Source organism: Massilia sp. LXY-6 (assembly GCF_051233485.1).
In the GTDB taxonomy this organism is placed as follows: Bacteria; Pseudomonadota; Gammaproteobacteria; order Burkholderiales; family Burkholderiaceae_D; genus Telluria.
This window is the reverse complement of the sequence record NZ_JBKFGF010000026.1, coordinates 112,802-166,404: the sequence shown is the minus strand read 5'-3', so window position 1 is coordinate 166,404 and position 53,603 is coordinate 112,802. Positions and strand designations below refer to the sequence as shown.

The 53,603-nt window shown below is 65.7% G+C and carries 56 protein-coding genes (2 of these 56 running past the window's edge); 26 read left to right on the top strand and 30 right to left on the bottom strand.

All coding sequences use genetic code 11. The features are described from left to right. Both ACI48D_RS13625 and ACI48D_RS13620 read right to left on the bottom strand, forming a co-directional pair. Positions 1 to 146, bottom strand: partial view of a YceI family protein gene (locus ACI48D_RS13625; protein ID WP_435571764.1) — the 5' end (the start) only. It extends 406 nt beyond the left edge of the window; 146 of the gene's 552 nt are visible here — the first part of the coding sequence; the start codon lies at positions 144 to 146; its stop codon lies beyond the left edge, outside the window. Between the two features lie 11 nt (positions 147 to 157). Continuing rightward, positions 158 to 718, bottom strand: a complete 561-nt coding sequence (locus tag ACI48D_RS13620; RefSeq protein WP_435571763.1) for a cytochrome b — start codon at positions 716 to 718, stop codon at positions 158 to 160. 258 nt (positions 719 to 976) lie between these two features. Between ACI48D_RS13620 and ACI48D_RS13615 the strand changes: the two genes are divergently transcribed. Further along, positions 977 to 2,947 (top strand): TonB-dependent receptor plug domain-containing protein, encoded by a 1,971-nt coding sequence (locus ACI48D_RS13615; protein ID WP_435571762.1) that lies wholly within the window; start codon positions 977 to 979, stop codon positions 2,945 to 2,947. Between the two features lie 59 nt (positions 2,948 to 3,006). Here the strand turns inward: ACI48D_RS13615 and purB are convergent, their stop codons facing one another. Beyond that, complete coding sequence (gene purB / locus ACI48D_RS13610; RefSeq protein WP_435571761.1) at positions 3,007 to 4,386, bottom strand: adenylosuccinate lyase; 1,380 nt, start codon at positions 4,384 to 4,386, stop codon at positions 3,007 to 3,009. A 162-nt stretch (positions 4,387 to 4,548) separates the two neighbouring features. Here purB and ACI48D_RS13605 point away from each other — a divergent pair, with 162 nt between their 5' ends. Both ACI48D_RS13605 and ACI48D_RS13600 read left to right on the top strand, forming a co-directional pair. Next, positions 4,549 to 5,166, top strand: a complete 618-nt coding sequence (locus tag ACI48D_RS13605) for a glutathione S-transferase N-terminal domain-containing protein (protein WP_435571760.1) — start codon at positions 4,549 to 4,551, stop codon at positions 5,164 to 5,166. 8 nt (positions 5,167 to 5,174) lie between these two features. Then, positions 5,175 to 6,149 (top strand): PfkB family carbohydrate kinase, encoded by a 975-nt coding sequence (locus ACI48D_RS13600; RefSeq protein ID WP_435571759.1) that lies wholly within the window; start codon positions 5,175 to 5,177, stop codon positions 6,147 to 6,149. On the opposite strand, the gene bfr is transcribed toward ACI48D_RS13600, so the two are convergent. The 3 genes from bfr to ACI48D_RS13585 all read right to left on the bottom strand — a co-directional run bounded on the left by bfr (position 6,136) and on the right by ACI48D_RS13585 (position 7,774). Continuing rightward, on the bottom strand, positions 6,136 to 6,618 hold the full coding sequence (gene bfr / locus ACI48D_RS13595; protein WP_435571758.1) for a bacterioferritin: 483 nt from the start codon (positions 6,616 to 6,618) through the stop codon (positions 6,136 to 6,138). The genes ACI48D_RS13600 and bfr overlap by 14 nt on opposite strands. A 39-nt stretch (positions 6,619 to 6,657) precedes the next feature. Further along, the gene (locus tag ACI48D_RS13590) at positions 6,658 to 7,347 is read right to left on the bottom strand and encodes a PepSY-associated TM helix domain-containing protein (RefSeq protein WP_435571757.1); all 690 of its coding nucleotides are present in this window, start codon (positions 7,345 to 7,347) and stop codon (positions 6,658 to 6,660) included. A gap of 211 nt (positions 7,348 to 7,558) precedes the next feature. Continuing rightward, entirely contained in the window at positions 7,559 to 7,774 is a 216-nt protein-coding gene (locus tag ACI48D_RS13585) for a (2Fe-2S)-binding protein (RefSeq protein WP_435571756.1), read from the bottom strand. A gap of 254 nt (positions 7,775 to 8,028) precedes the next feature. Here ACI48D_RS13585 and ACI48D_RS13580 point away from each other — a divergent pair, with 254 nt between their 5' ends. Genes ACI48D_RS13580 through ACI48D_RS13570 form a run of 3 tightly spaced genes read left to right on the top strand, consistent with a single transcriptional unit; the run spans position 8,029 to position 10,472 of the window. After that, positions 8,029 to 8,295 carry a FeoA family protein gene (locus tag ACI48D_RS13580; RefSeq protein ID WP_435571755.1) on the top strand — a complete coding sequence of 89 codons (267 nt, stop codon included), beginning with the start codon at positions 8,029 to 8,031 and terminating at the stop codon, positions 8,293 to 8,295. A gap of 13 nt (positions 8,296 to 8,308) precedes the next feature. Beyond that, complete coding sequence (gene feoB / locus ACI48D_RS13575; protein WP_435571754.1) at positions 8,309 to 10,207, top strand: ferrous iron transporter B; 1,899 nt, start codon at positions 8,309 to 8,311, stop codon at positions 10,205 to 10,207. A gap of 1 nt (position 10,208) precedes the next feature. Next, the gene (locus ACI48D_RS13570; protein WP_435571753.1) at positions 10,209 to 10,472 is read left to right on the top strand and encodes a DUF6587 family protein; all 264 of its coding nucleotides are present in this window, start codon (positions 10,209 to 10,211) and stop codon (positions 10,470 to 10,472) included. Positions 10,473 to 10,561: 89 nt separating this feature from the next. Here ACI48D_RS13570 and ACI48D_RS13565 read toward each other — a convergent pair whose 3' ends face one another. The 3 genes from ACI48D_RS13565 to ACI48D_RS13555 form a co-directional block, all read right to left on the bottom strand. After that, positions 10,562 to 11,428 carry a DUF72 domain-containing protein gene (locus tag ACI48D_RS13565; RefSeq protein ID WP_435571752.1) on the bottom strand — a complete coding sequence of 289 codons (867 nt, stop codon included), beginning with the start codon at positions 11,426 to 11,428 and terminating at the stop codon, positions 10,562 to 10,564. Positions 11,429 to 11,491: 63 nt separating this feature from the next. Further along, on the bottom strand, positions 11,492 to 12,091 hold the full coding sequence (locus ACI48D_RS13560; protein ID WP_435571751.1) for a hypothetical protein: 600 nt from the start codon (positions 12,089 to 12,091) through the stop codon (positions 11,492 to 11,494). A 140-nt stretch (positions 12,092 to 12,231) separates the two neighbouring features. After that, positions 12,232 to 14,148 carry a CocE/NonD family hydrolase gene (locus ACI48D_RS13555; RefSeq protein WP_435571750.1) on the bottom strand — a complete coding sequence of 639 codons (1,917 nt, stop codon included), beginning with the start codon at positions 14,146 to 14,148 and terminating at the stop codon, positions 12,232 to 12,234. Between the two features lie 103 nt (positions 14,149 to 14,251). Here ACI48D_RS13555 and ACI48D_RS13550 point away from each other — a divergent pair, with 103 nt between their 5' ends. The 4 genes from ACI48D_RS13550 (at position 14,252) to ACI48D_RS13535 (ending at position 18,136) form a co-directional block, all read left to right on the top strand. Beyond that, complete coding sequence (locus ACI48D_RS13550) at positions 14,252 to 14,923, top strand: glutathione S-transferase (protein WP_435571749.1); 672 nt, start codon at positions 14,252 to 14,254, stop codon at positions 14,921 to 14,923. 20 nt (positions 14,924 to 14,943) lie between these two features. Then, entirely contained in the window at positions 14,944 to 15,720 is a 777-nt protein-coding gene (locus tag ACI48D_RS13545) for a 5'-3' exonuclease (protein ID WP_435571748.1), read from the top strand. A 13-nt stretch (positions 15,721 to 15,733) separates the two neighbouring features. Next, a complete protein-coding gene (locus ACI48D_RS13540; protein ID WP_435571747.1) occupies positions 15,734 to 16,117 on the top strand; it encodes a response regulator in 384 nt (127 codons plus the stop codon). A 186-nt stretch (positions 16,118 to 16,303) separates the two neighbouring features. After that, positions 16,304 to 18,136, top strand: a complete 1,833-nt coding sequence (locus ACI48D_RS13535; protein WP_435571746.1) for a sensor domain-containing phosphodiesterase — start codon at positions 16,304 to 16,306, stop codon at positions 18,134 to 18,136. 4 nt (positions 18,137 to 18,140) lie between these two features. Here the strand turns inward: ACI48D_RS13535 and ACI48D_RS13530 are convergent, their stop codons facing one another. The 3 genes from ACI48D_RS13530 to ACI48D_RS13520 form a co-directional block, all read right to left on the bottom strand. Continuing rightward, positions 18,141 to 18,617 (bottom strand): chemotaxis protein CheW, encoded by a 477-nt coding sequence (locus ACI48D_RS13530; RefSeq protein WP_435571745.1) that lies wholly within the window; start codon positions 18,615 to 18,617, stop codon positions 18,141 to 18,143. Positions 18,618 to 18,850: 233 nt separating this feature from the next. After that, positions 18,851 to 19,960, bottom strand: a complete 1,110-nt coding sequence (gene mnmA / locus ACI48D_RS13525) for a tRNA 2-thiouridine(34) synthase MnmA (RefSeq protein ID WP_435571744.1) — start codon at positions 19,958 to 19,960, stop codon at positions 18,851 to 18,853. Between the two features lie 7 nt (positions 19,961 to 19,967). Beyond that, complete coding sequence (locus ACI48D_RS13520; protein ID WP_435571743.1) at positions 19,968 to 20,471, bottom strand: NUDIX hydrolase; 504 nt, start codon at positions 20,469 to 20,471, stop codon at positions 19,968 to 19,970. Between the two features lie 258 nt (positions 20,472 to 20,729). Between ACI48D_RS13520 and ACI48D_RS13515 the strand changes: the two genes are divergently transcribed. The 3 genes from ACI48D_RS13515 to ACI48D_RS13505 are packed head-to-tail and all read left to right on the top strand — an operon-like array spanning position 20,730 to position 23,653. Then, positions 20,730 to 21,842: a Re/Si-specific NAD(P)(+) transhydrogenase subunit alpha gene (locus ACI48D_RS13515; RefSeq protein ID WP_435571825.1), complete on the top strand. Its 1,113-nt coding sequence runs from the start codon at positions 20,730 to 20,732 to the stop codon at positions 21,840 to 21,842. A gap of 12 nt (positions 21,843 to 21,854) precedes the next feature. Then, positions 21,855 to 22,199: an NAD(P) transhydrogenase subunit alpha gene (locus tag ACI48D_RS13510; RefSeq protein ID WP_435571742.1), complete on the top strand. Its 345-nt coding sequence runs from the start codon at positions 21,855 to 21,857 to the stop codon at positions 22,197 to 22,199. Beyond that, positions 22,196 to 23,653, top strand: coding sequence for an NAD(P)(+) transhydrogenase (Re/Si-specific) subunit beta (locus tag ACI48D_RS13505; protein WP_435571741.1), 1,458 nt, complete (start codon positions 22,196 to 22,198; stop codon positions 23,651 to 23,653). The genes ACI48D_RS13510 and ACI48D_RS13505 overlap by 4 nt, the downstream gene beginning before the upstream one ends. A gap of 8 nt (positions 23,654 to 23,661) precedes the next feature. On the opposite strand, the gene ACI48D_RS13500 is transcribed toward ACI48D_RS13505, so the two are convergent. The 7 genes from ACI48D_RS13500 to ACI48D_RS13470 form a co-directional block, all read right to left on the bottom strand. After that, the gene (locus ACI48D_RS13500) at positions 23,662 to 24,393 is read right to left on the bottom strand and encodes a class I SAM-dependent methyltransferase (RefSeq protein WP_435571740.1); all 732 of its coding nucleotides are present in this window, start codon (positions 24,391 to 24,393) and stop codon (positions 23,662 to 23,664) included. Further along, positions 24,393 to 25,385: a TRAP transporter substrate-binding protein gene (locus tag ACI48D_RS13495; protein ID WP_435571739.1), complete on the bottom strand. Its 993-nt coding sequence runs from the start codon at positions 25,383 to 25,385 to the stop codon at positions 24,393 to 24,395. Before ACI48D_RS13495 ends, ACI48D_RS13500 begins: the two co-directional genes overlap by 1 nt. A 39-nt stretch (positions 25,386 to 25,424) precedes the next feature. After that, complete coding sequence (locus ACI48D_RS13490) at positions 25,425 to 26,225, bottom strand: HpcH/HpaI aldolase/citrate lyase family protein (protein WP_435571738.1); 801 nt, start codon at positions 26,223 to 26,225, stop codon at positions 25,425 to 25,427. Between the two features lie 3 nt (positions 26,226 to 26,228). Then, positions 26,229 to 27,599, bottom strand: a complete 1,371-nt coding sequence (locus tag ACI48D_RS13485; protein WP_435571737.1) for an MmgE/PrpD family protein — start codon at positions 27,597 to 27,599, stop codon at positions 26,229 to 26,231. A gap of 121 nt (positions 27,600 to 27,720) precedes the next feature. Further along, positions 27,721 to 28,899, bottom strand: coding sequence for a CaiB/BaiF CoA transferase family protein (locus ACI48D_RS13480; RefSeq protein WP_435571824.1), 1,179 nt, complete (start codon positions 28,897 to 28,899; stop codon positions 27,721 to 27,723). A 23-nt stretch (positions 28,900 to 28,922) separates the two neighbouring features. After that, positions 28,923 to 30,086 carry an acyl-CoA dehydrogenase family protein gene (locus ACI48D_RS13475; protein WP_435571736.1) on the bottom strand — a complete coding sequence of 388 codons (1,164 nt, stop codon included), beginning with the start codon at positions 30,084 to 30,086 and terminating at the stop codon, positions 28,923 to 28,925. 25 nt (positions 30,087 to 30,111) lie between these two features. Then, complete coding sequence (locus ACI48D_RS13470; protein WP_435571735.1) at positions 30,112 to 30,972, bottom strand: FAS1-like dehydratase domain-containing protein; 861 nt, start codon at positions 30,970 to 30,972, stop codon at positions 30,112 to 30,114. A gap of 217 nt (positions 30,973 to 31,189) precedes the next feature. Here ACI48D_RS13470 and ACI48D_RS13465 point away from each other — a divergent pair, with 217 nt between their 5' ends. Further along, the gene (locus tag ACI48D_RS13465; RefSeq protein WP_435571734.1) at positions 31,190 to 31,585 is read left to right on the top strand and encodes a hypothetical protein; all 396 of its coding nucleotides are present in this window, start codon (positions 31,190 to 31,192) and stop codon (positions 31,583 to 31,585) included. Between the two features lie 46 nt (positions 31,586 to 31,631). On the opposite strand, the gene ACI48D_RS13460 is transcribed toward ACI48D_RS13465, so the two are convergent. Next, positions 31,632 to 32,378 carry a hypothetical protein gene (locus tag ACI48D_RS13460; protein ID WP_435571733.1) on the bottom strand — a complete coding sequence of 249 codons (747 nt, stop codon included), beginning with the start codon at positions 32,376 to 32,378 and terminating at the stop codon, positions 31,632 to 31,634. Between the two features lie 215 nt (positions 32,379 to 32,593). On the opposite strand from ACI48D_RS13460, the gene ACI48D_RS13455 reads away from it, so the two are divergent. Beyond that, positions 32,594 to 32,836, top strand: a complete 243-nt coding sequence (locus tag ACI48D_RS13455; RefSeq protein ID WP_435571732.1) for a hypothetical protein — start codon at positions 32,594 to 32,596, stop codon at positions 32,834 to 32,836. 207 nt (positions 32,837 to 33,043) lie between these two features. On the opposite strand, the gene ACI48D_RS13450 is transcribed toward ACI48D_RS13455, so the two are convergent. Together ACI48D_RS13450 and ACI48D_RS13445 are read right to left on the bottom strand one after the other, a co-directional pair. Beyond that, entirely contained in the window at positions 33,044 to 33,913 is an 870-nt protein-coding gene (locus ACI48D_RS13450; protein WP_435571731.1) for a phytanoyl-CoA dioxygenase family protein, read from the bottom strand. Further along, a complete protein-coding gene (locus ACI48D_RS13445; RefSeq protein WP_435571823.1) occupies positions 33,870 to 35,093 on the bottom strand; it encodes a glycosyltransferase family 4 protein in 1,224 nt (407 codons plus the stop codon). Before ACI48D_RS13445 ends, ACI48D_RS13450 begins: the two co-directional genes overlap by 44 nt. A 434-nt stretch (positions 35,094 to 35,527) precedes the next feature. Here ACI48D_RS13445 and ACI48D_RS13440 point away from each other — a divergent pair, with 434 nt between their 5' ends. After that, complete coding sequence (locus ACI48D_RS13440) at positions 35,528 to 36,439, top strand: LysR family transcriptional regulator (RefSeq protein WP_435571730.1); 912 nt, start codon at positions 35,528 to 35,530, stop codon at positions 36,437 to 36,439. Here the strand turns inward: ACI48D_RS13440 and ACI48D_RS13435 are convergent. Genes ACI48D_RS13435 through ACI48D_RS13420 form a run of 4 tightly spaced genes read right to left on the bottom strand, consistent with a single transcriptional unit; the run spans position 36,436 to position 40,734 of the window. Then, positions 36,436 to 37,608 carry a UbiH/UbiF/VisC/COQ6 family ubiquinone biosynthesis hydroxylase gene (locus ACI48D_RS13435; RefSeq protein ID WP_435571729.1) on the bottom strand — a complete coding sequence of 391 codons (1,173 nt, stop codon included), beginning with the start codon at positions 37,606 to 37,608 and terminating at the stop codon, positions 36,436 to 36,438. The genes ACI48D_RS13440 and ACI48D_RS13435 overlap by 4 nt on opposite strands. Beyond that, positions 37,605 to 38,939, bottom strand: coding sequence for a Xaa-Pro aminopeptidase (gene pepP / locus ACI48D_RS13430; protein WP_435571728.1), 1,335 nt, complete (start codon positions 38,937 to 38,939; stop codon positions 37,605 to 37,607). Before pepP ends, ACI48D_RS13435 begins: the two co-directional genes overlap by 4 nt. After that, positions 38,936 to 39,661, bottom strand: coding sequence for an N-acetylmuramate alpha-1-phosphate uridylyltransferase MurU (murU, locus tag ACI48D_RS13425; RefSeq protein WP_435571727.1), 726 nt, complete (start codon positions 39,659 to 39,661; stop codon positions 38,936 to 38,938). The genes pepP and murU overlap by 4 nt, the downstream gene beginning before the upstream one ends. A 14-nt stretch (positions 39,662 to 39,675) precedes the next feature. Next, complete coding sequence (locus ACI48D_RS13420; protein WP_435571726.1) at positions 39,676 to 40,734, bottom strand: aminoglycoside phosphotransferase family protein; 1,059 nt, start codon at positions 40,732 to 40,734, stop codon at positions 39,676 to 39,678. A gap of 95 nt (positions 40,735 to 40,829) precedes the next feature. Between ACI48D_RS13420 and ACI48D_RS13415 the strand changes: the two genes are divergently transcribed. The 4 genes from ACI48D_RS13415 to rsmA are packed head-to-tail and all read left to right on the top strand — an operon-like array spanning position 40,830 to position 46,434. After that, a complete protein-coding gene (locus ACI48D_RS13415) occupies positions 40,830 to 43,124 on the top strand; it encodes an LPS-assembly protein LptD (protein WP_435571725.1) in 2,295 nt (764 codons plus the stop codon). 51 nt (positions 43,125 to 43,175) lie between these two features. Further along, a complete protein-coding gene (locus ACI48D_RS13410) occupies positions 43,176 to 44,603 on the top strand; it encodes a peptidylprolyl isomerase (RefSeq protein ID WP_435571724.1) in 1,428 nt (475 codons plus the stop codon). A 2-nt stretch (positions 44,604 to 44,605) separates the two neighbouring features. Beyond that, entirely contained in the window at positions 44,606 to 45,649 is a 1,044-nt protein-coding gene (gene pdxA / locus ACI48D_RS13405; protein WP_435571723.1) for a 4-hydroxythreonine-4-phosphate dehydrogenase PdxA, read from the top strand. Between the two features lie 8 nt (positions 45,650 to 45,657). Then, positions 45,658 to 46,434, top strand: a complete 777-nt coding sequence (rsmA, locus tag ACI48D_RS13400; protein WP_435571722.1) for a 16S rRNA (adenine(1518)-N(6)/adenine(1519)-N(6))-dimethyltransferase RsmA — start codon at positions 45,658 to 45,660, stop codon at positions 46,432 to 46,434. On the opposite strand, the gene ACI48D_RS13395 is transcribed toward rsmA, so the two are convergent. Next, the gene (locus ACI48D_RS13395) at positions 46,435 to 47,241 is read right to left on the bottom strand and encodes a DUF6851 domain-containing protein (RefSeq protein WP_435571721.1); all 807 of its coding nucleotides are present in this window, start codon (positions 47,239 to 47,241) and stop codon (positions 46,435 to 46,437) included. Between the two features lie 230 nt (positions 47,242 to 47,471). Here ACI48D_RS13395 and ACI48D_RS13390 point away from each other — a divergent pair, with 230 nt between their 5' ends. After that, complete coding sequence (locus ACI48D_RS13390; protein WP_435571720.1) at positions 47,472 to 47,681, top strand: hypothetical protein; 210 nt, start codon at positions 47,472 to 47,474, stop codon at positions 47,679 to 47,681. A 173-nt stretch (positions 47,682 to 47,854) separates the two neighbouring features. On the opposite strand, the gene ACI48D_RS13385 is transcribed toward ACI48D_RS13390, so the two are convergent. Together ACI48D_RS13385 and ACI48D_RS13380 are read right to left on the bottom strand one after the other, a co-directional pair. Then, positions 47,855 to 48,547 (bottom strand): hypothetical protein, encoded by a 693-nt coding sequence (locus ACI48D_RS13385; RefSeq protein ID WP_435571719.1) that lies wholly within the window; start codon positions 48,545 to 48,547, stop codon positions 47,855 to 47,857. A 15-nt stretch (positions 48,548 to 48,562) separates the two neighbouring features. After that, on the bottom strand, positions 48,563 to 49,180 hold the full coding sequence (locus tag ACI48D_RS13380; RefSeq protein ID WP_435571718.1) for a hypothetical protein: 618 nt from the start codon (positions 49,178 to 49,180) through the stop codon (positions 48,563 to 48,565). Positions 49,181 to 49,371: 191 nt separating this feature from the next. Between ACI48D_RS13380 and ACI48D_RS13375 the strand changes: the two genes are divergently transcribed. Further along, positions 49,372 to 50,085: an HAD family hydrolase gene (locus tag ACI48D_RS13375; protein WP_435571717.1), complete on the top strand. Its 714-nt coding sequence runs from the start codon at positions 49,372 to 49,374 to the stop codon at positions 50,083 to 50,085. 49 nt (positions 50,086 to 50,134) lie between these two features. After that, a complete protein-coding gene (gene hrcA, locus ACI48D_RS13370; protein ID WP_435571716.1) occupies positions 50,135 to 51,148 on the top strand; it encodes a heat-inducible transcriptional repressor HrcA in 1,014 nt (337 codons plus the stop codon). A gap of 50 nt (positions 51,149 to 51,198) precedes the next feature. On the opposite strand, the gene fur is transcribed toward hrcA, so the two are convergent. Further along, positions 51,199 to 51,627: a ferric iron uptake transcriptional regulator gene (gene fur / locus ACI48D_RS13365; protein WP_435571715.1), complete on the bottom strand. Its 429-nt coding sequence runs from the start codon at positions 51,625 to 51,627 to the stop codon at positions 51,199 to 51,201. Positions 51,628 to 51,705: 78 nt separating this feature from the next. On the opposite strand from fur, the gene ACI48D_RS13360 reads away from it, so the two are divergent. The 3 genes from ACI48D_RS13360 to ACI48D_RS13350 form a co-directional block, all read left to right on the top strand. Then, positions 51,706 to 52,323 (top strand): outer membrane protein assembly factor BamE, encoded by a 618-nt coding sequence (locus ACI48D_RS13360; protein WP_435571714.1) that lies wholly within the window; start codon positions 51,706 to 51,708, stop codon positions 52,321 to 52,323. Between the two features lie 5 nt (positions 52,324 to 52,328). Then, on the top strand, positions 52,329 to 53,141 hold the full coding sequence (gene dapB, locus ACI48D_RS13355) for a 4-hydroxy-tetrahydrodipicolinate reductase (protein ID WP_435571713.1): 813 nt from the start codon (positions 52,329 to 52,331) through the stop codon (positions 53,139 to 53,141). Between the two features lie 201 nt (positions 53,142 to 53,342). After that, positions 53,343 to 53,603, top strand: partial view of a barstar family protein gene (locus ACI48D_RS13350; protein WP_435571712.1) — the 5' portion only. 66 nt of this gene lie beyond the right edge of the window; 261 of the gene's 327 nt are visible here — the first part of the coding sequence; the start codon lies at positions 53,343 to 53,345; its stop codon lies off the right edge, out of view.

Below are 53,603 nucleotides of genomic sequence, written 5' to 3'. Positions count from 1 at the left end.
CGCTTGAAGTTCGATTCGACCGGCACGTTCATCTGCTTGAACACGGCCGAGACGCTGCTGTGGGCGACGTCGGTCTTGAGCGGTGCGGCGTTCGCGATCAGGGCGACACCGAGCAGGGCGCCAAGCAGGGAGCGGGATAGTTTCATGATGTTTTCCTTCAGTGGGAGCGTCCGGGCAGCATGCGGCGCATGGTGCCGTCGCGGTCGATGAGCTGGTGCTTGAGGGCGGCCAGCACGTGCAGGGCCACCAGCGCGGCGAGCAGCATGTTCAGCCAGTAGTGCACGCCCTTCAGGGTCTCGGCCAGCGCCGGATTCTTGGCGATCAGCACCGGCAGCTGGAACAGGCCGAAGTACACCACCGGGAAGCCCGTCGCCAGCGTGTAGAAATAGCCCGACAGCGGCACCGCGAAGATCAGCAGGTACAGCAGGTGGTGCAGGCCGTGCGCGGCGCGGCGCTGCCAGGCCGGCATCGATGCAGGCAGCGCCGGCGGGCGCTGCTTCAGGCGCCACAGCAGGCGCAGGGCCGCCAGCAACAGGACCGTCACGCCGGCCCACTTGTGCCAGGAAAAGTAGCGCAGCTTGGCCGGCGAAAAGCCCGGGATGTCCGTCATGACCAGGCCGAGCGTGAACGTGCCCACGATCAGCAGGGCGATCAGCCAATGAAGCACGATCGCGGTCGTGGTATAGCGTTCCTGCTCCTGTAAATGCTGGTCGCGCATGCTCTCTCCGGGATGCATTCTTGTCAGAACGAGATCTTAACAAAAAGCTGGTGTATTGATTCCCATACTTTAACGGTTCCACTCTGCGGGAGGAAGACGGGTAAACGGATAACATTGTTCAGCTGGCGGGACAATCCCTGTGGCGTGCGCTGCGAAGTCTCACTTCGGCAACCCGCAAGACCCGGTCGAAGGTAAAATGTTGACGAGCTCGATTTATAAATGATAATGGGCGGATATTAATATTTCCGTGAAAAATACATGAGGTTGCTTGTCCCCCGACGCGCCCCGTTGGCGCCCCGCCTGCCCCTTCTTTTGCTGGGCATGGCCTTGGCCACCTGCGCGCGCGCGGACGAGCAGCGCACGGGCGCCGAACGCCAGGCTGATTTCGCCGACCTGTCGATCGAAGAACTGGCGAACATCGAAGTCACGTCGGTGTCCAAGCGGCCCGAGCGCCTGCAGGACGCGCCGGCCTCGGTGTTCGTGATCACGGGCGACGACATCCGCCGTTCCGGCAGCCGCAGCCTGCCGGAAGCGCTGCGCCTGGCGCCCAACCTGGACGTGGCGCGCGCCAGCAATACCGGTTACTACATCTCCGCGCGCGGCATGAACGGCACCAGCAACAGCCCCGCCAACAAGCTGCTGGTGATGATCGACGGCCGCTCCGTGTATTCACCGCTGTTCTCGGGCGTGTTCTGGGACGAACCCGACGTGATGCTGGAAGACGTCGAACGCATCGAGGTGATCAGCGGCCCCGGTGGCACGCTGTGGGGCGTGAACGCGGTCAACGGCGTCATCAACATCATCACCCGGCATAGCGCCGACACCCGCGGCGACCTGCTGGTGCTGCGCGGCGACAGCGACGGTGCCCAGGCCGCCTTCCGCCATGGCGCGGGCGACCCGGACCACAGCTGGCGCGTCTACGGCAAGGTCTTCGGCCTCGGCCGCAGCAAGCTGGTCACGGGTGCGCGCATCGACGATGCCTGGGACCAGGGCCAGATCGGCTTCCGCTCCGACTGGGAGCGCGATGGCGACCGCTTCAGCGTCAACGGCAATGCCTGGCGCGGCAAGCAGGGCCAGCCGTCGCCGGGACTCATCTCCGCGCCCGGTGCCAGCACCGGCATCGACGACATCGACACGCGCGGTGTCAACCTGACCGGGCGTTGGGAGCATGCTTTGGCCGGCGGCGGCAGCGTCAGCGCCCAGGCCTATTACGACTACCGCTACCGCCAGGTGCCGCCGACCTTCACGGATGCGGTCGATACCATCGACATCCAGCTCCAGCACTCGCTCCCAAGCCTCGGTGCGCACAGCATCGTGTGGGGCGGCGAGTACCGCACCAACTGGGACCGCGTCACCAACAGTCCTTTCGTGGCCTTCCTGCCGGCCAGCGACCGCCAGGCCTGGGCCAGCCTGTTCGCCCAGGACGAAGTCACGCTGCGCGACGACCTGCGCCTGACCGCGGGCGCGCGCTACGAGCGCAATCCCTATACCGGCGCCGAGTTCCTGCCGACCCTGCGCCTGTCCTGGCGCGCCACGCCGTCGCACTCGCTGTGGGCCGGCCTCTCGCGCACCGTGCGGGCGCCGTCGCGCCTCGACGTCGACGCCTTCATCCCCGGCGCGCCGCCCTACCTGCTGGCCGGCGGCCCGCGTGTGCGCTCCGAAGTGGCGCGCGTGCTCGAGCTGGGCTACCGCGGCCAGGTCGGTTCGGGCCTGTCGTATTCGGTCACGGCCTTCCGCAACCTGTACGACCACCTGCGCACCCAGGACGTCAGCAGCGACGGCCGCAGCATCACCTTCGGCAACCTGATGGAAGGGCAGGCCAGGGGCATCGAAGCCTGGGGCAGCTACCAGATGAGCGACGCCTGGCGCCTGAGCGCCGGCGTGACGGCGCTGCGCGAACGCTTCGCACTGAAGCCGGGCAGCCGCGACGTCGGCAGCGTGGCGACCACCGGCGCCGATCCGGCCTACACGGCCCAGCTGCGCTCCAGCTATGCCTTCGACAGTGCGCGCGAACTGGAACTGGCGGTGCGCCGCGTCGGTGCCACCGGACGCCCGGCGGTACCGGCCTACACGGCGCTCGACCTGCGCTTCGGCTGGCGCTTTGCGCCGGGCATGGAGTTGTCGGTGATCGGCGCCAACCTGAACGGCAGCCACCGGGAGTATGGCGTGCCGCAGTTCAGCAGCGAGGTAGGGAGGAGTGTCGGTGTGAAGCTGGTGTGGCAGCGGTAAAGCGCTGCGCATGAAAAAACCGGGGCGCGCCCCGGTTCTTTTTTTCATCGCTTGAAGGTTCAGATCGCCTTTGCCAGCTGGGCCGCCAGGCCGGTGTAGTTCGCCGGCGTCATCGCCAGCAGCAGGTCTTTCGCTTCCTGCGGCATCGCCAGTTTGCCGATGAATTCCCGCAGCGCGTCGCGGGTGATGCCCTTGCCGCGCGTGAGTTCCTTCAGCTGCTCGTACGGGTTCTCGATGCCGTAGCGGCGCATCACGGTCTGCACCGGCTCGGCCAGCACTTCCCAGTTGGCGTCCAGGTCCTGCTCCAGGCGCTGCGGGTTCACTTCCAGCTTGTTCAGGCCGCGCAGGCAGCTGTCGTAGGCCAGCAGGGCATAGCCGAAGCCGACGCCGATGTTGCGCAGGACCGTGGAGTCGGTCAGGTCGCGCTGCATGCGCGAGACCGGCAGCTTGTCGGCCATGTGGCGCAGCATCGCATTGGCCAGGCCCAGGTTGCCTTCCGAGTTCTCGAAGTCGATCGGGTTGACCTTGTGCGGCATGGTCGACGAACCGATCTCGCCGGCCTTCAGCTTCTGCTTGAAGTAGCCGAGCGAGACATAGGTCCAGATGTCGCGGTTCAGGTCGAGCAGGATGGTATTGGTGCGCGAAATGGCATCGAACAGTTCGGCCATGTAATCGTGCGGCTCGATCTGGATGGTGTACGGATTGAAGACCAGGCCGAGACGCTCCTCGATCACGTTCTTCGAGAACGCCGGCCAGTCGAAGCCCGGATACGCCGACAGGTGGGCGTTGTAGTTGCCGACCGCGCCGTTCATCTTGCCGAGGATCTCCACGCCTTCGATGCGCTTGACGGCGCGCTGCAGGCGCGCGACCACGTTGGCGAATTCCTTGCCCAGGGTGGTCGGGCTGGCGGTCTGGCCGTGGGTGCGCGACAGCATCGGCAGCTCGGCGTTGACGTGCGCGATCTCGGTCAGCCGGGCAATGATGGCCTGGAGGGCGGGCAGCATCACGCGGTCGCGCGCGGCTTTCAGCATCATGCCGTGCGAGGTGTTGTTGATGTCTTCCGAGGTGCAGGCGAAGTGGATGAACTCGCTGGCCGCGACCAGTTCCGGCACGTCCTTGACCTTCTCCTTGAGCCAGTATTCGACGGCCTTGACGTCGTGGTTGGTGACGGCCTCGATCTCCTTGATGCGGGCAGCATCGGCATCGGAGAAGTCGGCGGCCAGCTTGTCGAGCAGGGCGCTGGCGCCGGCGGAGAAGGGCTTGAGTTCGGCAAAGCCCGCCTGCGACAGGGCTTGCAGCCAGGCGATCTCCACCTTCACGCGGTGGTGCATGAAACCGGCTTCCGACAGGATCGGGCGCAGCTTGTCGGTCTTGGCGGCGTAGCGGCCATCCAGCGGGGAAAGGGCCGACAGGGTCGAGGAGGAGGCGGTAGAGGTCATGGCAGAGGGATGAAGGGTGCAAAAGCGCGATTTTATCACCTGGAGCCTGCGCCAAGCTGGTTTGTCAAGCCGAGCGTCAGCGGGCGTTGCACGGCTCTCCCAGGCGCTGTCCGGCCATGGCCCGATGCTATACTGTCAGCCACTCCCCTAATCTGAGCATTTATGAAACTCATCGGTTCTGTCACCAGTCCCTATGTGCGCAAGGTGCGCGTCGTGTTGGCAGAGAAGAAGCTCGACTATGTGTTCGAGCTGGAAAACGTCTGGTCGCCGGACACCAGAATTTCGGCCTCGAACCCGCTCGGCAAGGTGCCCTGCCTGATCATGGAGGACGGCAGCGCGATGTACGATTCGCGCGTGATTGCCGAATACATCGACACGCTGACGCCGGTCTGCAAGCTGCTCCCGGCGAACAGCCGCGACCGCGCCAACGTTAAGGTCTGGGAGGCGTTGGCCGATGGCGTCGGCGATGCCGCCGTGCTGGCCTACCTGGAGCGCACCCAGCGTCCCGCCGAGCTGCAGAGCCAGGCATGGATCGAACGCCAGCTGGGCAAGGTGCGCAACGGCCTGCAGGTCATGTCCGACAACCTCGGCGAGCAGCCGTTCTGCATGGGGATCCACTACACCCTGGCCGACGTCGCGGTCGGCTGCGTGCTGGGCTGGCTGCTGCTGCGCTTCCCCACCATCGACTGGCGCGGCGAGCACCCGAACCTGGCGCGCCTGTTCGACAAGCTGTCCGAGCGCCCCTCGTTCAAGGATACCGTGCCGGTCATCGCTTCGTGAGCGCAACAGTGAGCGTACCCGCCTCGACCACGGTCGTGTTCGGGGAAGCCCTGGTCGACGAATTCCCGACCGAGCAGGTGGTCGGCGGCGCGCCCTTCAACGTCGCGCGCCACCTGGCCGCCTTCATGGCGCCGGCCCTGATGATCACCCGCGTCGGCAAGGACCGCAACGGCCAGGCCGTGCGCGGCGAGTTCGAGCGTTTCGCGATGAGCGACGCCGGCCTGCAGCTCGATCCGATGGAAGAGACGGGCCGCGTGGTGGTCGAGCGCAGTGGCCAGGGCCACCGCTTCCAGATCCTGCCGCGCCAGGCCTACGACTTCATCAATGCCGGCGCCGCCACCGCCGGCCTGGCGAATGTCGACGCCGGCCTGGTCTACTTCGGCACCCTGGCCCAGAGGGAGCAAGGCTCGAGTCAGGCGCTGGGCGCCGTGCTCGATGCCTTGCCGAACGCCAAGCGCTACCTCGACCTCAACCTGCGTCCCGGCCAGTACACCGAGGCCACGGTGACGCGCTCGCTGACGGCGGCCGACATCGTCAAGGTCAACGAAGAGGAATTGCAGGCGCTGTTCCAGTGGTATTTCCAGGTCGGTCCGAATGATGCGCCGCTGTCCACCGAGCAAGTGCACGCGGCCTGCCGCGCGCTGATGGACCGCTTTGCGCTGGAAACGCTGATCGTGACCCTGGGCCACCGCGGCTCGGTGGTGTTCCTGCCCGATGGCAGCCTGGTCGCGCACCGCGACAATCCGGCACCGCCCTTCGTGATCGACACGGTGGGGGCGGGCGACGCCTTCTCGGCGATCTTTTTGCTGGGACGCGCGCGCGGCTGGCCGCTCGCGCTGACCCTGGCGCGCGCCAACGAATTCGCCGGCGCGGTCTGCGCGGTCGCCGGCGCGGTGCCGCGCGACCTGAACTTCTACGACAAGTGGGTCGCGCGCTGGCGCGAAGGCGCGCCCGCGATCCCGTCAGCGTTTACATCTCGCTGACGTCGCCCATTTGACTCTGTAGATAATTCTGGATGCCCACCTTGACGATCAGGTCGAGCTGGGTCTCCAGCCACTCGATGTGCTCCTCGGTGTCTTCGAGAATCTCCAGCAGCAGGTCGCGCGACACGTAATCGCGCGTCGTCTCGCAGGCGGCGATGCCATCCTTGACGCACTGCTGGGCGCCGCGCTCCAGCTTGAGGTCGCATTCCAGCATTTCCTGCACCGACTCGCCGATCAGCAACTTGTGCAGGGCTTGCAGGTTGGGCAGGCCGTCCAGCATCAGGATGCGGTCGATCAGCCGGTCTGCATGCTTCATCTCGCCGATCGACTCGTCGTACTCCTTCTTGCCGAGGCGGGTAAAGCCCCAGTGCCTGTACATGCGCGCATGCAGGAAGTACTGGTTGACCGCGGTGAGCTCGTTGGTCAGCTGCGCGTTGAGCGCGCGGATGATGTTCGGATCGCCCTTCATGGAGTGCCCTTGTTTATATTAACTTGACGGCATCATAGCTCATATCGAGGCGAGCGCGACGCCCCCGGCCAGCAGCAGCGAGACCGCGGCGATCGCGATGCCCACCGTGCGCCTGCGGTTGGTCAGCGTCCACAGCACGACCCCGGACAGCGACAACAGGATGATCGAGCCGGCCAGCGTATCCACCAGCAGGATCCAGCCCACGCTCATGCCCACGCCCTTGTGCAGGTTGGTCAGTGTGGCGAAGACATTGTTCTCGTTGCGCTTGAGGGTCACATAGCTGTTGCCGACCCAGTACTCGGCCACTACGCCGCCGCTGGGCGAGGTGAAGCTGGCGGTCCAGCGTGCCGGCTGGACCAGGTCACGGTCGCCCCAGGCCACGGGGCGGGCGGGCTCGAGCTTCACCCGCGTGGGATCGGGCTCGAGCTTCAGCGAACTTTTCAGCCAGGCGGCAAGCGCCTGCGGATCGGCCGGGGCCGGATCGGGCAGGGGGACCTGGACCGTGCTTTCCCGGGCCTGTACGGCGGGAATCTTGAGGATGGCGCGGTGGTTCAGCAGGATGCCGGTGCTGCCGAACAGGAGGCCGAGCACGGCGCCCCACAGGCCGATCCAGCCATGCATCTTGCGCAGCCACTTGACGGCGACGGCGCGGCGGGAAGGGGCGGGCGGTGGCTGGACCGTGAAGGGATGCTGCGGCGTCCTCGGAGAGCGGAACGGGATGACGGGCATAAGACGGACGGGATGGCTGCTTCGGAAGCACCATGTTATCAGGACCTGCCGCCGATCGGCCGCATCATGCATCGATATGTGCGCAGCAATGTGCGCAGAAACATCGAGGTTTGCGCAAGGCTATTTGTGCGGGAAAACTGGACCGGCGTCGCCGGCACCGCAGGCGCGGCGACGGCCGGGACGATTCGGGACGAAGCTCAGGCGGCCAGGCTCAGGTGCTCAGGCTGTGTGGAGTGCGGCGCAGCTCGGTCACCGTGGTGGTCGACTCCAGATGCTCGTTCATCACCTGGCGGGCATAGCTGACGCACTTGCCGCAGCAGGTGCCGACGCCGAGTTCCTTGTACAGGTCGGACATCGAAGTCAGGCCGAGGTCGACGGCCTGGCGGATTTCACGGTCGGAGATGTTGTTGCAAACGCAGACGATCATGGTCGGTTTCCAGTACGTGGTATTTAGTGCGAAGGATGCGCGCCAGGCGATATTGTCTGGTATATAATGCGAATCATTCTCATTCAGGTTTGTATTCTCCTGAAGTCGGCAGCCGAATGCAAGTGTTTTTGTTGCGTGATTTAAGCTATCTGAGCCAAAGTAGACAAAGCGCAAATAGAAATAATTCGCATTTAGGTTTATGATGCTCACATGTCTCATCAGCGCTGCATCCGAACTCGATTGGAAGCGACATCATGACTCTTGCACCTACCCTGACCACGCTCGAATCCCTGAAGGCCGGCCAGAGCGCCACCGTGATCCACCTTGCGCCCAGCCATGGCCATGGCGACGATGGCGCCGACGTGTCGCGCCGCCTGATGGAGCTCGGCTTCGTCCCCGGCGAACGCATCCGCATGCTCAAGCGCGGCCTGCCGGGCGGTCCGGTCGCGGTCAAGGTCGGCCAGTCCACCTTCGCCCTGCGCCGTTTCGAAGCGGCGCTGATCTCGATTCAGCCGGAATAAGGCAACACACGACATGGGAGCAGTAGAACAGCAGGTCCAGGCGGCCGCGGCCAATAAAGCGCCGCTGATCGCCCTGCTGGGCAATCCGAACTGCGGCAAGACCGCACTGTTCAACCGCCTCACCGGCGCGCGCCAGAAGGTCGCGAACTACGCTGGCGTCACCATCGAACGCAAGGAAGGCAGCTTCACGCTGCCGGGCGGCCGCGCCATGCGCGTGCTCGACCTGCCGGGCGCCTACAGCCTGTCGGCCCATACCCCCGACGAAGCCATCACGCGCGATGTGGTGGCCGGTCTGCGTGCGGGCGAACAGGCGCCGGACGCCGTGGTCTGCGTCGTCAACGCCACCAACCTGCGCCTGAACCTGCGCCTGGTGCTCGAGATCCAGCGCCTGGGCCTGCCGATGGTGCTGGCCCTGAACATGGTCGACGTCGCCAACAAGCGCGGCATCGAGATCGATACCAGAAAACTGTCGCAGGAGCTGGGCATGCCGGTGGTCGAGACCGTCGCCGTGCAGTCCGGCGGCGAGAAGGCCTTGCTGGCCCTGCTCGGCGATTTATCCTTCGACACTCCCGTCAAGCCGCGCGCCTTGAGCGCGATCGACGCCGTGCCGGTCGAAGAGACCCAGCGCGAAGTGCGCCGCATCATCGACGCCTGCGTCAGCTTCGACAAGGACACCGGCAACCTGAGCGAGCAGATCGACCAGGTCGTGCTGCATCCGGTGCTCGGTCCCGTGATCCTGGCGGCGCTGATGTTCCTGGTGTTCCAGGCCGTGTTCAGCTGGGCGGCGGTGCCGATGGACCTGATCAAGGGCGGCGTCGAAGGGCTCGGCGCCTGGGTCGGGTCGAGCATGGCCGAGGGCCCGCTGCGCAGCCTGATCGTCGAAGGCATCTTCGGCGGTGTCGGCAGCGTGCTGGTGTTCCTGCCGCAGATCCTGATCCTGTTCTTCTTCATCCTGGTCCTCGAGGATTGCGGCTACCTGCCGCGCGCCGCCTTCCTGCTCGACCGCCTGATGGGCGGCGTCGGCCTGTCGGGGCGCGCCTTCATCCCATTACTGTCGTCGTTCGCCTGCGCGATCCCCGGCGTGATGGCGGCGCGCACGATCCAGAACCCGCGCGACCGCCTGGTAACGATCATGATCGCGCCCCTGATGACCTGTTCGGCGCGCCTGCCGGTGTACGCGCTGGTGATCGCGGCCTTCATCCCGAACCGCCAGTTGGGCGCCGGCATCAACCTGCAGGGCCTGGTGCTGTTCCTGCTGTACGCGGCCGGCATCGTCAGCGCGATGGGCGTGGCCTGGTTCTTCAAGCGCGCCGCGCGCGCCAAGGGCCAGCACCCGCTGATGCTGGAACTGCCGGCCTACCACTGGCCGCACCTGCAGAATCTCGCATTGGGCCTGTGGGAACGCGCCAGGATCTTCCTGACCCGGGTCGGCACCGTGATCCTGACCCTGATGGTGCTGGTCTGGTTCCTGTCGAGCTTCCCGGGCGCGCCGGAAGGGGCGACCCACCCGCCGATCTACTACAGCGTGGCCGGCATGCTGGGACGCGCCCTGGCGGTGGTGTTCGAACCGATCGGCTTCGGCTGGCAGATCTGCATCGCGCTGGTGCCCGGCATGGCCGCGCGCGAAGTGGCGGTCGGCGCGCTCGGCACCGTGTACGCGCTGTCGAGCGCCGGCGACGACGTGGCCGGCTCGCTGGCGCCGCTCATCGCCCAGTCCTGGAGCCTCGCCACCGCGTTGTCGCTGCTGGCCTGGTACGTGTTCGCGCCGCAATGCCTGTCGACCCTGTCGGTGGTACGCCGCGAAACCGGCAGCATCCGCTACGCCTTCCTGATGGCCGGCTACATGTTTGCGCTGGCCTATACGGCATCCTTCATCACCTACCACGTCGCACGCTACTTTCTGGGGAGCTGAGATGATCGTCCAGTACCTGGTGGTCGGCCTGATCGTGCTGCTGGCGGCGCTGTACGCCGCCAGCAAGTACCTGCCGCTGGCCTGGCGCCGCCGCATCGTCTACCAATTCACGGACGGCAGCGGCAAGAGCATGCTGGCGCGCTGGCTCGACAAGGACGCCGGCTGCGGCAGCGGCTGCGATACCTGCGGCACTTGCGAACCGGAGCCGATGCCGGAGAAGGACGAGAAAGGTAGAAAAGTTATCCAGGTGCACGTGAAGAGGTAGACACCCGTCGTTCCCGCGCAGGCGGGAAGCCAAGTTCTGCGATGTAGCACGTAGCCCTTTGGATTCCCGCCTGCGCGGGAATGACGTTTTTAGGCCAGCAACTCGATCAGGCGCTTCGCATCGAACGGCGCCCGCACCTTGATGTCGTTGTCGAAGTAGCAGTACACATCCCGGCTTGTCGTTTTCAGAGGCGGCACTGACGACACCAGCCGCGCATCCTCCGGCTGCCTGCCCTCGCTCCACGAGCGGATCTTCGAAGCCCAGCGCTCCAGCGAAGCGTCCTCGTAGCCGCTGGCGTACAGCTCATGTTCGCCGTGCAGGCGGATGTAGACGAAATCCGCGGTCACGTCTTCCCAGTCCGGCCATTTACCCGCGGTGTCGGCCACCACCAGCGCCACGTTATAGCGACGCAGCAGGGCGATGAAGGCCTCGTCGCGGAAGCTGTCGTGGCGCACCTCCACCGCATGCCGCAGCGGACGCACAGCATCGATCTCCAGCAGGCTCCTTCCGGCCATCTTCTCGTCGTGGCCGCGCGCGATGGCCAGCGCCTGGCCGGTGTCAACCGGCAGCAGGGCCAGGAAGCGCTCGATCTTGTCGGGCTCGAAGCGCAGCTGCGGCGGGAACTGCCACAGGATCGGGCCGAGCTTCTCGCGCAGCGCGAACACGCCCGAGGCCAGCACGTTGGCCAGCGGCGTCTCGATGCCGCGCAGCTTGAGCATGTGGGTGATGAAGCGGTTGCCCTTCACGGCAAACACGAAACCGGGCGGCGTGGCGGCATACCAGGCCGCATAGCTCGCGGGCCGCTGCAGCGCGTAGAAGGAACCGTTGATCTCGATGGTGGGCAGGTAGCGCGAGGCGTAGTCCAGCTCGCGCGCCTGCACCAGCCCCGGAGGATAGAACACCCCGCGCCATGGTTCGTACCGCCAGCCCGAGATGCCGATGTAGATTGCGCCCATGCCTGCGATGGTAGGCCGGACGGGGGCAGGGCTCGGTGCGTTGCCGAACCGTGCCCGCGATGCTCAGGCGCGCGCGCGGACCGCGATCCGGACCGGACGGGCGCGCCGGCGCAGCAGGGCGCCGCAGCCGGCCGTGCCGAGGCCCGCCAGCAGCATCGCCCAGGCCGGCGCTTCCGGCACCGGCGACACCGCCGAAGCCGAGACCATGTTCAGGACGGTGCCGTCGGTCCAGTACAGGTGGTGTTCGGCGGTGTTGTAGGGCGTGATCTGGTAGTCGTAGCTCAGTTTGCCGGTTTCGATCAGGTGGCCGCCGCTGTGCAGGCCTTCGGGATCGCTGCCGTATTCGCCGAGGCTGAACGACAGGCCGCGTTCGGGCGAGAACGCGAAGCTGTCGGCCCCGCAGTGGTAATACGCGTTGCTGCCGGCGGCGCAGGCCACGTAGTCCATCGCGCCGATGGTCAGGGACGTCAGTTCCTCGCGTTCGAGCAGGCCGTCGCCATTCAGGTCGGCGCCGGTGAAGGACCCGGCGATCTGCATGTCGGGCAGGAAGACTCCGGCTTCCTGGTCGTAGAAGCCGGTATAAGTGAAAGTCCAGTGGGCGGACTGGGCATGGGCGATCGCACTGCCGAGCAGCAGGACGGTGGCGGTGAACAGATGCTTCATGGTGAACCTCGCATGGGTGCGGGACGAACCCGCGGTAAATGAAATGCTGGGTTCACCTTACCCTGTTCTGTTACGAAAGTCCTGTCCGCTTGACACAATCGTCGCCGGCCGGCCACAGCGCGCGGCCAGCTCGGCAGTTTTCATTTCCCGTCCGAAACAACCGGCAACTCGATCGTGCTTTCCATGCCGGGTGCGTGGTAGACGCGCTGGGTCGCCTTGCGGTAGTCGCCGGCCTTGGCGTAGAAGATGTTGGGCACGAAGGTCTGCGGGTTGCGGTCGTACAGCGGGAACCAGCTGGACTGGATCTGTACCATGATGCGGTGACCCGGCAGGAACACGTGGTCGACGTTCGGCAGGGCGAATCGGTAGCGTTCGGCCTTGTTGGCCGGGATCGCCGCCGGCTTGTCGAAGCCCTGGCGGTAGCGGCCGCGCAGGATGTCCATCGAGATCGGCAGCTGGTAGCCGCCCAGTTCCGGCTGCGCCGCCACTTCGTCCGGATAGACGTCGATCAGTTTCACGACCCAGTCGCTGTCGGTGCCGCTGGTCGAGGCGAACAGGTTGACCATCGGCGCGCCGGCCAGGGCCAGCGGCTTTGCCAGGGGCGCGCTCACGTAGGTCAGCACGTCCGGGCGGTCCGAATACGAACGCTGGTCGGTCACCAGCCAGGGCTTCCAGACCGTGCCTTCGCTCATGCGCACGGGACGCGGCACGAAGGGCACCGGTTTCGCCGGGTCGGACACGTATTCGTCGAAGGCCGCGCCCTTGCCGTCCCCTTTATCGAAACCGAGCCCGAAGCCCGGCTTCAGGTACAGCGCGGTGGTGCTCGGGACCAGCGGCCACTGCTCCAGCCGGCGCCAGCGGTTCACGCCGGTCTGGTAGGACCACACGGGCGGCGTGTCGAACTTCGGTGCGCCGTCCTTCAGGTACTGGTTAAAGAAGGGCAGCATGACCTCGCGGCGGAATTCCATCGCGGTGTCGCCGGTGAATTTCAGGGCGCCCAGCGAGGCGCCCTCGTAGTTCACCCCGCTGTGGCGCCAGGGGCCGACCACCAGCGAGTTCATGCGATTGTCCTTGTCCTTCGGCTCCATCGCCGCATAGGTCGCGTAGGCGCCGTAGATGTCTTCCTGGTCCCAGCGGCCGACCACGGTCATGGTCGGTACCGTCAGCGGTTTCTTCGCCAGGATGCGGTCCAGCGCCTGTTCCTGCCAGTAGCTGTCGTAGGCCGGGTGCTCGAAAATCTTCTTGGTGAAATTCAGCCGGTCGACGCCGTAGAGGTGGACGAAATCAAAGGTCGAGCCGGCGCGCAGGAAAGCGTCGTAGTCGTCGTGGGTACCGGTGACGATGTGCTCGCCCTCGCCGCGCGCCGAGTTCTGGCCGGCGATGTAGTCGAGGTTGGTGTTGCGGAAGGCACCGTTGTGGAACCAGTCGTCGCCGCGCCAGCCGTCGACCATGGGGCTCATCGGCACCGCGGCCTTCAGTGCCGGGTGCGGTTCGACCAAGGCCATCAGCACGGTAAAACCTTCGTAGGACGAGCCGACCATGCCGACCTTGCCGTTCGATTCCTTCACGTTCTTGACCAGCCAGTCGATGGTGTCATACGCGTCGGTGCTGTGGTCGACCGGCGTGTCGTTCAGCGGGCCGCGCAGCGGGCGCGTCATCACGTAGTCGCCCTCCGAGCCGTACTTGCCGCGCACGTCCTGGAACACGCGGATGTAGCCGTTCTCGATGAAGGCGTCGTCGCCGTCGCCCAGGATCGAGCCGATGTGCGGGCTCTTCATGCGGCCGGCGCGGCGCGCGGCGTTGTAGGGCGTGCGGGTCAGCATGATCGGCGCGTTCGCCGCCGCCTTCGGGATCACGATCACCGTGTGCAGCTTGACGCCGTCGCGCATCGGGATCATCACCTCCTGCTTGATGTAGTCGGCATTCGGGACCGTGGTCGAGAACTTGTCGGACGGGATGTCGGGCGCCATCGGCGAGGTCTGGGCCATGGCCGTGCCGCCGAGCGCGGCGAGCAGCAGAGGAAGGACGGACAGGGACGGCAGGCTGGGGCGCGACATCGGTTCTCCAATTGTTAAAAAGTTGCACTCAAGCATATTACCCAAGCTTCAGGTAAACAGGCAACAGTGCTAAGCTAGCGCCATTTCCCGCCTCCGGCCTGTCATGCTCATCGTCCACCACCTGAACAACTCCCGCTCCCAGCGCATCCTGTGGCTGCTGGAGGAACTCGGCCTGGAGTACGAGATCAAGAAGTACCAGCGCGACCCGACGACGATGCTGGCACCGCCCGAGCTGCGCGCCGTGCACCCGCTCGGCAAGTCGCCGGTGATCCAGGAAGGCGACACCATCGTGGCCGAATCCGGCGCCATCATCGAGTATCTGGTCGGGCGCTACGGGGACGGCCGGCTGGCGCCCGCGACCGGCACCCCCGAGCGCCTGCGCTACACGTATTTCCTGCACTACGCCGAAGGCTCGGCGATGCCGCCGCTGCTGCTCAAGCTGGTGTTCGACCGCGTCGAGCAATCCCCCGCGCCGTTTTTCGTGCGCCCGATCGCGCGCGCCATCGCGAACAAGGTCAAGGACAGCTTCGTGCTGCCGCAGATCCGCCAGCACCTGGCCTTCCTCGAGGGCGAGCTCGCGGGCCGCGCCTGGTTCGCCGGCGAGGAGTTCTCGGCCGCCGACATCCAGCTCAGCTTCCCGCTGGAGGCGGCCGCCGCGCGCGGTGGGCTGGACGGGAAGTACCCGAAACTGAGCGCCTTCCTCGAACGGATCCACGCGCGCCCGGCCTACCGCCGCGCGCTCGAACGGGGCGGCCGGTACGACTTCGTGAAGTAATCGAATAAGCTTAGAAGCGTATGGCAAAACTGCTGGCCATCGACGGCCTGAACATCGTCCGCCGGGTGTACGAAGCCAGTCCCGAACCGGACTCCGACCTGAAGGCGAGCATCGCGCTGCGCCACGCCTTCTCGTCGTTCCGCAAGCTGCTGGAAGCGCACGCGCCGACCCACGTGCTGGCGGCCTTCGACTACGGCGGCCAGACCTGGCGCCACGCGCTGTATCCGCGCTACCGCGAAGGCCGCGCGCCGATGCCCTCGGACCTGCGCAACGCGCTGCCGGAATTTCATGAGCGCCTGCGCGCGGCCGGCCTGCACGTGCTGATGATTCCCGAGGTCGAGGCCGACGACGTGATCGCCACCGGCGTCATGCGCTGGCTGCTTGAGGGGCGCGGCGACGCGGTGGTGGCCACCACCGACAAGGACCTGCACGCCCTGATCGCGCATGGCGCCCTGGTGTGGGACCATTTCAAGGGCGAGTGGCATGACGACGCCTGGGTGCGCAACAAGTTCGGGGTCGCGCCCGAGCGCCTGCACGACCTGCTGGCGCTGATGGGCGACGCGACCGACGGCGTGCCGGGCGTCTCGAAGATCGGCATGAAGACCGCGGCGCGCCTGCTCAACGCCTACGGCGACCTGCCGGCCGTGATGGCCGGCGCCGGCATCCTCAAGACGCCGCTGGGCGAGCGCCTGCGCGCCGAGCGCGAGATCCTCGAGGTCTCGCGCCAATTGGTGGAACTGAAGACCGACGTGAAGCTTGGCGTAAGCTGGAAGATGCTGGCGTGGGAATCGAACTGACAGGGAACAAGCGATGCTCAAGGCAGTAATTGTCGACTCGAACGCGATCTCGCGCGGCCTGCTCAACACCGTGCTGCTGGACGGCGGCTACGAGGTGGTCGGCCAGGCCCATACCAGCTCGCTCGGCTACGCGCTGGCCCTGAAGCACCATCCGCACCTGTTCTGCATCGCGCGCGAGCAGGTCGAGGACGGCAACGGCGTGGTCGAGCAGCTGCGCGCCAGCCTGCCGAAGACCCTGGTCTTCATGGTGTCCGGCAGCCTCGACGCGCCTGCGGTCCAGGCCGCGCTGGGGCGCGGCGTGCAGGGCTTCATCGTCAAACCCTTCAAGGCGGACGCGGTGCTGCGCACGATCCGCAACACGGTCCTGGCGATCGTCAAGCAGCACCGCGGCGCCTGAGCGCCACCCATCAATAAATGATGAATTTGATGATTTGTTGAAAGGCCTCACTCCTGTGGTCTTCACGCAAATTGCCGTCAAATAAGAATAGACACTCTGATTTATTAATTGACTCGCGGAAATTGCACCTTCACAATGCAACCCGATCCGCGTTTTCAATCAAATTCGTCAATTCAGACGATCCCCATGTCTCCTTTTTCTTCCTGCCAGGCCCATGAAGCCGAGCGGCTCGACGCATTGCGCAAGCTGAACCTGCTCGATACCCCGCCGAGCGCATCCTTCGACCGCATCACCCGCATGGCGGCCCAGCTGTTCCGGTTGCCGGTCGCCGCGGTCTCGCTGACCGACAGCGACCGTCAGTGGTTCAAGTCGCGCGTCGGCATCGCCCACGACACCATTCCGCGCATGAAGGCGCCCTGCGCCCAGGTCGCGGACGAGGGCGCGATGCTGGTCATCGGCGACCTGCAGGCCGACGAGCACTACCGCGACAGCGTGCTGGCCGCTTCCGGCGTGCGCTTCTATGCGGGCGCGCCGCTGATGACCAACGGCGGCTACTGCCTGGGCGCGATGTGCGTGCTGGGCACCGAGCCGCGCGAGGTGAGCGGGGCGGAGCGCGCGGCGCTGCAGGACATGGCGGCGATGGTGATGGCGGAGATCGAGCTGCGGCATGCGCTCGGCCGCGTCGATCCGCTCAGCGGCCTGCCGAACCGCACCCAGTTCATCGAGGATTTCGGCGACCTGCTGCTCGACCGCCCGTCCGGCGAGCAGCGCCTGGCGGCCCTGGTCAACCTGGCCAGCCCCGAACAGCTCAGCAATGCGACGCTGGCGATGGGATCGACCTACCTCGACGAGATCGTCGGCGAAGCGGTGCGCACGCTGCGCGCCGGCATCGGCGGCTCCAGTACCGTGTACCACCTCAGCGCTACCGAATTCGCCTTCATCGCGCCGCCCGGCACCGGTTGCGCGGCATTCGGCGAGGCGCTGGAAGCCTTGCTGTGCCGGCGCGCCGCCTCGGTGACTTCGCGCTTCGTGACCACCGCCAGCATCGGCGTCGTGCCCTTCGAGGTCGGCGCCACCGCCTGCGCCGACCTGCTGCGCAACCTGCACTCGGCGGCCCAGCATGCCTATGAGGCAGACTGCGGCGTGTCGGTATTCTCGAGCGAGCAGGACGCGATCTACCGCCGCCGCTTCCTCCTGATGAACGAGTTCGGCGCCGCGCTGGAGAGCGAGGGCCAGCTGCGCCTGGTGTTCCAGCCGAAAGTCGACCTCGAGACCGGCGCCTGCATCGGCGCCGAAGCGCTGCTGCGCTGGACCCATCCGGCATTCGGCGAGATCGCGCCGGGCGAATTCATCCCGATCATCGAGCGGACCTCGATGGTGCGCGAGACCACGCACCGGGTGCTGGAGATGGCGATGCGCCAGCTGGCCGCCTGGCGCGCCGACGGCCTGGCGCTACAGGTCGCGGTGAACGTGTCGGCCGTGAACCTGCTGGAGCCGGACTTCTGCGAGCGCGTCCATGCCGGCCTGCGCCGCCACGGCTTGCCGGCCTCCAGCCTGGCGCTGGAGATCACGGAAAGCGCGCTGATGAAGAATCCGCGCCTGGCCCAGGCCACGATGAACGCGCTGGCGGCGGCCGGCGTGCACCTGGCGATCGACGACTTCGGCACCGGCTACAGCAGCCTGGCCTACCTGCAAAGCCTGCCGGTCGAGGTGGTCAAGATCGACCAGTCCTTTGTTCGCAACCTCGAACACGACGAGCGCAAGCGTTCGCTGGTCTCGGCCATGATCAAGCTTTCGCATGACCTGGGGCACCGCGTGGTGGCCGAGGGCGTGGAGACCCTGGCGGTGGCGCAGGTGCTGGAGGAAGCCGGCTGCGACGAGGCGCAGGGCTACTGGTATGCGCGGCCGCTGGCGCCGCGGGCGTTCGTGGCGTGGTTCCTTGGAAGGCTTCCCAACTCCCGGCCGCAAGCGGCGCCTTGCGCCCGGCCGGTCCCGGTGTTGGCGTTCCGGCGCGCCTGAGCGGTCAGGCGGCGGGGCGCGCGGCGGCCAGCAGGCCCATGTCTTCGGAGCTGAGCAGCTTGTCGATGTCGAGCAGGATCAGCATGCGCTCGCCCACCGTGCCCAGGCCGCGCAGGTACTCGGCGGCGACGCTGGCGCCCAGGTCCGGCGCCGGCTTGACCTGGTCGGGCGTTAGGGTCACGACGTCGGACACGCTGTCGACCACCATGCCGATCGTGTGGCCGTTGATGTTCAGGACGATCACCACGGTGAAGGCGTCGTAGGTCGGACTGCCGACCTCGAACTTGATGCGCATGTCCACGATGGGCACGATGATGCCGCGCAGGTTGATCACGCCCTTCAGGTAGTCGGGCGCGCTCGCGATGCGGGTGACGGCGTCGTAGCCGCGGATTTCCTGGACCTTGAGGATGCTGATGGCGTACTCTTCGCCGCCCAGCCGGAACGACAGCACTTCTGTCGCGTTGTTGATGTCGTCAACCATGACTGCTCCTGTCTGCCAAATATTTTTGCCTTGCGGCAACTTTGGTGGAGATTACGACATTTTGGAGCTCAGTTCGATGGAGAAATGGCAAGCGTGGGCAAAAATTATGAATTGTTGCCCACGCACGTCGTTCCCGCGAAGGCGAAAAAGCGCACTGGCGCTTTTTCCCCAAGTTTGCACGCGTTTCGACTGCTCACGCAGAGCTTGGGCCCCCGCCTGCGCGGGGGCGACGTTTATACGGAGCTGGCCGTATCGATGATCCCGCCGCCCAGGCAAACATCGCCGTCATACAGCACGGCCGACTGTCCCGGCGTCACCGCCCACTGCGGTTCGTCGAAGCGCAGCGTGAAGCGGTCCAGGCCTTCTGGCGCCACCGTGCAGGGCACGTCGGCCTGGCGGTAGCGGGTCTTGGCCGAGAGCGCGCGCGGCGCTGGCGCTTCGCCGGCGATCCAGCTGGCCTGGCCCGCGCCCAGTTCGCCCGACAGCAGCCACGGATGGTCGTGGCCCTGCACGATGTACAGGGTGTTGTTGGCGATGTCCTTGCGCGCCACGAACCACGGCTCGCTGGTGCCGTCGGCATTCTTGTGCGACTTCAGGCCGCCGATGCCGATGCCCTTGCGCTGGCCCAGGGTGTAGAACGACAGGCCGACGTGCTCGCCGACCGTCTGGCCGTTATCGAGCTTGATCGGGCCCGGCTTGTGCTGCAGGTAGCGGCCCAGGAATTCGCGGAAAGGGCGCTCGCCGATGAAGCAGATGCCGGTCGAGTCCTTCTTTGCCGCGTTCGGCAGCTGCAGCTTTTCGGCGATCTTGCGCACCTCGGTCTTGGCGATCTCGCCCAGCGGGAACAGCGACTTCGACAACTGCGCCTGGTTCAGGCGGTGCAGGAAGTAGCTCTGGTCCTTGGTGGAATCGAGGGCCTTGAGCAGCTCGAATTTCCCGCTGTCGCCGTTCTGGCGCACGCGCGCGTAGTGGCCGGTCGCGATCAGGTCGGCGCCCAGCTTCATGGCGTGGTCGAGGAAGGCCTTGAACTTGATCTCGGCGTTGCACAGCACGTCCGGGTTCGGCGTGCGGCCGGCCTGGTACTCGCGCAGGAACTCGGCGAACACGCGGTCCTTGTATTCGGCGGCGAAGTTGACCGCCTCGATGTCCACGCCGACCACGTCGGCCACGCTGGCCGCGTCGATCCAGTCCTGGCGCGTGGAACAGTATTCGGAATCGTCGTCGTCTTCCCAGTTCTTCATGAACAGGCCGACGACTTCATAGCCCTGTTCCTTCAACATCCAGGCCGCGACCGAGGAGTCGACGCCGCCCGACATCCCGATCACGACTTTTTTCTTGGTCATAGCTATCTCAGGTTACGTCCGGTTTGATACTCAATCCGCCATCGAAGACCGAATGGTCGGTGTACAGCAGGTCCAGCGAGGTGCGCTTGCCGGCCAGGTAATCGTCCACACATTTCAGCACGATCGGGCTGCGGTGGCGCTCCTGGCAGGCGGCCAGCTCGTCGCGCGTCATCCACAGGGTGCGCAGGATGCCGTGGTCGAGCGGCTGGTCGTATTGCTTGCCCGGCTTGCCGCAGAAAGTGAAGCGCAGGTAAGTGACGTCGGTGCCGCGCGACTTCGAGTGGTAGCGCGAAATGTACATGCCGACCAGCGCTTCGGGGATGAATTCGTGTGCGGTTTCTTCCATGGCTTCGCGGATGACCGCCTGTTCGAGCGATTCGAACGGGTCGAGGTGGCCGGCCGGCTGGTTTAGCCGGATGCCGTCGCTGGTTTCCTCTTCGATCAGCAGGAAGCGGCCATCGCGCTCGATGATCGCAGCGACGGTCACTGATGGTCTGAAGGTATGGGTCATGCGCGTCCTTGAAAATGTGCCGACATTCTACCTTGATGGAACAGCCGTTGCTCGCATGCACGCTGCATCGCAACAGTTTATGTCGGTTTTTTCGCTTGATTTAAAACAATAAACAGCAAGATATTCCTGGGTCCGTAACACGTTGGGTAGGAAAATTGCCGATCTGTTTACGAAATACTACGGATCGGTATTGACAGCGGCTTTTATGCCCCTTTGCATGCTAGATTCTGGACAGTCTATCAATTTTACGGAGGCATGATGAGAATTGGTGTGCCGGCTGAATCAAGGCCAGGTGAGACCCGCGTCGCAGCAACGCCCGAAACCGTCAAGAAGCTGGCTGCGCAGCACGAGGTGATCGTGCAGTCCGGCGCCGGCCTGCATGCTTCCGTGATCGACGACGCCTACGTGGCCGCCGGCGCCCGCATCGGCAGCGCCCAGGACGCCTTTGGCGCCGAGCTGGTGCTGAAGGTGCGCGCGCCGAACGCCGACGAGCGCAGCCTGATGCAGCCCGGCGCCGTGCTGGTCGGCATGCTGAATCCCTTCGATGCCGAGAACAATGCCGCAATGGCCGACAAGCGCCTCACCGCCTTCGCGCTGGAAGCCGCGCCGCGCATCACCCGCGCGCAGTCGATGGACGTGCTGTCCTCGCAGGCCAACATCGCCGGCTACAAGGCCGTGATGCTGGCCGCGAACGCGTACCAGCGCTTCATGCCGATGCTGATGACGGCCGCCGGCACCGTGAAGGCGGCGCGGGTGCTGATCATGGGCGTGGGCGTGGCCGGCCTGCAGGCGATCGCCACCGCCAAGCGCCTAGGCGCCGTGATCGAGGCCTCCGACGTGCGTCCGCCGGTCAAGGAACAGGTCGAATCGCTGGGCGCCAAGTTCATCGACGTGCCTTTCCTTACCGACGAGGAGAAGGAAATCGCGCAGGGCGTGGGCGGCTATGCGCGGCCGATGCCGGCCGACTGGATGCGCCGCCAGGCCGAGCTGGTGCACGAGCGCGCCAAGCTGGCCGACATCGTCATCACCACCGCGCTGATCCCGGGCCGCAAGGCGCCGGTGCTGATCTCGGAAGAGACCGTGCGCGCCATGAAGCCCGGCTCCGTCATCGTCGACATGGCGATCGAACAGGGCGGCAACTGCCCGCTGACGGAACCCGGCAAGACCGTGAATAAATACGGCGTGATCATCATCGGCGAGCCGAACCTGCCGGCCCTGGTGGCGGCCGACGCCTCGGCCCTGTATGCGCGCAACGTGCTCGACTTCCTCAAGCTCATCGTCGACAAGGAAGGCAAGCTGGCGATCGACCGCGAGGACGAGATCGTGCGCGCGGTGCTGGTGTGCGCCGGCGGCGAAATACTACGTAAATAAGGGAGCGGCAACATGGAAATCAGTCACACGATCATCAACCTGATCATCTTCGTGCTGGCGATCTACGTCGGCTACCACGTGGTGTGGACCGTCACGCCGGCCCTGCACACGCCGCTGATGGCGGTGACGAATGCGGTGTCGGCCATCATCATCGTCGGTGCCATGCTGGCGGCCGGCCTCACCGAAGGCATCACCGGCCAGGTGGCGGGCACGCTGGCGGTCGCGCTGGCGGCCGTCAACGTGTTCGGCGGCTTCCTGGTCACCCAGCGCATGCTGGAGATGTTCAAGAAGAAGGAGCCGAAAACGGCGCGGGAAGCGAAAACGGCCGGTGCCGCCCATCAAAAGGAGGCCGCATGAACGGCATCAGCATGAATGTGGTGACGCTGCTCTACCTGGTAGCGTCGGTCTGCTTCATCCAGGCACTCAAGGGCCTGTCCTCGCCTTCGACTGCGCGCATGGGCAATGTGTTCGGCATGAGCGGGATGGCGATCGCGGCGCTCACGACGATCGCCCTGATGTTCAAGCTGAAGGAACAGATCCAGACCGGTGGCATGGGTTTCGGACTGGTGCTGCTCGGTGTGTTGGTCGGCGGGGCGATCGGCACCATCGCGGCGAAAAAGGTCGAGATGACCAAGATGCCGGAACTGGTAGCGGCCATGCACTCCCTGATCGGCCTTGCCGCGGTATGCATCGCGATCGCCGCCGTGTCCGAACCCTGGGCCTTCAACATCGCCGCACGCGGCGCCGCGCTCCCCTTCGGCAACCGGCTGGAGCTGTTCATCGGCACCTTCGTCGGCGCCGTGACCTTCTCGGGCTCGGTGATCGCCTTCGGCAAGCTGGCCGGCAAGTACAAATTCCGCCTGTTCCAGGGCGCGCCGGTGCGCTATCCGGGCCAGCACCTGATCAACCTGCTGGCGGCGATCGCCATCGTCGCGCTGGGCCTCGTGTTCTGCTTCTCGGATGGCGTGTCTCCTGCCTGGACGCCCTACATCGTGATGGCCGCGCTGTCGTTCGTGCTGGGGGTACTCATCATCATCCCGATCGGCGGCGCCGACATGCCGGTGGTGGTGTCGATGCTGAACTCCTACTCGGGCTGGGCGGCGGCCGGCATCGGCTTCTCGCTGAACAATTCGATGCTGATCATCGCCGGCTCGCTGGTCGGCTCGTCGGGCGCGATCCTCTCGTACATCATGTGCAAGGCGATGAACCGCTCCTTCTTCAACGTGATCCTGGGCGGCTTCGGCGGCGAGGCAGCCGTCGATACCGGCGGCGGCGCCAAGGAACAGCGCCCCGTCAAGTCCGGCTCGCCCGAGGACGCCGCCTTCATCCTGCAGAATGCGGAATCCGTGATCATCGTGCCGGGCTACGGCCTGGCGGTGGCGCGCGCCCAGCACACGGTCAAGGAGCTGGTCGACAAGCTGACCGAGCACGGCGTGACGGTGCGCTATGCGATCCACCCGGTGGCGGGCCGCATGCCGGGCCACATGAACGTGCTGCTGGCCGAGGCCGAGGTGCCCTACGACCAGGTGGCGGAAATGGAAGACATCAACGGTGAGTTCGGCCAGACCGACGTGGTGCTGGTGCTGGGCGCGAACGACGTGGTGAACCCCGCCGCCAAGGACCCGAAATCGCCGATCGCCGGCATGCCGATCCTGGAAGCCTATAAAGCCAAGAGCATCATCGTCAACAAGCGCTCGATGGCGTCCGGCTATGCGGGGCTGGACAACGACCTGTTCTACCAGCCGAACACGATGATGGTGTTCGGCGACGCCAAGAAGGTCATCGAGGCGATGGTCAAGGCGGTAGACTAAGGCCTGCTTCAGGCCTTGCGCAGCAGGTCGACCCGGAACGGCGCCAGGAATCTGGCGCCGTCCGGTTCCAGGTGCGACTCGAACTTCGCCCGTACCCATTCCAGCAGTTCGGTCGACAGGCGGTGCTCGGTATGCGTCACCTGGATGACCTTCTGCTCGAAGTCGGCAAAGCTCTTGTAGCGGACCGGGGCCAGGAAGAAGGTCTGCGATACCAGCTCGAACAGCCCCTTATCGACGGCGTCGCGGGTCGCCTCGAAGGCGGCCTCGCGCACCCGCTCTTCGTCGTGGAACAGGCGCAGGATCTCGTTGTAGTCGCCGCCGAACACCGGTTCCGAGATGTACACCAGGCCGCCGGGCGCCAGCACCCGGTGCATCTCCGTGAACGCACGTCCCAGCAAGTCGATCGGCACGTGGTGCAGGGACTTGAACAGGAACACCGCATCCATGCCGGCGTCCCGCGCCGGAATCTCCTGCGCCCCGCCCAGCGCAAATTGCACGCCGGGCAGGTCGTCGATGGCCAGATTCTTCTCGTGCTGGCGGCGGTCGACCTCCAGCGCCAGGATCGAGGCGAACTTGCCGCCGGCGGCGAGCAGCCGGGTCTGGCGTGCGGTGCCGCACCCCAGTTCCAGCGCCCGCGCCGGCGTCGACGCCAGCGGCAGCGCGTCGAGCAGCACCCGTTCGTCCAGCACGGGGCCGCCGTCGGCGTCACGCAAGCGCATCGGCGTTGCTGTTTTCTTCATCACTTGCCGTGGGTCGCTTTTTCCATCGCGTCCAGGGTTTCCTTGCCGACGCGGCTTTCCATCTGCTTGTACACCGGCGACATCGCCTTGCGCCAGGTTTCGCGCTCGGCCGGGGTCAGGGTGTAGACCGTGGTGGTGCCGGCCGCCTTGATCGCCGCGACCGCCTTGTCGTTCTCTTCCTGGGCGATGTCGTTGGCGTACTTGGTCGCTTCGGCCATCGCGCCGTCGAGCTTGGTGCGGATATCGGCCGGCAGGCCGTCCCAGAACTTCTTGTTGACGATGACCGCGTAGCCGATATAGCCGTGGTTCGAAATCGTCATGTGCTTCTGCACCTCGTGCATCTTCTGGGTATAGATGTTCGACGGCGTGTTCTCGTTGCCGTCGACGACGCCGGTCTGCATCGCCTGGTAGACCTCGGAGAAGGCCATCACCTGCGGATTGGCGCCGAGCGCGCGGAACTGGGCGTCCAGCACTTTCGAGCTCTGGATGCGCATTTTGAGGCCGCGGAAGTCGGCCGGGGTGTGCAGCGGCTTGTTGGCGGTCATGTCCTTGAAGCCGTTATCCCAGTAGGCCAGGCCCTTGACGCCCTTCGGTTCGAGCTTGGCGAAGAACCACTTGCCCAGCGGGCCGGTGGTGACGCGGTACAGCGCCTGCTTGTCGGGGAAAATGAAGGGCATGTCGAAGGCTTCGAATTCCTTCACGCCCAGCGGGCCGAACTTGGCCAGCGAGGGCGCCAGCATCTGGACGGAACCCAGCTGCAGCGCTTCCATTTCTTCCTTGTCCTTGTACAGCGTGCTGTTCGGGTAGACCTCGACCTTGACCTTGCCGCCGGTGGCCTTTTCCGCCAGCTCCTTGAAGCGCAGGGCGCCCTTGCCCTTCGGCGTGTCGTTGGCGACCACGTGGCTGAACTTGATGACGATGGGGGCCTGGGCGTAAGCACCGGCGCTGGCGAAGGCGGCGGCGAGTACCGCGTGCATGATCTTGAATTTCATTGTTGTCTCCTGTTGTCGTAAGGTGGAACTGCTTTTTTGTTACTTGCGTCGCTTTGCTTCTTCGAGCATTTGCTGTGCGATGAGGATGACCGGCCGGTCGACCATCTTGCCGTCGAGGGCCACCGCGCCCCCCTGTGCTGCTTCGGCCGCGGCGACCACGCGCCCGGCCCAGCTTACTTCATCCGCCGTCGGCGCGAACGCTTCATGTACGGGCGCGACCTGTTTCGGATGAATGCATAATTTACCGCCAAAGCCGAGTGCGCGGGCGCGCAATGTGTCGGCGTGCACGCGTTCGGGTTCGTCGAAGCTGGTGGTCACGCCATCCACCGGGGCGTTGACGCCCGCCACGCGCGAGGCCAGCACCAGCTGGGAACGCGCATACAGCAGGGTCTCGTGGCTCTCCTGGATGCCCATGTCGAAACTGAAGTCGATCGAGCCGAATACCAGCCGTTGTACGCGTGGCGTTCTGGCCAGGGCGGCGGCGTTCCACAGTCCCAGCCCCGACTCGATCAGGGGCAGGATGGCCGGGGCGCCGGCGGCGGCCAGCTTCGCCAGCGACGCCTCATGCTCGGCTTTCGGCAGCACGATGCCGGCCACGCCGGGCCGGGCGCACAATCCGAGGTCGTCCTCGAACCATTCGCTGTCGGCACCGTTGATGCGCACCAGCACCGGCTGCCGCGGCGACAGCCAGGCCGCCAGCGCCGCGCGCGCGGCCGCCTTGTCGGCGGGCGGCACCGCGTCCTCGAGGTCGACGATCACCGCGTCGGCGCCGGCGGCGCAGGCCTTGTCGAAGCGTTCCGGCCGGTTGGCCGGCACGAACAGGTAGGAGCGCGCCAGCATGGCTCAGCCCTGGGCGGGGAGGAGAATGCCGACCTGCCCGGCATCGGCCAGCGCCCAGATGCGGGCGAAGGCGGTGCGCATCTCGGCCGGGCTGGCGGCATCGGCAAACTCGGCCAGGCGCAACGCCTTGCTTTCGAGTTCCTCGCGCGACAAGGTATTGCCCGGATCGCCCTTCGGTTCGTCGACCCGGCCCTCGAAGCTGCGGCCATCGACGGTCTGCACCGTCACCTTGCCGATCCAGCGCGCCGGATAGGCCTGGTCGACTTCCTGGTCCAGCACCATCTCGACCTTGCCGCGGAACGCCGCGATGCGCGGGTCGTTGTAGAAGCGTTCGAATTCCTGCAGGCCGGCGCTGCCGAATTCGGCAATCAAGCCGAGCACCGTACCCATCGAGAATTTCGCCTGGTGCACCGTGCGCGGATCGACGACCGGGCCCAGCACGTCGATCGCGCCCTGGTGCACGCGCGCCGTCACGCGCGCGACCTCGGATGGGCGCAGGCCATGCGCCTGCATCACCTGCTGCAGCGCGTCGGCCGCCGGATGGGTGTGGCGGCAGGATGCGTGGAACTTGAACGAGGTTTCGGCCAGGGTCCAGCGTTGTCCGAGGCCGGCGCTCAGCTTGGCCGGATCGGCGTCGCGCGACATGCCGGCGGCCATGCCCTGCGCACCTTCGAGGATGCGGCGCGCGCCGGTAAAACCTTCGTGCGCCAGGTAGGCGGCGCTCAGGCCCCCGGCCGCCGCGTGGGCCGTGTGCAGCTGCTTCGAATCGGCGGCGTCGCGCAGGAATTCCCACAGGCCGGCGGCCTGGGTGCCGGCCGAGCCGAAGGCGTGCAGCATCTGCTCCGGGTTCAGGCGCAGCAGGTGGCCGACGGCCGCCGCGGCGGCAAGCGTGCCGGCGGTGCCGGTGGTGTGGAAGATCTTGTAGTGCGAGCGTCCGAGGAATTCGCCGACCCGGATCCCGACCTCGTAGCCGGCCACCGAGGCCGTCAGCAGCTCGCGTCCGCTGGCACCGATCGACTGCGCCACCGCGAGGGCGGCCGGGAACACCACCGCGGCCGGGTGGAACACCGAGCCGTTGTGCACGTCGTCCTGCTCGGCGAAGTGCGAGGAGGCGGCGTTGACCATCGCGGCGAACAGCGGCGTGGTGCGGCGGCGCGAGATCAGGACCTCACTCGGTCCGTCCTGCGGCCCCATCTGCCTGGCGAAGGATTCGATGACCTGGACCGGACGGCCGGTCTTGCCGGCCAGGGCCGAGCCGAACCAGTCGAGGAACAGGTCTTCGGCGCGCCGCATCACGGCGTCCGGGATGTCCTCGAAGCGCAGCTGGGCGGCGAAGGCGGCCAGTTCCTGGCTTGGATGATGGTCGTTATTCATTTGAAGCGTCTCCTCTAAGTTGCCGTCATTCCCGCGAAGGCGGGGATCCAAGCTTGCGTGCATGGGGCTGCGGCACCAACTTGGGTTCCCGCCTGCGCGGGAACGACGCTCTACGTTATCTTTAGACCGCCTGCTGCGCGTGCAGCGCGGCGATGCGCTCCTGGCCGTAGCCCAGCTCGGCGAGGATGGCATCGGTATGCGCGCCGAGCGCCGGGATCGGGTCCATGCGCGCATTCCACTCTTCGGGCACGCCGGGCGGTTTCAGGGCAGGCAGGGGACCGGCGGGCGTCGCCACCTCAAGCCAGCGCTGGCGCGCCTTCAGCTGCGGGTGCTCCCACATGTCGTGCATCGTGTTCACGTGCGCATTCGCGATCGGAGCCGCCTCCAGCCGCTCGATCACCTGCTCGCCCGTCAGTGTAGAGAACGCGTCGACGATGATGGCGCGCAGTTCGTCGCGGGCGACGGTGCGCGCCGCGTTCGAGTTGAAGCGCGGGTCGGTGGCCAGTTCCGGCTTTTGCAGCACCTTGGTGCAGAACAGCGCCCACTCCCGCTCGTTCTGCAGGCCCAGCATGACCACGCGGCCGTCGCCGGCCGGGAAGGGGCCGTAGGGGTAGATGGTGGCGTGGGCGGCGCCGGCGCGCGGCGGCGGGGAGGCGCCGTCCATCGCGTAGTACAGCGGGTAGCTCATCCACTCCATCATGGATTCCAGCATCGCGACCTCGATATGCGAGCCCTTGCCGGTGCGGCCGCGCTGGATCAGCGCCGCCAGGATGTTCGAGTAGGCGTACATGCCGGCCGAGATGTCGGCGATCGAGCAGCCGGCCTTGGCCGGTTCGTCCGGGGTGCCGGTGATCGACAGGAAGCCGGATTCGCTCTGGATCAGCAGGTCGTAGGCCTTCTTGTCGCGGTAGGGGCCGTTGTCGCCGTAGCCGGAGATGTCGCACACGATCAGGCGCGGGAAGCGCTCGGACAGCGCTTCCCAGGACAGGCCGAGGCGGGCCGCGGCACCCGGCGCCAGGTTCTGCACCAGCACGTCGGCACTGCCCAGCAGCTTGTCGAGGATGGCGCCGGCTTCCGCGTGCTTGACGTCGAGCGTCAGGCTTTCCTTGGAGCGGTTGGTCCAGACGAAGTGCGAGGCGAGGCCGCGCGCGCGGGTATCGTAGGCGCGCGCGAAGTCGCCCACGCCGGGACGCTCGACCTTGATGACGCGGGCGCCGAGGTCGGCCAGCTGGCGCGTGCAGAAGGGCGCGGCGATCGCGTGTTCGAGGGTGACGACGGTGATGCCGTCCAGTGGGCGCATGGAAGAGGTCATGAGCGATCTCCTTAGAACGAGCGCGGCATGCCGAGCACGTGCTCGCCGATGTAGGCGAGGATCAGGTTGGTCGAGATCGGCGCGACCTGGTACAGGCGGGTCTCGCGGAACTTGCGCTCGACGTCGTATTCGGCGGCGAAGCCGAAGCCGCCGTGGAACTGCAGGCAGGCGTTGGCCGCTTCCCAGGAGGCGTCCGCGGCCAGCATCTTGGCCATGTTGGCTTCGGCGCCGCAGCCCTGGTGCGCATCGAACAGGGCGCAGGCCTTGTAGCGCATCAGGTTGGCCGCCTCGATGTTCACGTAGGCCTTGGCGATCGGGAACTGGACGCCTTGGTTCTGGCCGATCGGGCGGCCGAACACTTCACGCTCGTTCACGTATTTCGTCACCTTGTCGATGAACCAGTAGCCGTCGCCGATGCACTCGGCGGCGATCAGGGTGCGCTCGGCATTCAGGCCGTCGAGGATGTATTTGAAGCCCTTGCCTTCTTCGCCGATCAGGTTCTCGGCCGGGATCTCCAGGTTCTCGAAGAACAGCTCATTGGTCTCGTGGTTGACCATGTTCAGGATCGGCTGCACCGACAGACCCTTGCCGATCGCCTCGCGCAGGTCGACGACAAAAATCGACATGCCTTCCGATTTCTTCGTCACTTCCGACAGCGGCGTGGTGCGCGCCAGCAGGATCATCAGGTCGGAGTGCTGGATGCGCGAGATCCACACCTTCTGGCCGTTGATCACGTACTTGTCGCCCTTGCGCACGGCGGTGGTCTTGATCTTGGTGGTATCGGTGCCGGTGGTCGGCTCGGTCACCGCCATCGACTGCAGGCGCAGCTCTCCGCTGGCGATCTTCGGCAGGTACAGTTCCTTCTGCGCCTTCGAGCCGTGGCGCAGCAGGGTGCCCATGTTGTACATCTGGCCGTGGCAGGCGCCGGAATTGCCGCCGGCCCGGTTGATCTCTTCCATGATCACCGAGGCTTCGGTCAGGCCCAGGCCCGAGCCGCCGTATTCCTCGGGAATCAGGGCCGCCAGCCAGCCGGCCTTGGTCAGCGCGGTGACGAATTCTTCCGGATAGGCACGCGCCTCGTCGACCTTGCGGAAGTACTCGGAAGGGAATTCGGCGCACAGGGAGCGTACCGCTTCGCGGATGTCCTGGTAATCGTGGTTCTGTTGAATCGACATGATGAAGGTTCCAGTAGAGTGACGGTCAGGCCAGTACGGCTTCGGCCTGCATCGCGAGTTCGCCGCGGATGTTCTTGGCCCACAGGCGCACCGTGCGCCCATCCGCATCGGGCGTGCCGCACACCGTGAACGGCTCGATGTCGAACAGCGGGCCGACGGCGCGGAACGAGAACGAGGCGATGCGCGCCTGCGGCAGCTTGCGCTGCACGAGGTCGACCAGCAGGGTCGCGATCAGGGGGCCGTGCACGATCAGGCCGGGGTAGCCCTCGACTTCGGTCACGTAGCTGCGGTCGTAGTGGATGCGGTGGCCGTTGAAGGTCAGCGCCGAGTAGCGGAACAGCAGCACCGGATCGGGCGTGATGGTGCGTTCCCAGGCGGCTTCCGCCGGCGCCTTTTTCGGCGCGGGAGCGGCGGCTCCCGGTTGCGGCAGGCCGCGGTAGACGATGTCGTGTTCTTCGGTGACGCAGGTGGCGCCGTCCTGCGCCAGCTCGTGGCGCACGGTGACGAACACCAGCGGGCCGGTCGCACCGTTCTTGCTGCTCACGCTTTTCACTTGCGACGTGCGGGTGGCTTCGCCCTCGACCTGCAGCGGCTGGCTGAAGCTCAGGCGGCCGCCGGCCCACATGCGGCGCGGCAGCGGCACCGGCGGCAGGAAACCGCCGCGCTGCGGATGGCCGTCGGGGCCGAGTTCGGACTGCGGCGCGGCGTGCCAGAAGTAAGCCCAGTGCCAGAGCGGCGGCAAGCCTGCGCCTGGTCCGAAGTGGTCCGGGCGGTCGAGGGTGGCCGCCAGCGCGTTCGCGGTGACGGCGTTGACGCGCGCGCCCACGGTCTCGGTTTTTCCGACCCACTGCTGGAGCAGGGATTCATCGATAGCTTCGGAAGTCATGCTGGAACAGGCCCTTGGTTGACGAACCTCCAGTCTGGACCTGGTAGCAGAAAGACACAATCGGTGCTTTTGGAAGGGGGGCTACGGTTTCGGTGAAGGGGGCCGCGGTCCAATCAAGCCTTTACTCATCGAGCGGATTCTTTGTAGGGTTGGGCAGCGCAAAAGCGCGATTGCGTGTTGCATAATGGCTTCGGTACTGCCCCGCTGAGGACGATGTATGGCTGCACACCTGATCCGTATTTTATTGGGCATTCTGGCAATGTTCCTCTGCGCAGTGGCTGCCGGCGTGCTGGCCGCATTTGTGCCGATCGGCGAGAAGCCGGATGGCAGGGGTTTTCAGCTGCCCGGGACCGTCATGGCTGGGTTGATATGTGCAGTAGCAATGGTGTTACGCAGCAGGCGTGGGTGGCCGGTAATCGACCTGGTGGCAAGCCTGGTGGGCGCGGAAGCCGTCGCCCTCTGCGTCATCGCACTATTTTCAGGCCTGACCGGGCGTCATCTCTTTGATCCGTTCAATTGGTGGTGGCTCGGGACCATCAGTCCATTCATTGTTTTCCCTTGTCTGGCCGGCGTGATCATCGGCGGCTTTTTGCAGAAGCACCGGCCACGATAGAGGCAGGTGCTCGGCAGCTCCGGGCGTAAGCTGCGAGCAAGTCCGCTTACTGGTAACTTTGCAGTTCACTCGTCTCCGACACCAGGGCGCCGGCTGGCGGTGTGGCCCCGCTGTAGGTGAACACGGATGCCGATTTCAGGGCACGCGAGTCGGCGCCGGAGGCGTCGCGCCACAGGGTCACGGTTTCGGTCCGGGTCGTGCCGTTGACGGTCCGCGTGACGGTGGAAGTGAATTTGAAGGCGCTGAAGGTGCCGGCTGCTACGGTAATCGTTTCGGCGCCGGCCAATGTCCCGGACTGGGTAAAGGCGGTGCCGGCGCCCGTGCCGCAGGTTTCGACGTAGTTCACGGTCCAGGCCTGCCCAAGGGTCAAGGGCGACGGCGCACCGGGATTGCCTTGACTGAGCGTGCAACGGACAGTGGCGCCGGTCGAGGGCGCTACTACCCAGGAGGTGGGCTGGCCGCTGGCGTTGTACTGGTAGTCCGTGGGATACAGGCTCTGGTCGACCGAACCGGAAACGGTGCGGTCATGCGATGGGTCTTCCTCATGCACGGTAAAGCTGCCGTCGGCGTTGACCGAGGTGACGTCCTGCACCATTGTCCTGTTGATGGTGTTGTTCAGGTTGTCGGTCAGCTTCTGTGCAAAGACCAGGTGAGCGCCGGGCTTCGGACGCACAAAAGTATAGGTCGCCGCTGAACTGCGGACCGGGGCATCCGCACCGCCGCCCCCACCGCCGCCGCAGCCGGCCAGCAGTGTGGAAATAAGAAGGCTTGATGCGAGGTGCTTGCGTGTCATCGTTGCTCCAGTCGTGAATTGTGTGCGGCTCTGCCGGCGGTGCAAGGCGAATATACACTTGCCACACAGGTAATTTACCTGTCATAACATTACGATACACATCGTAATTTCGCATCGTTTACGCTTGAGAACATCGAACACACTCCTATGCTTTATCGCGCTCTTTCATTGTTTTATGTGTTTTCGCCACGCGAACTTCCGCGAGCGATGATCCCTTGGCCGATCTGAAAAAGGGTCAACCCAAGGACGTGAAGAAGCTGATTGATCGTCTTGCAGGCTGTGCTCATTGGAGCGGTGAAGAGCCATACGATGCCGAGCGTCGGCGGGAGATCGCTTTGGCCATGAAAGATCTGGAATGTGATCGGCTGGAAAAGGACGAAGCGGCAATCCGGGAACGCTACGCAAAACAAGCAAGTGTGCTCAAAGTGTTGCGGCAGGCGAAAGAATCAAGCTGGTGACCATGAGGCGGCCCCGGGATAACTAGCTTTCGCTTCGGCTACGTTGACGGTATAGCGGCTGAATTCGTACAGCAGCTCCGCTTCCACTACGTCGCGGGAGGGCCGGCCTGGACCTGGCAGCAGAAAGACACAATCGGTGCTTTCGGAAGGGGGCTACGATTTCGGTGAAGCCACCGATGTCCCGTTACCCGACGGTCATCGCGATCTTTAGGCCCTTGGTGGCAAGGTGTTGAGGGATAGGAATCGATGCGCGACGCGCTCGCCGAGCCGTTGAAGCTGCTTCAAGGGGGGCGGTGGCCCGAGCGTATCGAGTCGTCTCGAAAAATGGCTGACCCCTGGCAGGTCTACGCCAAAGAGCTGCTGGCGTTGCGGTGAGTTGGCAAAGCGTGCCAGGTCGGAAGGAACTGCACTCGCAGATGACTTCATCCAGAAATGCCCGTATGTGTAGATGAGCGATGTACGAATCTCTGCACTACGATTATCCTCTGCCATGTGGAGAACGTGCGTATTGAATAGCACGGCGTCTCCGGCCCGGGGCACGATCCGCTGTACCGCCGACGATCTTGCCAACGTGGGGCGGTGAGGATCGACGTGCATGGGCGGGAAGTGCTGGCTGCCCGGGATGAACGCGAGGCAGCCCTGGTCCGGCGCCAAGTCTTCAAAAAAGATGTGCAACTTCACCAGCAAGTTTGGCGTGTGGGCATGATTGACGCCGAGAACGCGTGCGACGTCGGAATGAAATGGACTGGTAAAGGTCGGCCCCGGAAAAAACAGCCGGGCACTCGTTTCGCTCAACGCGATATCCTCGCCGATCGTCATGCGCAGCAGGGGAAGCAGGACAGGTAGATCGACCAGATCGACGAACACCGGATCGGCGTCCAGGATGGCCGGCAGGTCGACAAATCGAGCGCCTTGCCGCCGTGCTTGTGCGGTCGCGGCGCTGTGGGCGTCCCGCACCGCATTGAAGGCGCGGCGCACGCGGTGGGTCAGGGCGGGTTCAAGCAGGCCTGGCAGATGAACGAAGCCTTGCGTGTCAAACTGCAGTTTCAGGTCCAACAGATCGTTCGAGCTGTACATGGTTGTCCGGGGATGCGTGAATGGCTAGTGAGAATAGTGATAGCTTGGCTTCTGCAGTGGCCTGCCAGGAAAACTGTTCGGCATACTTGCGCGTCGCCGTACGGTCGGGATAGTCAGCGCGTAGCGCTTGCACGGCGGCCGCGACCCCGTTAGCGGAGCGTTCGCCGAGCAAGCGCCCGGCCGCAGGTGAACGAATGACCTCGGGCGTGCCCCAGACAGCGCTGGCCAAGGCTGGCGTGCCACAGGCCATCGATTCGAGCAATACATTGGCCCAGCCCTCGCGGCTGGAGGCCAGCACGAGCGCGTCTGCCGCCGAATAGTAGGTGCGCAGTGAGGACTGGCTGACTGTTCCCGCGAACTGGACCCGGTCCTGCACGCCAATCCGTGCAGCCAGTGTTTTCAAGCGATCCTGCTCCGGGCCTTCGCCCACCACGATCAGCTCGACATCTGGCAGATGTGCCAACGCGCCAATGACATGTTCGTGACCTTTGTGGACGACCAGGTGGCCGACCGATAGGAGCGTGAAGCGCTTCAGGCCGAGCAGGGCGCGTGCATGCGCGCGCGGTTCGGGATAAAACAAGTCCAGGTCGACGCCATTGCGCAGCGTGTGCACCCGCGCCGCCTCGAATCCGAGGCGGACCATTTCGGACTTGAGTGCATCGCAGACGCCGACTATCGCGGCCGCGCGCCGGGCAGCCCACTGGATGAGGACGCGCGGCAGACGAAAGCGCGGCAACAGGGAGATGTCCGAGCCGAGCGCGCTGACGACCACCGGACGGCGCAAGGCCCGGCCCGCCATGACCGCGGCCACACCATCCGGATAAAAATAATGGGCATCGATCACGTCTACCCTCACTCCATCCCGAAGCAGCTGATCGATGGCGCGGCGGGCCACGTGCGCCAATGTCCAGGGAGCGAAGTACATGCCCAGTCCCGGCAGGGCCAGGTAGCGTGGATGATGGACTTCGACGCCGTGGCGTACCTCATAGCGGGGCGTGCGGGCGTAGCGCCCGTATACCCCGAACAACAGGGATTTGAACGGAAACCAGGGCACTGGAGCGACTACGATCGCGTTGACGTTCCCTGTTTTCATCTGCTGGCGCAGGCTGGTTTCCGTGAAAATCCCGTGATGAGGTGCCTGGCTGTTCGGGTACAAGGTGCTGAAAGTTACTACTTGGATCGGCGTCTGTTTCTCGTTCGGATGACGCCGCGCAGGGGGCGGCGATACGGCCGGACGCCGACCGCCGACGAAAGCTCGCGGCCCGAGCGGTGGCGCGTCGGGTTCAAATGCCGTGGCATCGTTCTGCCCGAGTTCAACTTTGAAACTGTTCAAAAGGCACTCCATTCAGAGGACTGCGACACGATGCTATCGGCAGGTGTTCGCCTGGCCCAGCAGAGCGTCGGCGTGCAGTCCCTTGCGGGGCGCTATGACTGCACGATAAGTTGGGTAGACCGCTCAAACGTTTGTTTGATGCTCATCACCATTTTATGACTTTTAGTAAATATTGACTTTTTTGCATGAATCGTGCGCGGTCATTCAGTGTGAATAATCCACCACCCAGGGAGGAGTGAACCCTTGGGCTACAATTCCCGCATCACACAAGGAATCCGCCAATGTTGTTCGACCTGACCGACCTGCGCCTGTTCATCCTGGTCGCGGAATTGAAGAGCCTGACCCGCGCGGCCGAGCGCATGCATTTGTCGCTGGGCGCCGCCAGCAACCGGATGAAGGAACTGGAATCGCGCTTCGGCATGCGCCTGCTGTATCGCGAAAGCAAGGGTGTGCAGCTGTCGCCGGCCGGCGAGACCTTGCTGGCGCACGCGCAGCAGTTCATGCAGCAGCTCGAGCGCCTCAAGAGCGATATGCAGCAATATAACAATGGCATCAAGGGCCATATCCGCATCTTCGCCAACACCACGGCGGTGACCGAATTCATGCCGCAGGTGCTGGGCCTGTTCCTGGCTTCGCATCCGCAGGTGAACGTGGCGCTGGAAGAGCGGCTCAACCACGACATCGTGCGCGGGGTGCAGGAAGGTACCGCCGATATCGGGATCGCGGCCGGGCCGGTGCAGGGCCAGGGCATCGAGATCATCAATTTTTCGACCGACCGGCTGGTGCTGGCCACCGCCGTCGACCACCCGCTGGCCAAGGCGGGCAGCATCAGTTTCGCCGAGACCCTCGACTATCCGCACATCGGCCTGCACGAGGGCAGCACCCTGCAGCATTTCCTGAACAAGGTCGTGGTCGACAGCGGCCACCGCCTGCAGCTGCGGATCCAGGTGAGGGGTTTCGATGCGATGTGCCGCATGGTGGAGGCGGACGTCGGGATCGGCATCCTGCCGCAGTCGGCGGCGCTGCGCCACAGCCGCAGCATGCGGCTGGCGCTGGTGGAATTGACCGACTTGTGGGCGGTGCGCGAACGCAGCGTGCTGGTGCAGGAACTGGAACGGCTGCCGGCCTACGCGCGCGAGCTGGTGGAGCTGATCCGCTCGCAGGCGGCGAACCAGACCAGCCAGGGAGTCTAACGCCGTCCGAACATCATCAGTTCGGCCAGGAGTGTCCGCGCCGGTTTCACCGTGTCCAGCGCGGCGAGGCCCAGCCCGAACAGCGCCTGCTGCGGCCCTTTGCCGGCAAACACGCGCGCCATCGTGTCGGTGGCGCGGATCACCATCTTGCGGTCGGCTTCGCGCTCGCTCTTGAAGCGCTCGAGTGCGGCCGGCGTCATCTCGCGTGCCAGCAGGCGCGCCAGCACCGCCGCATCGCGCAGGCCCAGGTTCAGGCCCTGGCCGGCGACCGGATGCAGGGTCTGGGCCGCGTTGCCGATCGCGACCGTGCGCGCGGTCGCGCGCGGGTCCGCGTTCAGGCCGAGCGGGAATGCCACGCGCTGCGAGGTGCCCGTAAACCGGCCGAGCCGCTCGCCGAAGGCGTCGCCCAGCTCGCGCAGGAAATCGTCTTCGCCCAGGTCCAGCAGGTGCTGGGCGCGCTCGGGGCGCACGCACCACACCAAGGCGTATTGGTGGCCGTCCGCGCCCGCCTGCGGCAGCAGGGCCAGCGGGCCTTCGTCGGTGAAGCGTTCGAAGGCGCGGTGCGGAATCGGCGCGCTGCTTGAAACGCGCGCGATCACGGCGGTCTGGCCGTAGTCGCGCGTGGCGGTTTTTTCCGCCTGCTGGCCGAACACGCCGCCCTCGGCCTGCATCGCGACCTGGGCGTGCAGGGTGCGGCCGTCGTCCAGGTGCAGCTGCACGCCATCGGTGTGCTCGTCGATGCCGCTCACGCGCAGCGGGCGCAGCACCTGCACGCCGGCGCGCTCGCAGGCGCGCGCGAGGGCATCGACCACGTCGCCGTAGCGGGCCACATAGCCCAGCGCGTCGAGATCGTGCTCGGCGCGGTCCATCACGCTGCGGCCCAGGTGGCCGCGGCGCGAGACGTGGATCTGGTGAATGGCAGTCGCCGAGGCCGAGATGCCGGGCCAGGCGCCGACGTCTTCCAGCAGAAGGCGGCTGCCCCAGGCCAGCGCGATCGAGCGCGGGTCCGAGATCGCCTGGCCCAGCGACTTGCCGTCGATGAGGACGATGCGATTGCCCGGGACACCACGCCGCGCCAGCAGCGCCGCTAGCGCCATGCCGACCGGGCCGGCGCCGCAGATGGCAACGTCGGCCACCAGCGTTTCTTCAGTCGTCGTCGCGCTGCTCATGCTCCCTTTCCCACCAATGCTTCAATCTCTTCCACCGTCTTCGGCGCGCTCGACGTCAGGATCCGGTAGCCGTCCTCGGTGACGATCACGTCGTCCTCGATGCGGATGCCGATGTGCCAGTACGCTTCCGGCACGCCGTCCGCCGGGCGCACGTAGATGCCCGGTTCCACGGTCAGCGCCATGCCCGGACGCAGCGCACGCGAGGGTTTCTCGGCCTGCGCTAGGTCGCGGTAGGCGCCGACGTCGTGCACGTCCATGCCCAGCCAGTGGCCGGTACCGTGCATGTAGAAGGGCACATGGGCTTTCGCGGCAATGGCGTCTTCCACGCTGTCGAACTTCCCTGCGGGGATCAGGCCGAGGTCCAGCATGCCCCGGACCAGCACGCGCAGGGCCGCCTCGTGGAAGGCGCTATACGGGCGGCCCGGCGCGATCGCCGCGAAGGCCGCCTCCTGGGCCGCCAGCACCAGTTCGTACAGCCTGCGCTGGGCGGGGCTGAAGCGGCCGTTCACCGGGAAGGTGCGGGTGATGTCCGAGGCATAGCCATCGAGCTCGCAGCCGGCGTCGATCAGCACCAGCTCGCCGTCCTGCATCAGGCGGTCGTTGACGTTGTAGTGCAGCACGCAGGCATTCGGGCCGGAAGCGACGATCGGGGTATAGGCCGGGAACTGGGCGCCGTTGCGGCGGAACGCGTACAGCAGCTCCGCTTCCAGCGCGTATTCGTGCAGGCCGGGGCGGGCGGCGCGCATCGCGCGCGCGTGCGCATGGCCCGAGATCTCGCCGGCGCGCAGCATGGTCGCCTGTTCGTCCTCGTCCTTGATGAGGCGCATCTCGTCCAGCAGCGGCAGCAGGTCGTGGAAGGCGGCCGGCGCCGTCACGCCGCTGCGCGCGCGGGCGCGCACCGCCTTGATCCAGGCTTGTACCTGCGCGTCCAGCGCGGCATTCGAGGCGGTGGCGTAGTACAGCGCGGGGGCGTCGGCCAGCAGGTCGGGCAGGCGGGCGTCGAGTTCGGAAACCGGCCAGGCTTCGTCCATGCCGAAGGCCGTGCGCGCGGCCTCGGGGCCGTAGCGGTAGCCGTCCCAGATTTCGCGCTCCGGGTTCTTCTCGCGGCAGAACAGGATGGCGCGGGCCGGCCGCTCGCCCTGCGCGGCAAGCAGCACCAGCACGCTTTCCGGTTCACCGAACCCGGTCAGGTAATGAAAATAGCTGTCGTGCCGGTAGGGGTAGTCGCTGTCGCCGTTGCGCAGTACTTCCGGCGCGGTCGGCAGCACGGCCACCGCGCCCGGCAGCATCTGCGCGGCCAGGCGCGCGCGGCGTGCTGCGTAATCGGTCATGGTGCGGTCTTGGTCCTGGAGGAATAGGGGGCGTTGAGTTCTTCGAGCTGGCGCACGGTGCCCACGTTGACCCATTCGCCATCGTAGATTTCGCCGCCGACCCGGCCCGCGTCGATGAACTTGCGCATGAGCGGGCCGAATTTCAGGAACTCGCCGGCCTTGATGCCGTCGAACATTTCCGGACGGTAGACGCCGATGCCGGCGAAGTTCCACTTCGGCGCGCCTTCGTTCGACAGCGTGTACATCGTCAGGCCGAAGTCGCCGTCCGGGTTGTGCCAGGGGTTCGGCGTCAGGTACAGCCAGGCGATGTCGCGCTTGTCGGCGGGGATCGGTCGGCCGACGGCATCGTTATCCGGCAGCGCGTCCAGCACCTGTTCGAAGTCGAAGTAGGGCGCATAGATGTCGCCCGACACGGCCAGGAAAGGCTCGTCGCCCAGCAGGTGCAGGGCGTTGGCGATGCCGCCGGCGGTTTCCAGCGGCGTCGGCTCGTGGGAGTAGACGATGCGCGCGCCGTAGCGGTTGCCGTCGCCCAGTTCCTCCTCGATCATGTGGCCGAGGTGGGAGTGGTTGATGACGATGTCCTTGATGCCGGCACGCACCAGGTTGATCACGTGGTAGGTGATGAGCGGGCGGCCGCGCACCTTGAGCAGGGGCTTCGGACAGCTGTCCGTCAGCGGACGCATCCGCTCGCCGCGGCCGGCGGCGAAGATCATGGCTTTCATGCGCGTGAGTCCGGTCAGAAGGTGTAGCCGACTTGCGGCGCCTTGTCCTCGAAGGCATCGAGGAGGCGCAGCAGCGGTTTGAGTTCGATGTAGCGGTTGGCGGTCTTGCGCACGTAGTCCATCACGGTCGGCAGGTCGCCCATGTACACCGGCTTGCCGTCGCGGTAGTTCAGGCGGCAGAAGATGCCGAGGATTTTCAGGTGGCGCTGCAGGGCCATGTATTCGAAGTCGCGGTAGAAGGCGTCGATGTCCGGGTTAACCGGCAGGCCGACCGTCTTCGCGCTTTGCCAGTAGCGTACCACCCAGTCGAGCACGAATTCCTCGTCCCACTGGACGTAGGCGTCGCGCAGCAGCGAGGCCAGGTCGTAGGTGATGGGGCCGAACACGGCATCCTGGAAGTCCAGCACGCCCGGGTTGCCCTGGTCGAGGAACATCAGGTTGCGCGAATGGAAATCGCGGTGCATGAACACCTGCTGCTGGGCCAGCACGTTGGCGGTGATCGCCTCGAACACCTTGTCCAGCTGGGCCTTCTGGATGTCGTTCATCTGCAGCCCCAAGTGGCGGCCAATGAACCATTCCGGAAACAGGTTCATTTCGCGCAGCACGAAGGCGCGGTCGAATTCGGGCAGCACGCCGGCCTGGCTGGTGAGCTGGAACTTGATCAGGGCATCCACCGCGTCCGAGTACATGAAGGCGGCGTTGTCCGGGTTCAGGCGCTGCAGGTAGGTCGTGGTGCCGAGGTCGGACAGCAGCAAAAAGCCGTCCTCGACCTTGCGGGCGACGATCGCGGGCACGGTCACGCCGGCGTCGAACAGCAGGCCGTCGACGTGGATGAAGGCCGGCACGTTTTCGCGCTCGGGCGGCGCGTCCATCGCGACCAGGGTGTCGCCCAGCTTGGCACGTAGCGCCGGCACAACATCGAGCCGGAAGTAGCGGCGGAAGCTGGCATCGGCCGAGGCGGGGCGCAGGCTCCCGACGTCGACCAGGTCCAGGGTGCCCAGCCATGCGCTCAGCTGGGCCAGCCGGACGTCCTTGTCGGCGTTAGTGGGGGAGTGTTGAGACAGAGAAGACATGAAGCGTCCCGGTGAATCCGGTTGGTGATAGGAATTCCCATATAATAAGGGATTCAATCCAAAAAATCGCCCTCTATGGTGCAACGCGATCGTTCATGAGCTGGATTACGGCCCTCCCTTTCCCGCCGCGGCGTGCCGCCGCCTTGTCCGCCCTTGTCGCCGTGGCCACGGGACCGCTGTATGCGCAGACCGCGCCAGCGGGTCCGCGTGGCGACGACCAGGACCAGCCCACGACCATGCGTGCCGAGGAATTCACCGGCCGCCCTGACCGCGAGCTGAACATGTTCCGCAACGTCGAAGTGACGCGCGGGGCCACCGGCATCACCGCCGACACCGCCTGCTTCCGCCAGGTGGAAGACGAGGTGACGGCCCAGGGCCACATCACGATGTGGCGCTTCGGCGACCGCTACAAGGGCGACGCGCTGCAGCTGAACCTCGAAACCGGCAAGGGCTGGGTGTTGAACCCGGCCTACCATTTGCAGATGAATAACGGCCAGGGCAAGGCCGCGCGCATCGACTTCCTCGGCGAGAACCAGGCCGTGGTGGTGGACGGCACTTACAGCACCTGCGAAGGCCCGGATCCGGACTGGTACCTGAAGTCCAGCACCCTGAACCTGGACAGCGGGCGTGACGTCGGCACCGCCGGCAAGACCGTCATCTACTTCAAGAACGTGCCCATCCTCGGCACCCCGGCGCTGTCGTTCTCGCTGTCCGGCGCGCGCCGCTCGGGCTGGCTGCCACCCTCGATCGGCGCCGGCTCGAAGGGCGCCGCCGAGATCATGGTGCCGTACTACGTCAACATCGCGCCGAACCGCGACCTGACGCTGTATCCGCGCTATATGTTCGACCGCGGCCTGCAGATGGGCGCGACCGGCCGTTACATCGGCGAGACTTCGCGCGGGCTGTACAGCGGCGAAACCCACATCGAGGCGCTGCCGAACGACCGCGTGGCGCACCGCAACCGCTGGTGGATCGACACCCTGCACAGCCAGGCCCTGGCGCCGGGCTGGACCTACGGCTGGAACGCGCACGCGGCGTCCGACGACGAATACCCGTCCGACTTCTCGCGCACCGTGGCGGCCAGCGCCGAGCGCCAGCTGCTGCGTGAGCTGCGCACCGACTATTCCGGCCATTACTGGAGCGTGAACGTGCGCGCCCAGAGCTACCAAGTGCTGCAGGACCCGGCGTCGCGGAACCCGAACAACCCAAACGCGGGGGCGTTGACGGTGCCGCGTCCCTACGACCGCTTGCCGCAGATTAACTTCCACGCCGGCCGCTACGACGTGCTGGGCGGCTTCGACTGGGCGGTGGACGCCGAGCTGGTGCGCTTCTCGCACCCGGACAACAAGATGGTGCAGGGCAACCGCGCCAACCTGGTGAGCCAGGTCAGTTATCCCGTGGTGCGCCCGGGCTGGTTCGTCACGCCCAAGGTGATCCTGCACGCGACCCAGTACGACCTCGAGCACAACATCGATCCGGCCACCAATCTGGAACATGACCGGATCTCGCGCGTGCTGCCGACCGTGTCGCTGGACAGCGGCCTGATCTTCGAGCGCAAGAGCAGCCTGTTCGGCGAAGGTTCGACCCAGACCCTGGAACCGCGCCTGTTCTACGTGCGCACCCCGTACAGGAACCAGAGCGCGATCCCGAACTTCGACACCGCGGTGGCCGGCTTCAACTACGCCCAGCTGTTCACGGAAAACCGCTTCGTTGGCGCCGACCGGGTGTCGGACGCCAACCAGCTGACGGCGGCGGTGGTGTCGCGCTTCATCGAGTCCAACGGCGCCGAGCGCCTGCGCCTGGTGGCGGGCAGCCGCTACTACTTCAGCGACCCGCATGTGAATCCGCGCGTGCAACTGAACCCGTCGGAAGCGCCGGAAGTGACCCGTTCGGACGCGCTGCTGGCCGCCTCCGGCCGCATTTCGGAATCCTGGAGCTTCGACAGCGGCGTACAATACGATGCGCAGAGCCGTAGCCTGTACAGCAAGAACTACGGGGTGCAGTGGAATCCGGCGCCGATGAAGGTGCTGAATTTCGAGTACCGTTACCAGCGTGACGCCATCGGCATCGTCAGCGGTTTCCGGAATGCCGACATATCGGGCCAATGGCCGCTGTCGCGGCGCTGGTACGGCGTGGGGCGGATCAGCTATTCGACGCGCGACCGCAAGCTGCTCGAGAGCCTCATCGGACTCGAGTACAAGGCGGACTGCTGGGTGTTCCGGATGGGTGCGCAGCGCTTCGTGACCGCGCTGCAGACGACCTCGACGCCGATCTTCTTCCAGCTCGAGCTGAACGGCCTGTCGCGCCTGGGCTTCGGCAATCCGCTGGAATCCTTTAACAAGAGCATCCCGGGCTACACCCGGCTGAATACCAACGTCGGCCGCCCTTGAGCGGCTGGGCCATGGACAACTAGAACCCCTGAAATGAGTGCTTCCCTGAATATGCGTACCACCCGTTTGCATCAAGTCAAGCTGGCCGCAGTCCTGCTGTGCGCCCTCGCAGCCGGCGACGTCCTGGCCCAGCGCTCCGGCGCGCCGGCTACCGGTGCCCCTGCTGCTGCCCCCGGCGCTCCGGCGGCCCCTGCGGCGAAGCCGGGCACGGGTTTCCTGCCGCCGGCGTCGAGCAGCGCCAAGGTCATCGATTCCGTGTATGTCATCGTCAACGACGAAGTCATCACCAGGCGTGAAGTCGACAACCGCGTCAATGAGATCACCGCGCGCCTGCGCGCCCAGAATGCGCAACTGCCCGATCCGGAAGACCTGCGCCGCCAGGTGGTCGAGGCCATGATCACCGAGCGCGCCCAGCTCCAGCTGGGCAAGGAATTCGGCATCCGCGTCTCGGACATCGAGCTCGACCGCGCCATCGGCCGCATCGCCGAATCGCAGAAGATGAGCGTGCAGGAGATGCGCAACCAGATGGAAAAAGAAGGCATGACCTTCGCCCAGTTCCGCGAGCAGATCCGCAATGAGATCATCATGCAGCGCCTGATCGACCATGAGGTCGACAGCAAGATCCAGGTCTCGGACGCCGAGATCGACACCTATATGGCAGCCGAGAAGGCCGCCGCCGCCGACCGCGTCGAGATGGACATCTCGCAGATCCTGGTGCGCATCCCGGAAAACGCCTCGCCCGAGCAGATCGCGGCGCGCAAGGCCAGGGCCGACGAGGTCGCGCGCCAGCTGCGCACCGGCGCCGACTTCGCCAAGATGGCCGCCACCTATTCCGACGCCCCGGACGCCCTGCAGGGTGGCGCGATCGGCTGGCGCGACCCGGACCGCCTGCCGCAGACCTTCGCGAGCGAGCTGCGCAAGCTGAAGCCGGGCCAGGTCACGCCGGTGATGCGCACCAATTTCGGCTTCCTGATCCTGAAGCTGGCCAACGTGCGCAAGCCGGAAGCCCAGCAACAACAGCAGGAACAGGCCGCGGTGCAGCAGACCCACGCCCGCCACATCATGCTGAAGGTGACTCCGACCCAGACCGAGGAAGAGGATCGCAAGAAGCTGCTTGATTTCAAGGCCAAGATCGAGAGCAAGCAGGCGAGCTTCGAAGACCTGGCGCGCCAGAATTCGCAGGACAGCTACGCGGCCAAAGGCGGCGACATGGGCTGGGTCGAAACCGGCGACATCCCGGCGGAATTCGAGAGCGCGATGAATGCGCTGAAGCCGGGCCAGATCTCGGACCCGGTCAAGACGCCGTTCGGCCTGCACATCATCCAGGTGGTCGAGCGCAAGAGCCAGGACACCTCGAAGGACAAGGAGCGCGCGGCGGCCCGCCAGGTGCTCACCGAGCGCAAGCGCCAGGAAGCGATGGAAGACTGGGCACGCCAGATCCGCGACCGCGCCTACGTCGAGTTCCGCGAGGACAAATAAGCATGGCCATCCCGGGCGTACGTCCCACGCTGGCCGTCACGGTCGGCGAGCCGGCCGGGATCGGCCCGGAAATCGCGGTCCGCGCCGCCTGGGCCCTGCGCGAGCAGGCCAGGTGCGTGCTGATCGGCGACGCCGCCTTTCTTGCGCTGACGGCCAGCCTGATCGACCCGGCAATCCGCCTGTCGGCGCTGTCGACGATGGCGCTGCGCCACAGCGGACTGCCGCATTTCGGCCCCGCCACGATCCCCGTGATCGATGTGCCGCTCGACGCCCACGTGGTGCCGGGCCGGCTCGACGCCAACAACGGGCGCGCGGTGCTGGCCACGCTCGACCTGGCCATCGAAGGCGCGGGTGCCGGCTGGTTCGACGCCATCGTCACCGCACCGCTGCAGAAAAGCACCATCAACGATGCCGGGATCGCGTTTTCCGGCCACACCGAATACCTGGCCGAGAAGACCGGCACCCCGAAAGTGGTGATGATGCTGGCCGGCTCGCCGGGACCGGATCAGCCGTATCTGCGGGTTGCGCTGGCCACCACCCACCTCCCGCTGAAAGACGTGCCGGCCGCGATCACGCGCGAGACCCTGGACCAGGTGCTGGACATCCTTCACGCCGACCTGCGCGGCAAGTTCGGCATCGCTGCGCCACGCATATTGGTCACCGGCCTGAATCCGCACGCCGGCGAGAACGGCTACCTGGGCCGCGAGGAAATCGAGGTGATTACCCCGGCCCTGGAAGCGGCGCGCGCGCGCGGCATCGACGCCCGCGGCCCGTATCCGGCCGACACCCTGTTCCAGCCGAAGTACTTGCAGGACGCCGACGCCGTGCTGGCGATGTACCACGACCAGGGCCTGCCGGTGCTCAAGCACGCCACCTTCGGACGCGGTGTCAACATTACGCTGGGCCTGCCCCTGATCCGCACCTCGGTCGACCACGGCACGGCGCTGGACCTGGCCGCGCAGGGCCTCGGCCTGGCCGATTGCGGCAGCATGGAGGAGGCGATCCGCGTCGCGCTCTCGATGGTCCGCGCCCGAGCAACAACCTAAGAAAACCCATGAAACACGTAGCCCGCAAGCGCTTCGGCCAGAACTTCCTGACCGACGCCCACGTCCTCCACGACATCATCGACGCCATCGGCCCGCGCCAGGGCGAGACCATGGTCGAAATCGGCCCCGGCCTGGCGGCGATGACCTCGCTGCTGCTCAAGGAGCTCGACCACATGCACGTGGTCGAGCTGGACCGCGACCTGGTGGCGCGCCTGGAAAAAGCCTATCCGCGCGAGCGTCTCACCGTCCATTCGGGCGACGCCCTGAAGTTCGATTTCGGATCGATTCCGGTCCGCGAAGGGACCAAGCTGCGCGTGGTCGGCAACCTGCCCTACAACATCTCGAGCCCGCTGCTGTTCCACCTGGCCGAGTATGCCCACCTGGTCGAGGACCAGCACTTCATGCTGCAGAAGGAAGTAGTGGAGCGCATGGTGGCCGAACCCGGCACCAAGGCCTACAGCCGCCTGTCCGTGATGCTGCAATGGCGCTACGACATGGCGATGCTGTTCGTGGTGCCGCCCACCGCCTTCGATCCGCCGCCGCAGGTGGAATCGGCGATCGTGCGCATGGTGCCGACGAAGCGCCAGCTGCCGGCCGACGCGGCGACGCTGGAAGCGGTGGTCGCCAAGGCCTTCTCGCAGCGGCGCAAGGTCATCAAGAATTGCGTGGCCGGCATGTTCACCGAGCAGCAGCTGGTCGAGGCCGGCATCGATCCGGGCGCGCGCCCGGAAACGGTCGGGCTGGAGCAGTACGTGGCGCTGGCCAATCTGCTCAAGCCGGTGTAATCAAGCCGGCTTCGATTCCCCTTCCCAAAGGCGGCGCGCATCGTCGAATGCGCGCGCGCCCACCTGTCTTCCCAATTCCTGTCCGGCCGAGCCGGCCCTGGCGCGCGTGTCGCCGCCTACCTCGCCCGCAAAGCGCCGGATGACTTCGTTTGCTGCTGCGCCGGCACTGCCGTGCAAGGCGGCCGGCCTGGCCGGCCCGGCGCCCGCTGCGCCGCCCCAGCCGGCGACGGCGGCGTTGGCGAGGGCGTTGGCAAGCGCAAAAAACAGGCGCACGTCCTGGTCGTCGCCGTAGCCGTCGCGTTCGGAAAGGCGCTGCGCCGCCAGGCACCAGCGGCCGGGCGCCGGTTCGGCGAGCGGCGGCAGGCCAGGAGCCGCAAGGACATCGGCGCCGGTGCGGCGGCAGAAGTCGAGCATGCTGGCGGCCTGGGTGCGGCCGATGCCGGCCGGGGTCAGGGGCCCGCCTGGCGCCGCCCGGTCCAGGCCCAGCCCGGCCATCCAGGCGTCGAAGGCGGCCCGCTGCGCCGGGAACTGCCCGGTCAGCGCCGCATGCGCCGCATGGCTCATGGCAATGCCCTTGCTGGCCGCGCTGCGCTCGGCGCGCGGCAGCCGCACCGCCACCCCGTGCGCGGTCTGGCGCGCGGCGGCGTCGTAGGCGGCCCAGGCGTTGTACATGCAGGTGTGCAGGAGCGCCAGCGTGCGCGCCGATGTCAACGGGCCCGGCTGCGCAGTGCGGATTGCTTGCAGGGCCAGCCGGTTCCAGCCGACGACCGTGCCGGAACCCAGTTTCAGAAAGTTCTCTCGTTTCATTTCGCCTCCGCATCCGTGCCGCCGTCGAGTATGGCGAGCATGGGCGGGCACGCTATTGAGCGTTCTCAGGCGTAAAGGCAAGGCGTCGCAACGCGCAGTCCCGGTTTTTTGGCGTCCATCCCGCGTTTTACGCAGTTCGTCGCAGTCCGCTGGAAGGCAGGGCTGCAGGCGCCTACAGTGACAGCATCGAAAGACACAACGCAAGTTCATCCAGACGAAGGAGAACCGACATGAACGTCATGAAAAACATGGAAGCGATCTTCCTGGCCGCCGCCTTCCTCACTGGTGTCGCCAGCGTGGCCAGCGCCGCCAGTGAAAACGCACGCGCGCGCTACGATGCCCAGGTATCGGTCGAGGGCAAGCAGATGGCGGTGGTGAAGGTGAGCGCCAAGCGCCTGACGCCTGCCGAGAAAGCCGGCATCCAAGGCGCCGTCTCCTGACACAGGCGAAAAAAAAGCCCGCTGTTGAGGCGGGCTTAAATCCAATTCTTTTCTGAGGAGAGTTGGAGGAGACAGAAGCAGTATGCTGCATCACAGCATATTCGTCCAATTTCTCTTTTATATACTCGATATAAAAAATAGATATATCTCCTCCGGCGCTAGCTCTGCCTGGATCAGGGGGTAGTTGGGGTGCAAGTCACAGCGACGTTGGTGACGCCGCCTGCTGCTTCCTGGGTTTCCTTCATCTCGCCAACGCCATTGGCTACCGCGCAGTGGAAGCCATCGGGTTGGGGGAATACGTCGACGCTGAAGCTTGAACCGTAAGCCACAGCAGGCAGCGTGAACGGAATCGGGGTGGTCGTGGTAGAGCCCGTGACGGTGACTTGGCCGCCGGTACTGCCATTGATCAGTGTCAGGCTACCGCTGGTCAGACCGGTAACAGTACCGCTCAGCGCATATGCCTTAAGGCTGCAGCTGTAGAACACCTCGATCGCCGCCGTGCGCGCCGATTCGATCGAGGCAGTCTGGCCGGCTGTGCCGTATTCGCGCGGGTAGCTGTTGGTCGCGCAGTTCTGGTGCGCCGGCTGGGCGCCGCCGCCGGCGGCGGTACCGCCCTTCGGCACCACCTGGTAGTAGGTGCCGTAGTCGAGCGCCTTCGGGAACGTGACGACGACAGGGTCTCCAGCCTTGGCAGGCATGGGAACGGCTACTTCCTGGCCGTTGGTGGTCAGGATCAGACCCGGATACTGGACGTTCGAGATCGTCACCTTGACCGGATAGGTCTCCTTGCCGCCGCCGCCGCCGCAGGACGCCAGAGCCAGGGAGGAAGCCAGGACCAGGGCCGGGCGCGCGAGGTGGAACTTCATACTCTATTCTCCAGATTATTGGGGCTTGGGACCGCAGGTAACTACCGGCGCGGTGCTCGGGCCGGTCGCTCCCATGCTGCCGGTACCGCCGCTGATGTCGCATTTTTGGGTGCCCGGATCGGAAAAGATCTTGACGACGTAGGAGCCATCCTCGGGAATCTGCGCCATCGAAACCGTGACCTGGGCGCCGGCGGTCGCCGGCGGCGTCACCGGCTGGCGATCCGAGCCGTTCACCAGCACCAGGCCGGAATCGTTCAGGCCGTTCACCGCGACCGACAGCGGGTGCGGCTTGATGGTGCAGAATACCGTCGGCACGACGGTGTAGATCGTGTAGTAGTTGGCGCGCGCCTTGCCGTTGCTGATCGTGCAGGTGCTGACGTTGGACGGCACGGACTTGGTGACGATGTTGAATTCGTCGTCGGTCGACAGGTATTTTTTGAACTGGACGCTGGCGGCGCCGGCCGGCACCGTGACTTCCTCGCCGTTGCCTTCGTTGCGCAGTACCAGGCCTTCCTTGGTCACGCCGCCGCTGATCGACACGGTCAGGGGCAGGTCACCGCTGCCGCCACCGCAGGCGGACAGGCCAAGCGCGCATGCCAGCGCAGCGCCGGCATACAGGGTCGAACTCTTCATAGAATCTCCGTTGGACGGGATGGCGCACGGCAGGACCGGCGGCACCGCTGAGTAGAATATTGCCCGACATTTTAGAGCATTTGGCAAGCCGCGGCCTCATTTGCCTTTGTATCACGGTGTAACGACGTCCATGCGTTGCTTTTCACGGCAGGCCTCGCTATGCTTGAATGGCCCTCCTTTCATTCCCGAATATGACGACAACCCGACGCGACTGGCCCAAGGCCATTCTGTTCGACCTCGACGATACGCTGTGGCCGATCGCCCCGGTGATCCTGCAGGCCGAGGAGACCCTGTTCGCCTGGCTGCGCGAGCACGCACCGCGCGTCGCCCAGCAATTCACGATCGACGGGCTGCGCCAGGCGCGCCTGGAGCTGCTGGCGCGGCAGCCGGAATTCCAGCTCGACCTGGGCAAGCTGCGCCGCGCCGGCCTGCTCGACGCCTTCCAGCAGGCCGGCGAGGATGCCGCCAAGGTGGAGCTGGCGATGGCGGAATTCTTTGCCGCGCGCAACGCGGTGGTGCCCTACGACGACGTGGTGCCGGGCCTGCTGCGCCTGAAGGGGAGGGTAGCGTTGGGGGCGATCACGAACGGCAATGCCGATCTGCGGTCGATCGGCCTGGACCACCATTTCAAGGCCTGGATATCGGCGCCCCTGCTCGGCGTGGCCAAGCCGGACCCGGCGATCTTCATGGCCGGCTGCCGCGCGCTGGACGTGGCGCCCTGGGATGCCGTGTACGTGGGCGACGACGTGCTGCTCGACGTGCAGGGCGCCCAGAACGTCGGCATGCGCGGGGTGTGGATGAACCGTAATGGCAGCAACAAGCATCTCGAGCACGGGGTCGAACCGGATGCGATCGTGCGCGACTTCGACGGGCTGTTGGACTGGCTCAAGCGCAATCATGGCTGACTGCGCGCATGACTGCACATGCGGCAAGCTAACAGGCATAATGTGAACCATGCAACTCGATAACCGTGCACAAACCCTGCTGAAGGCGCTGGTCGAGCGTTATATCGCCGACGGCCAGCCGGTCGGCTCGCGCGCGCTGTCGAAGATTTCCGGCCTCGACCTGTCGCCGGCCACGATCCGCAACATCATGGCCGACCTCGAGGAAATGGGCTATGTCGCCAGCCCGCACACCTCGGCTGGCCGGATCCCGACGCCGCGCGGCTACCGCATCTTCGTCGACACCCTGCTGACCGTGCGCCAGATCGACGAGAACGCCGTCGAAGCCGGCATGCGCCTCCCCGCGCACCAGCCGCAGAAGGTGCTCGCCAACGCGGCCCAGATGCTGTCCTCGCTGTCGCAGTTCGCCGGCGTGGTGCAGAGCCCGCGCCGCGAATCGGCGTTCCAGCAGATCGAATTCCTGCGCCTGTCGGAAAAGCGCATCCTGCTGGTCATCGTCGACCCGCGCGGCGACGTCCAGAACCGCCTGCTGCTGACCGACGTCGATTATTCGCCTTCCGAGCTGATCCAGTCGGCCAACTACCTGAACCAGAATTTCGCCGGCCTGTCCTTCGACCAGGTGCGGGCGCGCCTGAGCGGCGAGCTGCGCCAGCTGCGCGACGACATGGGGCGCCTGATGCAGGCCGCGGTCGAAGCCGGCACCGAAGCGCTGCAGGACGCCGACGACATGGTCATCTCCGGCGAGCGCAACCTGCTGTCGGTGAGCGACCTGTCCTCCAACATGAGCTCGCTGCGCCAGATGTTCGAGATGTTCGAGCAGAAGACCGGCCTGATGCAGCTGCTGGACGTCTCCAGCAAGGCCGGCGGGGTGCAGATCTTCATCGGCGGCGAATCCAAGCTGGTGCCGATGGACGAGATGAGCGTCGTCACCGCGCCCTATGAAGTGAACGGCAAGATCGTCGGCACCCTCGGCGTGATCGGCCCGACCCGCATGGCCTACGAGCGCGTGATCCCGATCGTCGACATCACCGCCAAGCTGCTGTCGAACGCACTCAGTCACTCGTGATTTAGCTAGCGTATCGGGAGCCTCGAAAACCGTCGCGAGCGAGGCTTCCCTCAATGCCGGTGCGGGCAGTTCGGCTTGACGCAGTTGCCGTAGATGGCGAGCGCGTGTTCGGCGATCTTGAAGCCGCGTTCCAGGGCGATCTTCTGCTGGCGGTTTTCGATCTCTTCGTCGTAGAACTCTTCGACGTGGCCGCAGTCCAGGCAGACCAGGTGGTCGTGGTGCGAGCCGGCGTTCAGCTCGTAGATGGCCTTGCCGGTTTCAAAGTGATTGCGGTTCAGCAGTCCAGCCTGTTCGAACTGGGTCAGCACACGGTACACCGTCGCCAGGCCCACGTCCATATTCTCATTCAACAGGGTTTTGTAGACATCTTCCGCCGTCAAGTGCCGCACCGTACTGTTCTGAAAAATCTCCAGGATTTTCAGCCGCGGCAGTGTCGCTTTGAGGCCGCTGGCCTTCAAGTCGGTTGGGTTGTTGCTCATGTTTGTTACTCGTAGATGGGCGGAGTGCTTTATGATATAGCGTTTCCGTAGCCTCGCTCAATCGATTTAAGGTTAGATATGCGCGCCATGAATGCCGTTTTCCATCGTTCCCATACCCGGGCTGTGCTCGCGGCCGGCCTCGCCGTGACGGCGCTGGCGCTCTCCGGCTGCGCATCCTGGCGTAACCAGACCAAGCCGGCAGCGCCGGTGAGCACCGCCCCCGCCGCGGTCGCCGCCGACGCCGACAAGTCCGCGGCAATTGCGAATGCGGGCGCGCAGACGACCACCGTCACCAAGCTGCAGAAATTCCTGTGGGTATTCTCGCCGTATCGTCCGGACATCCAGCAGGGCAACTTCGTATCGCAGGAAATGCTGAGCCAGCTGAAAGTCGGCCAGACCCGCGACCAGGTCAAGTTCATCCTCGGCACCCCGCTGCTGACCGACGTTTTCCACGCCGACCGCTGGGACTATCCGTTCTACCTCGCGCGCGGCAACGGCGAGCTGACCACCAGCCGCGTCACCGTCTACTTCAAGGACAACCTGCTGGCCAAAATCGACGGCGGCAACCTGCCGACCGAACGCGAATACATCTCGCGCCTGATCGGCATCTCGAAGTACGAGACCAAGAGCGAGCAGGAATCGCTGGACGAACTGAAGCGCAAGCGCGAAGACGCGGCCAAGCGCGGCGGGGAGTGAGGAGCATGAGCCAATTGAACATCGCCGTCGCCGGCGCCAGCGGCCGCATGGGCCGCATGCTGATCGAGACCATCGCGGCAGCCGACGACGCAAGCCTGGCCGGCGCGCTCGACCGCGAAGGCAATCCCTTCATCGGCTCGGACGCCGGTGCTTTCTCGGGCCAGCTGACCGGCGTGACGATCCGCTCCGATCTGGCCCAGGGCCTGGCCGGCGCCCAGTACCTGATCGACTTCACCCGTCCGGAAGGCACCTTGCAGCACCTCGCCTACTGCGCCGAGCACGGCATCAAGGTGATCATCGGCACCACCGGTTTCGATGAGGCCGGCAAGGCCGCGATCCGCGCCGCCGCCGAGAAGACCGCGATCGTGTTCGCGCCGAACATGAGCATCGGCGTGAACGTCACGCTGAAGCTGCTGGAAATGGCGGCGAAGAACTTCTCGCAAGGCTACGATATCGAGATCATCGAAGCCCACCACCGCCACAAGGTCGATGCCCCGTCCGGCACCGCGCTGAAGATGGGCGAGGTCATCGCCGACGCCCTCGGCCGCGACCTGCAGCAGTGCGCCGTCTACGGCCGCGAAGGCGTGACCGGCGAGCGCGACCCGTCGACCATCGGCTTCGCCACCGTGCGCGGCGGCGACATCGTCGGCGACCACACCGTGCTGTTCGCCGGCATCGGCGAGCGCATCGAGATCAGCCACAAGTCGAGCAGCCGCGTCAGCTACGCCCAGGGCTCGTTGCGCGCCGCGCGCTTCCTGGCCGACAAGCAGACCGGCTTGTACGACATGCAGGATGTGCTGGGGCTGAAGAGCGCCTGAGCCCGCATCATCCGCACGCCCGCCGAACTGGACGGCTTTGCTGGCAATCTGCTGGCATACTGACCGGGACGGCGGGCGTTTTTTATCCCGCGAACGTATACATACCGTCATTCCCGCGGAGGCGGGAATCTAAGTTCGTGGCTATGCCGGCAAACTTGGGTTCCCGCCTCCGCGGGAACGACGATGAATCGGAGAATCCCTATGGCCACCGTCGAACTGAACGGCGCCGCAATCGTCGACACCGAAAGCTTCCACACCGAGAGCGCGCGCGCCTTCGGCTTCCCGGATTCGTATCCGCACACCATGGATTCCTGGGTCGACTGTCTGAGTTACCTGCGCGACGAGGACGGCATGAGCAGCATCCGCCTTGGGCCGGACGAGACCCTGCACATCGTCGTGCTGCACTCCGACGCCATGCGCGAGCGCGCCGAGGACGTGCTGGAGGAAATGGCGTTTTGCATC

What these genes read in the sequence shown, in the direction of transcription:
- ACI48D_RS13620 (WP_435571763.1), bottom strand. Translation starts at nt 718, where the DNA reads ATGCGCGACCAGCATTTACAGGAGCAGGAACGCTATACCACGACCGCG.
- ACI48D_RS13615 (WP_435571762.1), top strand. Translation starts at nt 977, where the DNA reads ATGAGGTTGCTTGTCCCCCGACGCGCCCCGTTGGCGCCCCGCCTGCCC.
- purB (WP_435571761.1), bottom strand. Translation starts at nt 4,386, where the DNA reads ATGACCTCTACCGCCTCCTCCTCGACCCTGTCGGCCCTTTCCCCGCTG.
- ACI48D_RS13605 (WP_435571760.1), top strand. Translation starts at nt 4,549, where the DNA reads ATGAAACTCATCGGTTCTGTCACCAGTCCCTATGTGCGCAAGGTGCGC.
- bfr (WP_435571758.1), bottom strand. Translation starts at nt 6,618, where the DNA reads ATGAAGGGCGATCCGAACATCATCCGCGCGCTCAACGCGCAGCTGACC.
- ACI48D_RS13590 (WP_435571757.1), bottom strand. Translation starts at nt 7,347, where the DNA reads ATGCCCGTCATCCCGTTCCGCTCTCCGAGGACGCCGCAGCATCCCTTC.
- ACI48D_RS13585 (WP_435571756.1), bottom strand. Translation starts at nt 7,774, where the DNA reads ATGATCGTCTGCGTTTGCAACAACATCTCCGACCGTGAAATCCGCCAG.
- ACI48D_RS13580 (WP_435571755.1), top strand. Translation starts at nt 8,029, where the DNA reads ATGACTCTTGCACCTACCCTGACCACGCTCGAATCCCTGAAGGCCGGC.
- feoB (WP_435571754.1), top strand. Translation starts at nt 8,309, where the DNA reads ATGGGAGCAGTAGAACAGCAGGTCCAGGCGGCCGCGGCCAATAAAGCG.
- ACI48D_RS13570 (WP_435571753.1), top strand. Translation starts at nt 10,209, where the DNA reads ATGATCGTCCAGTACCTGGTGGTCGGCCTGATCGTGCTGCTGGCGGCG.
- ACI48D_RS13565 (WP_435571752.1), bottom strand. Translation starts at nt 11,428, where the DNA reads ATGGGCGCAATCTACATCGGCATCTCGGGCTGGCGGTACGAACCATGG.
- ACI48D_RS13560 (WP_435571751.1), bottom strand. Translation starts at nt 12,091, where the DNA reads ATGAAGCATCTGTTCACCGCCACCGTCCTGCTGCTCGGCAGTGCGATC.
- ACI48D_RS13555 (WP_435571750.1), bottom strand. Translation starts at nt 14,148, where the DNA reads ATGTCGCGCCCCAGCCTGCCGTCCCTGTCCGTCCTTCCTCTGCTGCTC.
- ACI48D_RS13550 (WP_435571749.1), top strand. Translation starts at nt 14,252, where the DNA reads ATGCTCATCGTCCACCACCTGAACAACTCCCGCTCCCAGCGCATCCTG.
- ACI48D_RS13545 (WP_435571748.1), top strand. Translation starts at nt 14,944, where the DNA reads ATGGCAAAACTGCTGGCCATCGACGGCCTGAACATCGTCCGCCGGGTG.
- ACI48D_RS13540 (WP_435571747.1), top strand. Translation starts at nt 15,734, where the DNA reads ATGCTCAAGGCAGTAATTGTCGACTCGAACGCGATCTCGCGCGGCCTG.
- ACI48D_RS13535 (WP_435571746.1), top strand. Translation starts at nt 16,304, where the DNA reads ATGTCTCCTTTTTCTTCCTGCCAGGCCCATGAAGCCGAGCGGCTCGAC.
- ACI48D_RS13530 (WP_435571745.1), bottom strand. Translation starts at nt 18,617, where the DNA reads ATGGTTGACGACATCAACAACGCGACAGAAGTGCTGTCGTTCCGGCTG.
- mnmA (WP_435571744.1), bottom strand. Translation starts at nt 19,960, where the DNA reads ATGACCAAGAAAAAAGTCGTGATCGGGATGTCGGGCGGCGTCGACTCC.
- ACI48D_RS13520 (WP_435571743.1), bottom strand. Translation starts at nt 20,471, where the DNA reads ATGACCCATACCTTCAGACCATCAGTGACCGTCGCTGCGATCATCGAG.
- ACI48D_RS13515 (WP_435571825.1), top strand. Translation starts at nt 20,730, where the DNA reads ATGAGAATTGGTGTGCCGGCTGAATCAAGGCCAGGTGAGACCCGCGTC.
- ACI48D_RS13510 (WP_435571742.1), top strand. Translation starts at nt 21,855, where the DNA reads ATGGAAATCAGTCACACGATCATCAACCTGATCATCTTCGTGCTGGCG.
- ACI48D_RS13505 (WP_435571741.1), top strand. Translation starts at nt 22,196, where the DNA reads ATGAACGGCATCAGCATGAATGTGGTGACGCTGCTCTACCTGGTAGCG.
- ACI48D_RS13500 (WP_435571740.1), bottom strand. Translation starts at nt 24,393, where the DNA reads ATGAAGAAAACAGCAACGCCGATGCGCTTGCGTGACGCCGACGGCGGC.
- ACI48D_RS13495 (WP_435571739.1), bottom strand. Translation starts at nt 25,385, where the DNA reads ATGAAATTCAAGATCATGCACGCGGTACTCGCCGCCGCCTTCGCCAGC.
- ACI48D_RS13490 (WP_435571738.1), bottom strand. Translation starts at nt 26,225, where the DNA reads ATGCTGGCGCGCTCCTACCTGTTCGTGCCGGCCAACCGGCCGGAACGC.
- ACI48D_RS13485 (WP_435571737.1), bottom strand. Translation starts at nt 27,599, where the DNA reads ATGAATAACGACCATCATCCAAGCCAGGAACTGGCCGCCTTCGCCGCC.
- ACI48D_RS13480 (WP_435571824.1), bottom strand. Translation starts at nt 28,899, where the DNA reads ATGCGCCCACTGGACGGCATCACCGTCGTCACCCTCGAACACGCGATC.
- ACI48D_RS13475 (WP_435571736.1), bottom strand. Translation starts at nt 30,086, where the DNA reads ATGTCGATTCAACAGAACCACGATTACCAGGACATCCGCGAAGCGGTA.
- ACI48D_RS13470 (WP_435571735.1), bottom strand. Translation starts at nt 30,972, where the DNA reads ATGACTTCCGAAGCTATCGATGAATCCCTGCTCCAGCAGTGGGTCGGA.
- ACI48D_RS13465 (WP_435571734.1), top strand. Translation starts at nt 31,190, where the DNA reads ATGGCTGCACACCTGATCCGTATTTTATTGGGCATTCTGGCAATGTTC.
- ACI48D_RS13460 (WP_435571733.1), bottom strand. Translation starts at nt 32,378, where the DNA reads ATGACACGCAAGCACCTCGCATCAAGCCTTCTTATTTCCACACTGCTG.
- ACI48D_RS13450 (WP_435571731.1), bottom strand. Translation starts at nt 33,913, where the DNA reads ATGTACAGCTCGAACGATCTGTTGGACCTGAAACTGCAGTTTGACACG.
- ACI48D_RS13440 (WP_435571730.1), top strand. Translation starts at nt 35,528, where the DNA reads ATGTTGTTCGACCTGACCGACCTGCGCCTGTTCATCCTGGTCGCGGAA.
- ACI48D_RS13435 (WP_435571729.1), bottom strand. Translation starts at nt 37,608, where the DNA reads ATGAGCAGCGCGACGACGACTGAAGAAACGCTGGTGGCCGACGTTGCC.
- pepP (WP_435571728.1), bottom strand. Translation starts at nt 38,939, where the DNA reads ATGACCGATTACGCAGCACGCCGCGCGCGCCTGGCCGCGCAGATGCTG.
- murU (WP_435571727.1), bottom strand. Translation starts at nt 39,661, where the DNA reads ATGAAAGCCATGATCTTCGCCGCCGGCCGCGGCGAGCGGATGCGTCCG.
- ACI48D_RS13420 (WP_435571726.1), bottom strand. Translation starts at nt 40,734, where the DNA reads ATGTCTTCTCTGTCTCAACACTCCCCCACTAACGCCGACAAGGACGTC.
- ACI48D_RS13415 (WP_435571725.1), top strand. Translation starts at nt 40,830, where the DNA reads ATGAGCTGGATTACGGCCCTCCCTTTCCCGCCGCGGCGTGCCGCCGCC.
- ACI48D_RS13410 (WP_435571724.1), top strand. Translation starts at nt 43,176, where the DNA reads ATGCGTACCACCCGTTTGCATCAAGTCAAGCTGGCCGCAGTCCTGCTG.
- pdxA (WP_435571723.1), top strand. Translation starts at nt 44,606, where the DNA reads ATGGCCATCCCGGGCGTACGTCCCACGCTGGCCGTCACGGTCGGCGAG.
- rsmA (WP_435571722.1), top strand. Translation starts at nt 45,658, where the DNA reads ATGAAACACGTAGCCCGCAAGCGCTTCGGCCAGAACTTCCTGACCGAC.
- ACI48D_RS13395 (WP_435571721.1), bottom strand. Translation starts at nt 47,241, where the DNA reads ATGAAACGAGAGAACTTTCTGAAACTGGGTTCCGGCACGGTCGTCGGC.
- ACI48D_RS13390 (WP_435571720.1), top strand. Translation starts at nt 47,472, where the DNA reads ATGAACGTCATGAAAAACATGGAAGCGATCTTCCTGGCCGCCGCCTTC.
- ACI48D_RS13385 (WP_435571719.1), bottom strand. Translation starts at nt 48,547, where the DNA reads ATGAAGTTCCACCTCGCGCGCCCGGCCCTGGTCCTGGCTTCCTCCCTG.
- ACI48D_RS13380 (WP_435571718.1), bottom strand. Translation starts at nt 49,180, where the DNA reads ATGAAGAGTTCGACCCTGTATGCCGGCGCTGCGCTGGCATGCGCGCTT.
- ACI48D_RS13375 (WP_435571717.1), top strand. Translation starts at nt 49,372, where the DNA reads ATGACGACAACCCGACGCGACTGGCCCAAGGCCATTCTGTTCGACCTC.
- hrcA (WP_435571716.1), top strand. Translation starts at nt 50,135, where the DNA reads ATGCAACTCGATAACCGTGCACAAACCCTGCTGAAGGCGCTGGTCGAG.
- fur (WP_435571715.1), bottom strand. Translation starts at nt 51,627, where the DNA reads ATGAGCAACAACCCAACCGACTTGAAGGCCAGCGGCCTCAAAGCGACA.
- ACI48D_RS13360 (WP_435571714.1), top strand. Translation starts at nt 51,706, where the DNA reads ATGCGCGCCATGAATGCCGTTTTCCATCGTTCCCATACCCGGGCTGTG.
- dapB (WP_435571713.1), top strand. Translation starts at nt 52,329, where the DNA reads ATGAGCCAATTGAACATCGCCGTCGCCGGCGCCAGCGGCCGCATGGGC.